Source organism: Sinobaca sp. SA16-1 (genome assembly GCF_059510515.1).
This window is the reverse complement of record NZ_JCAKFL010000001.1, coordinates 628,829-686,333: the sequence shown is the minus strand read 5'-3', so window position 1 is coordinate 686,333 and position 57,505 is coordinate 628,829. Positions and strand designations below refer to the sequence as shown.

At 42.5% G+C, this 57,505-nt stretch carries 60 protein-coding genes and 1 pseudogene (1 of these 61 only partly in view); 42 read left to right on the top strand and 19 right to left on the bottom strand.

Annotated elements, in window-relative coordinates; genetic code table 11:
• From AC5W2J_RS03350 to AC5W2J_RS03340, 3 genes are all read right to left on the bottom strand, one after another.
• Positions 1-212, bottom strand: the start of a protein-coding gene (locus AC5W2J_RS03350; RefSeq protein WP_496058069.1) for a fructose-specific PTS transporter subunit EIIC. Its footprint begins 1,720 nt before the window's first position; the window shows 212 of its 1,932 coding nt (coding positions 1-212); it begins with the start codon at positions 210-212; the stop codon falls past the left edge of the window.
• Between the two features lie 107 nt (positions 213-319).
• On the bottom strand, positions 320-2,221 hold the full coding sequence (locus tag AC5W2J_RS03345; RefSeq protein WP_496058068.1) for a BglG family transcription antiterminator: 1,902 nt from the start codon (positions 2,219-2,221) through the stop codon (positions 320-322).
• 83 nt (positions 2,222-2,304) lie between these two features.
• On the bottom strand, positions 2,305-3,516 hold the full coding sequence (locus tag AC5W2J_RS03340) for a threonine synthase (RefSeq protein ID WP_496058067.1): 1,212 nt from the start codon (positions 3,514-3,516) through the stop codon (positions 2,305-2,307).
• Positions 3,517-3,697: 181 nt separating this feature from the next.
• Between AC5W2J_RS03340 and AC5W2J_RS03335 the strand changes: the two genes are divergently transcribed.
• From AC5W2J_RS03335 to AC5W2J_RS03300, 8 genes are all read left to right on the top strand, one after another.
• The gene (locus tag AC5W2J_RS03335) at positions 3,698-5,437 is read left to right on the top strand and encodes a sigma-54 interaction domain-containing protein (RefSeq protein ID WP_496058066.1); all 1,740 of its coding nucleotides are present in this window, start codon (positions 3,698-3,700) and stop codon (positions 5,435-5,437) included.
• A gap of 179 nt (positions 5,438-5,616) precedes the next feature.
• Positions 5,617-6,795: an iron-containing alcohol dehydrogenase gene (locus AC5W2J_RS03330; protein ID WP_496058065.1), complete on the top strand. Its 1,179-nt coding sequence runs from the start codon at positions 5,617-5,619 to the stop codon at positions 6,793-6,795.
• A 14-nt stretch (positions 6,796-6,809) separates the two neighbouring features.
• Positions 6,810-8,267 carry a CoA-acylating methylmalonate-semialdehyde dehydrogenase gene (locus AC5W2J_RS03325; protein WP_496058064.1) on the top strand — a complete coding sequence of 486 codons (1,458 nt, stop codon included), beginning with the start codon at positions 6,810-6,812 and terminating at the stop codon, positions 8,265-8,267.
• 70 nt (positions 8,268-8,337) lie between these two features.
• The gene (locus AC5W2J_RS03320) at positions 8,338-8,781 is read left to right on the top strand and encodes a DUF2188 domain-containing protein (protein WP_496058063.1); all 444 of its coding nucleotides are present in this window, start codon (positions 8,338-8,340) and stop codon (positions 8,779-8,781) included.
• A gap of 249 nt (positions 8,782-9,030) precedes the next feature.
• Entirely contained in the window at positions 9,031-12,327 is a 3,297-nt protein-coding gene (locus tag AC5W2J_RS03315; protein ID WP_496058062.1) for a trifunctional glycoside hydrolase family 18/polysaccharide deacetylase/glycosyltransferase family 2 protein, read from the top strand.
• Positions 12,327-13,568: a family 8 glycosyl hydrolase gene (locus AC5W2J_RS03310; RefSeq protein WP_496058061.1), complete on the top strand. Its 1,242-nt coding sequence runs from the start codon at positions 12,327-12,329 to the stop codon at positions 13,566-13,568. The genes AC5W2J_RS03315 and AC5W2J_RS03310 overlap by 1 nt, the downstream gene beginning before the upstream one ends.
• Positions 13,569-13,585: 17 nt before the next feature.
• Entirely contained in the window at positions 13,586-13,816 is a 231-nt protein-coding gene (locus AC5W2J_RS03305) for a helix-turn-helix domain-containing protein (protein ID WP_496058060.1), read from the top strand.
• A gap of 180 nt (positions 13,817-13,996) precedes the next feature.
• On the top strand, positions 13,997-15,043 hold the full coding sequence (locus AC5W2J_RS03300) for an NAD(P)-dependent alcohol dehydrogenase (protein WP_496058059.1): 1,047 nt from the start codon (positions 13,997-13,999) through the stop codon (positions 15,041-15,043).
• Positions 15,044-15,115: 72 nt separating this feature from the next.
• Here AC5W2J_RS03300 and AC5W2J_RS03295 read toward each other — a convergent pair whose 3' ends face one another.
• Entirely contained in the window at positions 15,116-15,421 is a 306-nt protein-coding gene (locus tag AC5W2J_RS03295) for a hypothetical protein (RefSeq protein WP_496058058.1), read from the bottom strand.
• 126 nt (positions 15,422-15,547) lie between these two features.
• Here AC5W2J_RS03295 and AC5W2J_RS03290 point away from each other — a divergent pair, with 126 nt between their 5' ends.
• The gene (locus tag AC5W2J_RS03290) at positions 15,548-16,249 is read left to right on the top strand and encodes a copper homeostasis protein CutC (protein WP_496058057.1); all 702 of its coding nucleotides are present in this window, start codon (positions 15,548-15,550) and stop codon (positions 16,247-16,249) included.
• Between the two features lie 117 nt (positions 16,250-16,366).
• On the opposite strand, the gene AC5W2J_RS03285 is transcribed toward AC5W2J_RS03290, so the two are convergent.
• On the bottom strand, positions 16,367-16,723 hold the full coding sequence (locus AC5W2J_RS03285) for a winged helix-turn-helix transcriptional regulator (RefSeq protein ID WP_496058056.1): 357 nt from the start codon (positions 16,721-16,723) through the stop codon (positions 16,367-16,369).
• Between the two features lie 123 nt (positions 16,724-16,846).
• Between AC5W2J_RS03285 and AC5W2J_RS03280 the strand changes: the two genes are divergently transcribed.
• The 5 genes from AC5W2J_RS03280 (at position 16,847) to AC5W2J_RS03260 (ending at position 20,475) form a co-directional block, all read left to right on the top strand.
• Positions 16,847-17,905 carry an LLM class flavin-dependent oxidoreductase gene (locus AC5W2J_RS03280; RefSeq protein ID WP_496058055.1) on the top strand — a complete coding sequence of 353 codons (1,059 nt, stop codon included), beginning with the start codon at positions 16,847-16,849 and terminating at the stop codon, positions 17,903-17,905.
• A gap of 12 nt (positions 17,906-17,917) precedes the next feature.
• Positions 17,918-18,475: an NADPH-dependent FMN reductase gene (locus AC5W2J_RS03275; protein WP_496058054.1), complete on the top strand. Its 558-nt coding sequence runs from the start codon at positions 17,918-17,920 to the stop codon at positions 18,473-18,475.
• A 96-nt stretch (positions 18,476-18,571) separates the two neighbouring features.
• The gene (locus AC5W2J_RS03270) at positions 18,572-18,973 is read left to right on the top strand and encodes a DoxX family protein (RefSeq protein WP_496058053.1); all 402 of its coding nucleotides are present in this window, start codon (positions 18,572-18,574) and stop codon (positions 18,971-18,973) included.
• 402 nt (positions 18,974-19,375) lie between these two features.
• Positions 19,376-19,921 carry a YceI family protein gene (locus tag AC5W2J_RS03265; RefSeq protein WP_496058052.1) on the top strand — a complete coding sequence of 182 codons (546 nt, stop codon included), beginning with the start codon at positions 19,376-19,378 and terminating at the stop codon, positions 19,919-19,921.
• A 170-nt stretch (positions 19,922-20,091) separates the two neighbouring features.
• Positions 20,092-20,475: a VOC family protein gene (locus AC5W2J_RS03260; protein WP_496058051.1), complete on the top strand. Its 384-nt coding sequence runs from the start codon at positions 20,092-20,094 to the stop codon at positions 20,473-20,475.
• 288 nt (positions 20,476-20,763) lie between these two features.
• Here the strand turns inward: AC5W2J_RS03260 and AC5W2J_RS03255 are convergent, their stop codons facing one another.
• The 4 genes from AC5W2J_RS03255 to AC5W2J_RS03240 form a co-directional block, all read right to left on the bottom strand.
• Entirely contained in the window at positions 20,764-21,222 is a 459-nt protein-coding gene (locus AC5W2J_RS03255; RefSeq protein ID WP_496058050.1) for a hypothetical protein, read from the bottom strand.
• 68 nt (positions 21,223-21,290) lie between these two features.
• The gene (locus AC5W2J_RS03250) at positions 21,291-21,761 is read right to left on the bottom strand and encodes a hypothetical protein (RefSeq protein WP_496058049.1); all 471 of its coding nucleotides are present in this window, start codon (positions 21,759-21,761) and stop codon (positions 21,291-21,293) included.
• Positions 21,762-21,871: 110 nt separating this feature from the next.
• Positions 21,872-22,162 (bottom strand): hypothetical protein, encoded by a 291-nt coding sequence (locus AC5W2J_RS03245; protein ID WP_496058048.1) that lies wholly within the window; start codon positions 22,160-22,162, stop codon positions 21,872-21,874.
• 331 nt (positions 22,163-22,493) lie between these two features.
• Positions 22,494-22,766, bottom strand: a complete 273-nt coding sequence (locus tag AC5W2J_RS03240; RefSeq protein WP_496058047.1) for a hypothetical protein — start codon at positions 22,764-22,766, stop codon at positions 22,494-22,496.
• A 647-nt stretch (positions 22,767-23,413) separates the two neighbouring features.
• On the opposite strand from AC5W2J_RS03240, the gene AC5W2J_RS03235 reads away from it, so the two are divergent.
• Entirely contained in the window at positions 23,414-23,569 is a 156-nt protein-coding gene (locus tag AC5W2J_RS03235; protein WP_496058046.1) for a hypothetical protein, read from the top strand.
• A 189-nt stretch (positions 23,570-23,758) separates the two neighbouring features.
• On the opposite strand, the gene AC5W2J_RS03230 is transcribed toward AC5W2J_RS03235, so the two are convergent.
• Positions 23,759-25,771: a methyl-accepting chemotaxis protein gene (locus tag AC5W2J_RS03230; RefSeq protein WP_496058045.1), complete on the bottom strand. Its 2,013-nt coding sequence runs from the start codon at positions 25,769-25,771 to the stop codon at positions 23,759-23,761.
• Positions 25,772-25,960: 189 nt separating this feature from the next.
• Here AC5W2J_RS03230 and AC5W2J_RS03225 point away from each other — a divergent pair, with 189 nt between their 5' ends.
• A complete protein-coding gene (locus AC5W2J_RS03225; protein ID WP_496058044.1) occupies positions 25,961-27,178 on the top strand; it encodes an MFS transporter in 1,218 nt (405 codons plus the stop codon).
• A gap of 33 nt (positions 27,179-27,211) precedes the next feature.
• Positions 27,212-27,817, top strand: a complete 606-nt coding sequence (locus AC5W2J_RS03220; protein ID WP_496058043.1) for a TetR/AcrR family transcriptional regulator — start codon at positions 27,212-27,214, stop codon at positions 27,815-27,817.
• 24 nt (positions 27,818-27,841) lie between these two features.
• Here the strand turns inward: AC5W2J_RS03220 and AC5W2J_RS03215 are convergent, their stop codons facing one another.
• A complete protein-coding gene (locus tag AC5W2J_RS03215; protein ID WP_496058042.1) occupies positions 27,842-28,972 on the bottom strand; it encodes an NAD(P)/FAD-dependent oxidoreductase in 1,131 nt (376 codons plus the stop codon).
• Positions 28,973-29,201: 229 nt separating this feature from the next.
• On the opposite strand from AC5W2J_RS03215, the gene AC5W2J_RS03210 reads away from it, so the two are divergent.
• Both AC5W2J_RS03210 and AC5W2J_RS03205 read left to right on the top strand, forming a co-directional pair.
• Positions 29,202-29,684, top strand: coding sequence for a DUF2975 domain-containing protein (locus AC5W2J_RS03210; RefSeq protein WP_496058041.1), 483 nt, complete (start codon positions 29,202-29,204; stop codon positions 29,682-29,684).
• A gap of 9 nt (positions 29,685-29,693) precedes the next feature.
• On the top strand, positions 29,694-29,912 hold the full coding sequence (locus AC5W2J_RS03205; RefSeq protein WP_496058040.1) for a helix-turn-helix domain-containing protein: 219 nt from the start codon (positions 29,694-29,696) through the stop codon (positions 29,910-29,912).
• A 110-nt stretch (positions 29,913-30,022) separates the two neighbouring features.
• Here AC5W2J_RS03205 and AC5W2J_RS03200 read toward each other — a convergent pair whose 3' ends face one another.
• Complete coding sequence (locus AC5W2J_RS03200; protein ID WP_496058039.1) at positions 30,023-30,874, bottom strand: AraC family transcriptional regulator; 852 nt, start codon at positions 30,872-30,874, stop codon at positions 30,023-30,025.
• Positions 30,875-31,122: 248 nt separating this feature from the next.
• Here AC5W2J_RS03200 and AC5W2J_RS03195 point away from each other — a divergent pair, with 248 nt between their 5' ends.
• The 7 genes from AC5W2J_RS03195 (at position 31,123) to AC5W2J_RS03165 (ending at position 35,001) form a co-directional block, all read left to right on the top strand.
• Positions 31,123-31,467 (top strand): PadR family transcriptional regulator, encoded by a 345-nt coding sequence (locus AC5W2J_RS03195; protein WP_496058038.1) that lies wholly within the window; start codon positions 31,123-31,125, stop codon positions 31,465-31,467.
• Complete coding sequence (locus AC5W2J_RS03190; protein ID WP_496058037.1) at positions 31,448-31,774, top strand: DUF1048 domain-containing protein; 327 nt, start codon at positions 31,448-31,450, stop codon at positions 31,772-31,774. Before AC5W2J_RS03195 ends, AC5W2J_RS03190 begins: the two co-directional genes overlap by 20 nt.
• Positions 31,775-32,051: 277 nt before the next feature.
• A complete protein-coding gene (locus AC5W2J_RS03185; protein WP_496058036.1) occupies positions 32,052-32,555 on the top strand; it encodes a LytTR family DNA-binding domain-containing protein in 504 nt (167 codons plus the stop codon).
• Positions 32,545-32,967 (top strand): DUF3021 domain-containing protein, encoded by a 423-nt coding sequence (locus tag AC5W2J_RS03180; protein ID WP_496058035.1) that lies wholly within the window; start codon positions 32,545-32,547, stop codon positions 32,965-32,967. The genes AC5W2J_RS03185 and AC5W2J_RS03180 overlap by 11 nt, the downstream gene beginning before the upstream one ends.
• A 493-nt stretch (positions 32,968-33,460) precedes the next feature.
• Complete coding sequence (locus tag AC5W2J_RS03175) at positions 33,461-34,102, top strand: hypothetical protein (protein WP_496058034.1); 642 nt, start codon at positions 33,461-33,463, stop codon at positions 34,100-34,102.
• 96 nt (positions 34,103-34,198) lie between these two features.
• The gene (locus AC5W2J_RS03170; RefSeq protein ID WP_496058033.1) at positions 34,199-34,630 is read left to right on the top strand and encodes a GNAT family N-acetyltransferase; all 432 of its coding nucleotides are present in this window, start codon (positions 34,199-34,201) and stop codon (positions 34,628-34,630) included.
• 41 nt (positions 34,631-34,671) lie between these two features.
• Positions 34,672-35,001, top strand: a complete 330-nt coding sequence (locus tag AC5W2J_RS03165) for an SdpI family protein (protein ID WP_496058032.1) — start codon at positions 34,672-34,674, stop codon at positions 34,999-35,001.
• Positions 35,002-35,076: 75 nt separating this feature from the next.
• Here AC5W2J_RS03165 and map read toward each other — a convergent pair whose 3' ends face one another.
• Positions 35,077-35,817: a type I methionyl aminopeptidase gene (gene map / locus AC5W2J_RS03160; RefSeq protein WP_496058031.1), complete on the bottom strand. Its 741-nt coding sequence runs from the start codon at positions 35,815-35,817 to the stop codon at positions 35,077-35,079.
• Positions 35,818-36,443: 626 nt separating this feature from the next.
• Here map and AC5W2J_RS03155 point away from each other — a divergent pair.
• The gene (locus AC5W2J_RS03155; RefSeq protein ID WP_496058030.1) at positions 36,444-37,622 is read left to right on the top strand and encodes an AI-2E family transporter; all 1,179 of its coding nucleotides are present in this window, start codon (positions 36,444-36,446) and stop codon (positions 37,620-37,622) included.
• Positions 37,623-37,935: 313 nt separating this feature from the next.
• Here the strand turns inward: AC5W2J_RS03155 and AC5W2J_RS03150 are convergent, their stop codons facing one another.
• The 4 genes from AC5W2J_RS03150 to AC5W2J_RS03135 all read right to left on the bottom strand — a co-directional run bounded on the left by AC5W2J_RS03150 (position 37,936) and on the right by AC5W2J_RS03135 (position 40,169).
• A complete protein-coding gene (locus AC5W2J_RS03150; protein ID WP_496058029.1) occupies positions 37,936-38,193 on the bottom strand; it encodes a hypothetical protein in 258 nt (85 codons plus the stop codon).
• A gap of 151 nt (positions 38,194-38,344) precedes the next feature.
• Entirely contained in the window at positions 38,345-38,974 is a 630-nt protein-coding gene (locus AC5W2J_RS03145; RefSeq protein ID WP_496058028.1) for a DedA family protein, read from the bottom strand.
• Between the two features lie 33 nt (positions 38,975-39,007).
• Positions 39,008-39,166, bottom strand: coding sequence for a hypothetical protein (locus AC5W2J_RS03140; protein ID WP_496058027.1), 159 nt, complete (start codon positions 39,164-39,166; stop codon positions 39,008-39,010).
• Positions 39,167-39,359: 193 nt separating this feature from the next.
• Complete coding sequence (locus AC5W2J_RS03135; RefSeq protein ID WP_496058026.1) at positions 39,360-40,169, bottom strand: TerC family protein; 810 nt, start codon at positions 40,167-40,169, stop codon at positions 39,360-39,362.
• Positions 40,170-40,586: 417 nt separating this feature from the next.
• Here AC5W2J_RS03135 and AC5W2J_RS03130 point away from each other — a divergent pair.
• The 15 genes and pseudogenes from AC5W2J_RS03130 to AC5W2J_RS03060 all read left to right on the top strand — a co-directional run.
• A pseudogene (locus tag AC5W2J_RS03130) lies at positions 40,587-40,775 on the top strand (undecaprenyl-diphosphate phosphatase); the annotation flags it as partial.
• Positions 40,776-41,063: 288 nt separating this feature from the next.
• Positions 41,064-42,470, top strand: coding sequence for a hemolysin family protein (locus tag AC5W2J_RS03125; RefSeq protein ID WP_496058025.1), 1,407 nt, complete (start codon positions 41,064-41,066; stop codon positions 42,468-42,470).
• Complete coding sequence (locus AC5W2J_RS03120; RefSeq protein ID WP_496058024.1) at positions 42,463-43,479, top strand: CNNM domain-containing protein; 1,017 nt, start codon at positions 42,463-42,465, stop codon at positions 43,477-43,479. The genes AC5W2J_RS03125 and AC5W2J_RS03120 overlap by 8 nt, the downstream gene beginning before the upstream one ends.
• A 220-nt stretch (positions 43,480-43,699) precedes the next feature.
• Positions 43,700-44,203, top strand: coding sequence for a VanZ family protein (locus tag AC5W2J_RS03115; RefSeq protein WP_496058023.1), 504 nt, complete (start codon positions 43,700-43,702; stop codon positions 44,201-44,203).
• Positions 44,204-44,808: 605 nt separating this feature from the next.
• Positions 44,809-46,959, top strand: coding sequence for a response regulator transcription factor (locus tag AC5W2J_RS03110; protein ID WP_496058022.1), 2,151 nt, complete (start codon positions 44,809-44,811; stop codon positions 46,957-46,959).
• Positions 46,960-47,157: 198 nt separating this feature from the next.
• Positions 47,158-47,490: a DUF192 domain-containing protein gene (locus tag AC5W2J_RS03105; protein ID WP_496058219.1), complete on the top strand. Its 333-nt coding sequence runs from the start codon at positions 47,158-47,160 to the stop codon at positions 47,488-47,490.
• Between the two features lie 61 nt (positions 47,491-47,551).
• Complete coding sequence (locus tag AC5W2J_RS03100; protein WP_496058021.1) at positions 47,552-47,728, top strand: Flp family type IVb pilin; 177 nt, start codon at positions 47,552-47,554, stop codon at positions 47,726-47,728.
• Between the two features lie 80 nt (positions 47,729-47,808).
• Positions 47,809-48,315, top strand: coding sequence for an A24 family peptidase (locus tag AC5W2J_RS03095; RefSeq protein ID WP_496058020.1), 507 nt, complete (start codon positions 47,809-47,811; stop codon positions 48,313-48,315).
• Positions 48,312-48,683, top strand: a complete 372-nt coding sequence (locus AC5W2J_RS03090; RefSeq protein WP_496058019.1) for a TadE/TadG family type IV pilus assembly protein — start codon at positions 48,312-48,314, stop codon at positions 48,681-48,683. Before AC5W2J_RS03095 ends, AC5W2J_RS03090 begins: the two co-directional genes overlap by 4 nt.
• Before the next feature lie 5 nt (positions 48,684-48,688).
• The gene (locus AC5W2J_RS03085; RefSeq protein WP_496058018.1) at positions 48,689-49,588 is read left to right on the top strand and encodes a Tad domain-containing protein; all 900 of its coding nucleotides are present in this window, start codon (positions 48,689-48,691) and stop codon (positions 49,586-49,588) included.
• 13 nt (positions 49,589-49,601) lie between these two features.
• A complete protein-coding gene (gene cpaB / locus AC5W2J_RS03080) occupies positions 49,602-50,804 on the top strand; it encodes a Flp pilus assembly protein CpaB (protein WP_496058017.1) in 1,203 nt (400 codons plus the stop codon).
• A gap of 21 nt (positions 50,805-50,825) precedes the next feature.
• On the top strand, positions 50,826-51,620 hold the full coding sequence (locus AC5W2J_RS03075; RefSeq protein WP_496058016.1) for a CpaE/TadZ family protein: 795 nt from the start codon (positions 50,826-50,828) through the stop codon (positions 51,618-51,620).
• On the top strand, positions 51,617-53,011 hold the full coding sequence (locus tag AC5W2J_RS03070) for a TadA family conjugal transfer-associated ATPase (protein WP_496058015.1): 1,395 nt from the start codon (positions 51,617-51,619) through the stop codon (positions 53,009-53,011). Before AC5W2J_RS03075 ends, AC5W2J_RS03070 begins: the two co-directional genes overlap by 4 nt.
• A gap of 1 nt (position 53,012) precedes the next feature.
• A complete protein-coding gene (locus AC5W2J_RS03065) occupies positions 53,013-53,945 on the top strand; it encodes a type II secretion system F family protein (protein WP_496058014.1) in 933 nt (310 codons plus the stop codon).
• 218 nt (positions 53,946-54,163) lie between these two features.
• A complete protein-coding gene (locus AC5W2J_RS03060) occupies positions 54,164-54,856 on the top strand; it encodes a type II secretion system F family protein (protein WP_496058013.1) in 693 nt (230 codons plus the stop codon).
• Between the two features lie 272 nt (positions 54,857-55,128).
• On the opposite strand, the gene AC5W2J_RS03055 is transcribed toward AC5W2J_RS03060, so the two are convergent.
• Entirely contained in the window at positions 55,129-56,097 is a 969-nt protein-coding gene (locus AC5W2J_RS03055; RefSeq protein WP_496058012.1) for an NAD(P)-dependent alcohol dehydrogenase, read from the bottom strand.
• A complete protein-coding gene (locus tag AC5W2J_RS03050; RefSeq protein WP_496058218.1) occupies positions 56,094-56,279 on the bottom strand; it encodes a DUF4386 family protein in 186 nt (61 codons plus the stop codon). The genes AC5W2J_RS03055 and AC5W2J_RS03050 overlap by 4 nt, the downstream gene beginning before the upstream one ends.
• Positions 56,280-57,505 lie beyond the last annotated feature (1,226 nt).

The window sequence follows — 57,505 nt, the reverse complement described above, 5'->3', positions numbered from 1 at the left end:
GATTTGTCGACATTTTTATCGGCTGCAAATATAACGCCTTCTGCATCCCTTATGTCTTCGTCTGTCAGGATATTTTCCGCTCCGACTGACCCCTGGGTTTCTACTTTGATCTCCACTCCGAGCTGAGCGGCGGCCTTTTGTAAGTTCTCAGCTGCCATGTACGTATGGGCGATCCCTACAGGGCATGCAGTAATAGCGACAATTTTTTTCATGCTGCCTCATCCTTTCCTCTTTTCTTTCTATATTCAGTATAGACAAAAAAGAAAGAAATAATGAAAGCGTTATCTTTCCGGAAGATACGGTAAAACGGCATTAATTATTAAAACAGAGTAAATACCGCTTCTTTCTCAGACAGGCTTTTTATGTGAGCTACCCGGTCAGGAGAGTCAGAGAGCTTTGATATTTCTTCGAACAGCCTTTTTACTTTCCCGCCTTCCTGTAGATCAGCCGCCAAAAGCAGAACGATGGCGGTGGAAGAACCGTTCCAGTCGATCGGTTCCGGAAAAATCCCAACGGCGATGGAAGGAACTTTGATACAGGAAGGGTCTCCATGGGGGATGGCAATGCCGCCACCGATAAACGTTGACGACCTGCGCTCCCGTTCAATAGTACTTTCTACAAAAGAAGGCGTCACTTTCTCGGTTTCGTCGAGAAATTCCGCTAAGTATGTAATGACTTTGATCGGATCCCGCTCCCTGGGAAAATGGATATGGTCTGGAGTGGAAATCAGCTCCTGCAGGATGTTCTGGCTTTTTTCTTTTAACCTATGCATCATTCTTCGTATCTGCTGCTGCTCCTCTTCTTTTAAAAAAGGAGAGACTACAACGACCGGTATATCTGTTCGTTGAAGCGGGACAGTGGAAATGATCATGTCGATCCTCGTTTTATCGAATTGTTCGGCTTCTTTTACGGCGACGCAGTCTTCTGTTTGAAGGGAGTGGAACTTTCTTTCCAGTTTTGTCTGCAGGAGACGGGACATGCCGATCCCCATAGGACAGGCAAGCAGGACCCGCATATAGTCGGCTGAAGCTTTTTTGGAGCGCTCCAGAGAAACCTGAAAGTGAATAGTCAAATAGGCTACTTCTTCAAGCGGCCATTCTTTCGCTGGTTCTAAATCGGCAAGCGCTTCTATAATCATTTCGAACAAATAAGGGTACATTATTCTTATTTCGGAAGCCATCGGGTTATGGTGGCTGAACTGATGGTCGATTCTGGCTGTGCTGCTGTGAAGGTGGGCTGCTGTATCACGGAAAAGACTGCTGTCTTTGTTGTAGGGGTGGCCGGTGACAGCAGTTACCGCTTCAATTAAACGATGAGTAAAACGTATCGTTTCCGGATCTACCTGAAGCTGTTCAAAAACATTGGAGTGTTCTTCAGAAGAGGTTTCCAACCTGGCGCTGCGAAGATGAATAGATAGATAATACACTTCGGCCGCGGGCCAGGCCATTTGAAAGTAGGCCTCCAGCTCTTTAGCAAGCCGGGCCGCTTTTTTTCCTTCTATTCTGTTCAAATCGAGCGAATCTGACGGATAGGCAACGCCGCGTTTCCACATGAGTCGTTTCACAGCAAGCAGTACATGAATGATTAACGTTTCCCGGGATAGTGAAGTATAGGAAAAAGAAAAATGGTGTTCGAGTCCTTTAATCATTTTGTTTACTGCTTCCCAGTCAAAAGGGGAGAACCATTCTTTTACAGGCTGGTTTTTTCCTAAAGAGCGGCGGACCAGCTCCGCAATGGCCGCCCTGCGTCCTGTTTCCGGACCCGTTATGGACACGCCGACGTTCGGCTTGAGCTGGACAGAAAGATGGTAGTTCTGCAGATATTTGCTGCATTCTTTTAATAATTCCTTTATCGCAGATTGGCTTTCATACATTTCTTCACCAAGCTGCTTAAGGGTCCATTCCTTTTTCGTATCGAGCAGCAGGCGCAGAAGAAGGAAAATCTGATCTTCCCGGGAAGCGGGCTGTTCCTTTTTTTCCATAGAAAAAAGCAGGTGTTTGATTCGGGGCTGGTTTTCCTCGGAAGGAATAAAGCGTATGCCCCGGCTCGGCCTGCGGATCAGGCTTCCCCACTGATGAGCTTCAATATACTGGTGAATGGCCTTTAGCTCTGTGCGGACTGTTTTTTCGGAGCATCCGATAAGATCAGCAACGCTTTGAATCGATACGTAACTCTGCTGATTGTACAAATATGCAGTGATTTTCCGCTGCCGGCCTGTCATGGTTTTCTTCACCTTCTTATTTAATGGTATGGAAAAAAACCGTCTTTACCGTTCAAGACAGTTTTTTTATGAAAAGGAGGGCTTTATATCGTATCGCCGGGTTTGAGTACAGGAGCATTTGCTTCAACTGTCTCAGGATATTTAATGCCCATGCCGGTATTTAAGCACAAAACAGAGTCATTAGGCTTGATCCAGCGATCTTCCCTCAGTTCCCGAACTGCTGCGAACAGGGCGGCCCCTTCCGGGCAGATAAAGGTACCCTCGGTCCGGGTCACATGGCGCTGTTCTTTTAAAATACGGGGATCATCGATAGCAACAGCACAGCCGTCCGTCTCATAAATAGCCTCCAATACGAGAAAGTCTCCAAGTGCTTTTGGTACATTAATACCAAAAGCCGCGGTCTTGGATTCGGGCCAGAACTCAGAAGACGTTTTGCCCTGCTTATACGCCTCGACAATAGGGGCGCATTCTTCTGCCTGCACGGCTACGAGTCTCGGCATTTTTGAAGACAATATCCAGCCAAGCTCCATCAGCTCTTTAAAGGCTTTATAAATCCCAATTAAGCCGACGCCGCCTCCGGTTGGGTATAAAATCACATCAGGCAGCTTCCACTGCAGTTGTTCTGCAATTTCAAAGCCCATCGTTTTTTTGCCTTCGATCCGGTACGGTTCTTTAAGCGTAGAGACGTCAAACCAGCCGTATTTTTCTACGGATCGGGCGACAATTTGGCCGGCGTCACTGATCAGTCCGTTTACTAAATGAAGATCTGCCCCGGCGGCAGCACATTCTTTTCTCGTAACGATGGGTGCATCAACCGGCATGACGATGTGGGAAGCAATAGAAGCTCTTGCGGCGTAAAGCGCCCAGGCAGCCCCTGCATTACCATTTGTAGGCATCGCAATCTCTTTGATGCCGAGTTCCTTTGCTTTGGATACTCCGACTGCGGCTCCGCGGGACTTAAAGGAGCCGGTTGGGGTTAATCCTTCATCTTTCATAGCCAAGTGCTTAACATCCAATTCTTTTGCCAATTTCGTCATTGGAAGAATAGGGGTCATTCCTTCTCCCAGAGAAACAATATTTTCTTCTTTTTTTACTGGGAGCAGCTCATGGTAGCGCCATAAAGTGGGAGCCCGATCTCTCAGGCTTGCTTTCTGGTACTGCACATTGAGCGAATCGAGGTCATAGGCTGTAAGAAGCGGAGAGCCGCAGACACAAAGGTTTTGAGGTTCATCAATAGAATAAGTGTTGCTGCATTTAGGACAGTATAAGTGGGAAACATAGCTATAGGCTGGCAAAAGAATCCTCCTTTAATGGCAAATGTAGGTAAGTATAGTTTAACATGAAAACGCTCTTTAACGTTTCACGTGAAACGTATTCGTTTTATAAAAACAATAAACGGGGTACATACACTATAATGATGTAGAAAAAAACAACAAGAGACGGATAGAAGTTAACTAAAAAGAGGTGGTCAAAAAAATGGGAAAAGTAAAAGAGTCGAAAAAAGAACACAATTTTTCTTTTGTGATGATGGAAGAAGCAAAAGTGACGGATATATTGAAGCAGAAAGCAGAAAACAGCAGCGACCCGGTTTTATGTGTGGATGAAAAAGGAAAGCCTGTGGGCTGGGTTAACGAACAAAAACTATACAGCTATCTGGAAAAAGAAAAAGGCCTGGATAAAAAAATAAAAAAAGGCTGGCTGGAAGAAGCGTATACCGTTCAGGAAGACGAAACGTCAGCTCTGCAGGCAGAACACCTGCCGGCTGTCGTGGTTAACAAAAAAGGACAGGCCCGCCGTATTATTACGACGGCCGCCTGGTTTGAAGCGGAATATGGCAATTTGATTCAGCAGCGGAACGTAGCCCAGGTTATTCTGGAAAGTGCCTATGAAGGCATCGCTGTTGTGGATAAGGAAGGCCGCCTGAAACAAATGAACCAGGCGTACCGAAGCTTTCTTGGCATCGACCCGGATGAAGACGTTTCCGGCCGGCCGGCAGAAGATATTATTGAAAATACGCGGCTGCATGAAGTAGTGCGTACAGGCATACCGGAAAAGGGCGAAATTCAAATGATTCAAGGCCAAAAAATGGTCGTACACCGCCTTCCGATCTGGGAGGACGGCGAAATAGCCGGTGCGGTCGGCATGCTTATTTTTGAAGGAGTCAGTGAACTGTACCGGATTCTCGGAAACGCGGCCGACATGAATGTGGAAGCACCGTTTGAGAGCGAAGACGGACAGACGAGAGGGCAGTCGCATCTTCATCGGTTTGAAGATATTATAGGAGAAAGCCGTGCGATCAAAGAAAGCAAAAGCATTGCCCGCAAATCCGCCCGAACCAATGCGACTGTATTAATTACCGGAGAAAGCGGCACGGGAAAAGAACTGTTCGCCCAGGCGATTCATTTGACGAGCGGCAGAAAAGGCGGTTTTATCAGCGTGAACTGCGCAGCTATTCCGGAGCATCTGCTGGAATCAGAACTTTTTGGCTACGAAGAAGGAGCATTTACAGGTGCTAAAAAAGAAGGCCACGTCGGTAAATTTGAAGCCGCCCACAACGGAACGCTGTTCTTGGATGAAATTGGCAACATGTCCCTGCCGATGCAGGCAAAAATTCTGCGGGTACTGGAAGAACGGGCTGTCACAAAAGTAGGAGGCCTGGCACAGATTCCTTTGAATGTAAAAGTAATCGCCGCTACTAACGCGAATCTGGAGAAGCGGGTAAAAGAAGGTACGTTCCGGGAAGACTTATACTACCGCCTGCATGTAATTCCTGTTGATGTAGCGCCTCTCCGCCAGCGTCCGAAAGATATTCCGCTGTTGTTCAGCCATTACATGCAGCGTTTCAGTAAGGAAAACAATATGGAAGTAAAACAAATGGACCCGGAAGCGCTGGAAGCCTTTATGGCTTATAACTGGCCTGGAAATATCCGCGAACTGATGAACGTTACCGAACAGCTTGTGACGCTCGTGGATGGAAAAAATATTTCCCTCAAAGACCTTCCAGCTATTGTCAGCTCTAAACTGAGCGGAGAAGCCGGCGATACAGAAGATAATCATTCCTTAAAATCCGAGCAGCACAAGCAGGAAAAGCAGGTTATTATTCAGGCGCTCGAAAAGCACGAAGGCAACAAATCAAAAGCTGCCCAGGACCTGGGTATTCACCGCACGACCTTGTACAAGAAGATTAAAGATTTCCAAATAGAAGAAAAAGTGTAGGATAAACGAGAAAAGTGTAGACTGATATCTACACTTTTTTCGTTATGATTTATGCAATAATGTAAGCGTTTTAAAAAAAGAAAAGCTCCAGGCCCTGGCTGGAAGGGGAAAAAGGATTTTTCGTTCGTTTTGGCACGATCTTTGCAATGGTATAGGGCAGAACGAAGGGAGGACTAAAAATGAAAGTAAGTACGATGAATTTTCCTGAAAGAATTGTGTACGGTCCCGGAAGCCTGAGTAACATAGGGGAAGAAGCGAAAAAAGAAGGAAGCCGGGTATTGATTGTAAGCGATAACATGATGAAGAAACTCGGTTATCTGGAAACGTGTGAAAAGGCTCTTCAAGAGAGCGGCCTTCATACTGCAGCTTTTCTGGATATTGAAACAGAACCCACTGACAAGTACGTAGAAAAAGCCCTCGAAATGGTCAAGGAGGAGAACGCAGATGTAATTGTTGCCCTCGGCGGCGGCAGCTGCATCGATACCGCAAAAGCAGTAGCGGTGCTGGCTGTTAATGAAGGCGCTATCAAAGACTATATGAACAATAAAAAAACGGCAGCACATAAAGGTCTTCCGTTGATCGCTGTTCCCACGACTGCGGGCACAGGATCGGAAGCAACAGATGTGACGGTCATTACTAATACGACAGACGGCGTGAAAATGATGATTAAGCAGCCGGCCTTTATGCCAAAAGCTGCGATTATTGATTCCGAGTTGTCGATGAGCTCGCCGAAATCAATTAAAGCAGCAACCGGCATGGATGCGCTGACCCACTCTATAGAGGCGTACATTTCCAAAAAAGCGCACGTGTTCTCTGATCAGCTGGCGCTTTCTTCAGCCAAACTGATTATGCATAACATTCTTCAAAGCTATGAGGATAAAGACGATACGCATGCCGCAGAGCAGATGGCGCTCGGAGCGATGCAGGGAGGCATGGCTTTCTCAAACGCCTCTGTATGCCTTGTACATGGCATGTCCAGGCCGATAGGCGCTATGTTCCATGTGCCGCACGGTATTTCCAATGCGATGCTGCTTCCTGTCATTTTGGAGTACAGCAGTGAATCCTGCCAATCCAGGCTGAGTGAACTGGCAGCATTTATTTATCCGGAATGGGCAGGTCTTCCGCAAGAGGAAGCCGCCGACCGATTCGTCAAAAAAGTGCTGGAATTATGCCAAAAGCTGGAGATTCCGAACATGAAAGGCTGGGGCATTGAAGAAGGAGCGTATAACGAGGTGCTTAAAAAGATGGCCGCTGATGCTCTGGAAAGCGGAAGTCCCGGCAACAATCCGATTGTTCCTTCAGAAAAAGACATTATTGCTTTATATGAAAAAGCCTACGTGTACGAATATACTAATTAAGAGGAGCGAATAATATGACAGTACAAACAGCAAGAACATTGAAAAATTTTATCGGAGGCGAATGGACAGAATCTACTTCCGGCCAAACGGAAATCGTCCCAAACCCAGCTACGGAAGAGGAACTGGCTCATGTGCCACTTTCTTCTAAAGCAGAAGTCGACCAGGCAGTAGCGTCAGCGCAAAAAGCATTTCAAACGTGGAAGAAAACACCGGTACCAAGAAGAGCACGTATTCTGTTTAAATACCAGCAGCTGCTGATGGATAATTATGACGAACTGGCTGAAATCATCACGCTTGAAAATGGAAAATGCTACAACGATGCTTATGGAGAAGTGCAGCGTGGAATTGAATGCGTCGAATTTGCTGCCGGCGCCCCAACACTTATGATGGGAGATTCGCTGCCGGACATTGCGACGAATATTGAATCAAGCATGTACCGGTATCCGGTCGGAGTAGTTGGCGGCATTACACCGTTTAACTTTCCAATGATGGTCCCATGCTGGATGTTCCCGCTGGCCATTGCCTGCGGAAATACGTTTGTACTAAAACCATCCGAGCGTACCCCAATGCTTGCAGAAAAACTGGTTGAACTCTTTGCCGAAGCCGGACTGCCGGACGGCGTGCTTAATATTGTACACGGAGCCCATGACGTCGTAAACGGCCTGTTGGAGCATGAAGACGTATCCGCAATTAGTTTCGTAGGGTCCCAGCCTGTAGCCGAGTACATTTATAAAACGGCAGCTCAGCACGGGAAAAGAGTACAGGCACTGGCAGGAGCAAAAAACCACGCGATCGTATTAGCAGACTGCGACATGGATAAAACGATTCAGGGTATCATCGGCGGAGCCTTCGGCAGTGCCGGACAACGCTGCATGGCAACATCGGTTGTTGTCGTTACCGAAGACATTGCCGACACATTCCTGGAGAATCTGAAAGACGCGGCAGATCAGCTTGTGCTGGGTGACGGCATGGACCAGCAGGTAAACCTCGGTCCGGTTATCCGCCAATCCCACCTCGATAAAGTACACTCCTTTATTGAAAGTGGACAGGGAGAAGGCGCTTCGTTGTACCGGGATGGAAGAGAAGATGCGAAAGGAATGGACAAAGGTTATTTTCTGGGAGCCACTGTGTTCGATCAAGTAACCACTTCTATGGATATTTGGAAAAAAGAAATATTCGCACCGGTATTATCCATCGTGCGCGTAAAGGATCTCACCGAAGCAATTGAAGTTACCAACCAGTCCGATTTCGGCAACGGTGCCGTGCTGTATACTTCAAGCGGACATGCGACCCGCCAGTTCCGGGAGGATATTGAAGTAGGTATGCTCGGTGTTAACGTTAACGTACCGGCTCCGATGGCATTCTTTCCATTTTCCGGCTGGAAAAATTCGTTCTACGGCGACCTGCATGCGAATGGAAAAGACGGCGTGGAGTTTTATACAAGACGTAAAATGCTTACATCCAGATGGTAGGAAGTCGTTTTAAGAAACGATAAAAGGGTTATAAAGAGGTAGAGTAACTTCATAACGGGAGGTTTTACCGATGCCCTGGAACATGAACGACTACCCCTCATCCTTAAAAAATCTGGAAAAGCCGGTGCGCAAAAAGGCTATTGATATTGCCAACGCCATGCTCGATGAAGGCTATGATGAAGGAAAAGCGATTCCTATTGCCACCAAGCAGGCGGAAAAATGGTACAATGGCGCAGATAAACAGGAAATAGAGGAGTACATGGAGAACGAACGGGTCACACCCGGGGCTGGCAGTGAACACGGCAGCCGACCGGAACTTATGGAGAAGGCCGAGCTGGTGGAAGCCCACGAAAACGGCTGGGCCGTTCGTTCGAAAGACGCAAAAAAGCCTGCAGCGGTGTACGATAATAAGAACGATGCAGTGAAACGAGCGAAAGAAATCGCTGAAAAACAGAGAACAGAAGCTGTGATTTATAAAAAAGATGGCAGCATTGAAACACGTTATTCCTATTAGAATATTGAACTGCCAGGCCTTTTCTGCGATTGCAGGAAAGGCCTTTTTTATAGATGATCAAATTAGTCTATATTGAATATTTTGTTCGTTATAAAGATCAAATAGTTATATATTAGGAGTATTTAAGAGAGAAAGAGAGAAAAGAGGGGGATAAATCCGAAATTTAGCCTACAGTGGAATTTACGTTTCTGCTTGTTCGTTATATGATACAAAAAGTAAATCATATAACGAATATTAGGGGTGAGCGGATTGAAACGACGTAAAAACGAACCGAAAAAATTTATCTTTCTAGAAGAATCAGGAAAAAGGTGGAAGGTATCCAAGTACACTTTCCTGTTATCTATTATAGCACTGGCTGTTATAGCGGGAGTGATGCTCCGCGCCCTGGTGGAGGCACCAAACATGGCCGGAGTGGATGTCAGCACCCATAATATTGAACCTATTTTAACTCCGTTTGCTCAAGGAGAAGATGCTGCATCAACCGATACAGAGAAGACCGGCCAATTGGAATTAACGGCCGGACAGAAATCACAGAAAACAGATGTATTTGCTTTTTATCAGCAGGATTTTCATGGAGAAGCACAGCACAAGCTTTCCCTGGAGCGAAACATTGATGCGGTTGATACACTCGTACCTGACTGGTTTACATTAACGAAAGATTTTACTATCGAAAAAAATGCCGATACCGAAGTAGATGCTTCCGCAAGGGAAGCAGGAGTGAAAATCCTTCCCGATATTTCCTTAACCTATGAAGGCACAGAGGAAACAATGGATGAGCTTATGGATGATCCCAAAAAACAAACCCAAGTGATCAACGAATTGTATGACATGGTACAGGACGGCGGATACGATGGGATTCATATGAATCTTACATACATCGAATACGAAGACGCCCGGAAATTTGAAGATTTTTCTAAAAAGCTGTATACTACTTTTCATGATTCGGGTCTCACCGTAGCGCTGAATACTCGTGTGGAAGATGATACATTTGACACGGAAGTATTAGCAGACTATGCGGATCATCTGGTTGTCCAGGCGTATGACGAGAATAATGAGAACAGCAAGTCCGGTTCTCCCATCGCTTCCTTTGAATGGACGAAAGACTTATTTGAGCAGTATGACGGGCCGGAAGAAAAACTGGTGCTGTCGCTTGCCAACTTCGGCTATAATTGGAACGTGTCACAGGATACCTCTGCAAAAACAATGAGTTTTCCGGAAATCATGCAGCAGGCCAGCAACCAAAATCTGGAGGTTCAGTGGGACGAAAAAAATTTTACTCCCTATGTTCGTTATAAAGAAGGAGACAACGAACACCTCATCAGCTTTTTGGACGCAACGACCTTTTATAATCAAATGATGATTGCCAAATCCAATAATGTTCATTCCATCGGCGTATGGAATATCGGATCGGAAGACTCATCGATCTGGAGCTTGTTCGAAAACGGAGCAGATCCTGAAGCGATCGCAGAAATTCCTAATATTGTTCCAATTACCGATGGCGGCGCAGGCGATGTGTTTCAAGTAACCACCGACGAACAGGACGGGGAGCGGAGGCTGGAAGTAACGAACGATGTGATCACAGGACAGGAGTATCTGGAATACTCGACGCCTTATCATATCGAACGATATGGGCAGTCAGAGAAGAAAATCGCGATTTCTTTCGATGATGGACCGGACCCAAAGTACACTGGACAGATTCTGGATATTTTAAGTGAGCATGAAGCACCGGCTACTTTCTTCGTCCTCGGCCAGAACGCTTCGAGCTACCCGGAGTTTGTGGAAAGAATTTATAGAGAAGGCCATGAAATTGGAAATCATACGTACAGTCATAAAGATATTCAAAAAAGTTCAACCAGGGAATTTGATTTTGAATTAAATTCCACTCAGCGCATTATTCAGGGAATTACAGGCCGCTCTACTGTATTGTTCCGTCCGCCTTTCTTGTCTACAAACGATGAAGGAAGCAATGTACCGGCAAAAGAGACAATGGAGAAAATTTCACATGCGCAGGATCTGGACTACATGCTGATGGGATCTCTTATCGACCCCAGAGACTGGGAAGGAGAGAAGACGAGCGATCAAATTGTAAAAGAAGTAACAGAGCGGGCGGAAGATGGCAATATTATTCTTCTCCACGATGCGGGGGGGGACCGGACGCCAACGATTGAAGCTCTGCCAAAGATTATTGAATGGCTGGAAGAAGAAGGCTATGAGATTGTACCGTCTGCTGAATTAATCGGCATGTCCAGAGATGAAGTTATGCCGGAAGTATCCGAAACAGAAGCCGCGATCAGCCCATTTTTCAGCCGTGGTTCGATTACCGTCTCCAGTATCACCCAGGGCGTGACCTACTTTATTTATGGGCTGATAGCGGTTGGTGTACTGCGCCTGATCGTCCTGATTTATTTCAGCTGGAAACAGAAACGCAGAAAAAGAGAATTCGATGACTCATACCAGCCTTTAGTGAGTGTGCTGATCGCAGCGTATAATGAAGAAACCGTTATTGCGAAAACAATTCGTTCTATCTTGAAAAGCCGCTATCCTAACTTAGACATCGTTGTCGTAGATGATGGATCCAAAGACGGCACAAGCAGAGTAATGGAAGAGGAGTTTGGCAGTTATTCCAACGTGCGCTTAATTAAAAAGCCAAACGGAGGCAAGTCCTCTGCGCTGAACCTTGGCTTTAAAGAGGTGCATGGAGAAATTACTGTTACTCTGGATGCAGATACGACGATTGATGAACACACGATCACAAATCTTATCCGGCACTTCTCGGATGACCGAGTAGGGGCGGTGTCAGGCAACGTAAAGATTGGCAACCGGAAAAACCTGCTGACGTGGTGGCAGCATATTGAATATGTTACCGGATTTAATCTGGAAAAACGGGCATTCGATGAATTGGAATGTATCACTGTTGTTCCCGGCGCCGTCGGGGCCTGGAGAAACACAGCCCTGCAGGAAGTAAAATATTTTGAAGAAGATACGCTTGCCGAAGATACAGATATTACATTGAAGCTGCTGCGCAAAGGATACTTGATTAAAAGTGAAGTAGACGCTGTCGCTTACACAGAAGCACCGGAAGATGTGAGAAGCTTTGTAAAGCAGCGCTACCGCTGGACGTACGGCATTCTTCAATGTTTCTGGAAGCATAAACGTGCCATGATAGACGGGAAAAACAAGAAGCTGACCTTTATTGCAGCACCAAATATGCTGTTTCAGTATGTATTGATTGCTTCTGCACCGCTTATCGACTTGATTCTTCTATTGGGACTGGCATCCGGTTCGATGCGCGTACTGTATTTTTATGCCGGGTTCTTACTGGTGGATACACTTGTTTCGGTGTACGCCTTTAAACTGGAAAATGAAAGCAAAAAACCATTGGTTACCGTGTTTATTCAACGCCTGGTATATAGACAATTTTTCACATATGTTGTCTGGAAATCCTTTGTATTCGCCATCCGTGGAGGAGTAATGGGATGGAACAAACTGAAACGCACAGGTAATGTGAACTCAGTATCCACCATACAGCCAAAGCGTGGAGCTTAATGAGAATGGGTGAAGATGTGATGATACAAAAAGTAAAAAAAGTATGCATGCTCACAGTTGTATCTGCGCTCAGCCTGTTTATCCTTGCCTGCGAGAGAGCCCAGGAGGAGCCGCTGATTAAACCGGATCATATGCCGGAAGAGCAGATCGACCAGGATATTCTCGACGCGTACAGCGATTGGACAGACACGTATGTGAGAACCGCTTCAGGCGGAGAAGAAACGATGTATTATGTGGCGTATGACGAAATGGGCAATACCGTATCGGAAGCCCACGGCTACGGAATGTTGATTACCGCAGAGATGGCGGCCTACTCCGATGAGACGAAAGCGTATTTTGACGGCATGTATCATTATTTTAAACATTATCCTTCCGCCAATAACAGCGCCTTTATGGCCTGGAAGCAGCGGGATCAGGGAGACGGCACCATGATTAACGACAATGGAGAAATTACCGGATCCGCAACCGATGGGGATATGGATATCGCCTACGCTCTTCTGCTCGCTGATGAAGCATGGGGGAGCAGCGGCGCGATTAATTACCGGGAAGAAGCGATTACGATCATTAATGAACTGATGGAAGACGTAATACATGAAGATCTGCATCTTCCGCTTCTCGGCGATTGGGTACGCGGCAATGATCCTGTTTACAGTGATTCCACGAGAACGTCCGATTGGATGGGCGGGCATGCTGCAGCTTTTGCGGAAGCTGCTGAAGACAATAGGTGGAAAGACGTGGAAAAAGCAATTGTGGACACGACAGAAGACGTGCAGAACGAGTACAGCCCGGATACGGGCCTCCTGCCCGATTTCCTCGTGTATGAAGAAGGACAGTGGAGACCGGCGCCGCCCGAATTTCTGGAACGAGACAGCGATGGGGATTATTCCTACAATGCAGCAAGAGTTCCATGGAGAATGGCGGAAGCGTATCAGAAAACCGAAAATAGAAAAGTAAGGGAACAGCTGCAGCGGATAAACGAATGGGCGGCAGCCTATGCTGATGGAAACCCCTCAGCTCTTCAGGCGGGATATACATTAGAAGGAGAGGCACTGGCGGATCATGCGGATATGGTATACACCGCACCGCTTGCCGCCGGCGCTTCTGTCGATGAGTCGAAACAGGGATGGTTGAATCAGCTGTGGGATAAAATGACGATAGAATATGGAGACTCGGACCGGAACTATTACAATGACAGTGTACGGCTGCTATCTATGCTGACTGTGGATCATAAAATTAAATAAAGAAGAAGGAATGCCTTATGATTGGAATTGGAAACCGAATCCAACATTATCGAAAGAAAAACGAGCTGACGATTACCGCCCTGGCCGAATATTCCGGCTTATCGAGATCTTATTTAAGCAATCTGGAAAAAAATAAAGTAGTAAATCCATCCATCAATGTGCTGAAGAAAATAGCCGACGTCTTTAATATTGATGTACTCTATCTGCTTCATGAAGAAGCCTGGAAAGATAAAAGCACATGCGACTAAAAAAGCAGCGCCCTGGGGTGCTGCTTTTTTATTGAATAAGGTTTTTTAAGAAGCCTGACAAAGAAAACGCTGTGGTTGATGCCGGAAGGAAAAGGGTATTGAATAACGTTACCGTTCTGCTGTATTCACAGCGCTTTATTGATAGCTGCTCATAGACTATATATGGAGGTTTTTTATTAAATGATAAAAGCAAATGCAAGAGGCGTATCCGGCCCAAAAGATTCGTTTCAGCCAATAACGGTGGAGCGCCGGGATCTTGATTCCCATGACGTTCTGATTGAAATTAAATATGCAGGAATCTGCCACTCGGATATTCACTGTGCGCACAGCGATTGGAAAGAAGAAACATATCCGGTTATACCGGGACACGAAATTGCCGGAATTGTGGTGGAAACAGGAGCAGATGCAACGAAATACAACGCCGGCGACCGCGTAGGAATCGGCTGTATGGTGGATTCCTGCGGAGAATGTGAGAACTGTACAAAGGGTGAAGAACAGTTCTGCCTGAAGGGATGCACAATGACGTATGCGGACGTGGATAAGTACGGAGAGCGTACATATGGAGGCTATTCAACTCATATTGTCGTACCGGAAGATTTTGTACTGCACATTCCGGAAGGCATAGAACTGGATATTGCCGCTCCGCTTCTCTGCGCCGGTATTACCACCTATTCTCCGTTGAGCCGCTGGGGATCAGGTCCCGGCAGAAAAGTAGCAGTGATCGGCCTTGGCGGACTCGGTCATATGGGAGTAAAAATTGCCAGTGCGATGGGAGCAGAGGTCACTGTACTCTCCCAGACCATGAATAAAAAAGAAGACGGACTGCGTATGGGGGCAGATCACTACTACGCTACCAGCGATGCAAAAACATTTAACACGCTGGCCGGTTCGTTTGATCTGATTATTAATACAGTCAGCGCCAAAATTGATATAGATGCATTTCTCTCACTATTAACAGTGGATGGAGCGCTTGTAAACGTAGGAGCTCCTTCTGAACCATTGTCACTCAACGTCTTTTCCCTGCTTGGCGGACGCCGCTCGTTCGCCGGCTCTATGATCGGCGGAATTCCGGAAACACAGGAAATGCTCGATTTCTGTGCCAAGCACGGTATTGGTTCGGACATTGAAGTGATTTCGGCTGATCAAATTGATGAGGCGTATGAAAGAGTACTGGCTTCAGATGTGCGGTACCGATTTGTTATTGATGTGAGCACGATGGGAGCGTAAATCGAACCTTATACGTAAAAACCACTGTTTCCCTTTTTGGAAACGGTGGTTTTTGTTATATGTTGCTGCATGTTAATCCATTAAATGGTGATCGGCCGGCAGCCAGCCGTGTTTTTTCATGTGCTGCAGGTACTCTTCTATTGGTATGTCCTGAAGTTCAATCATAAGTGGTGTTAAAGAGACCCAGCATTCGTTCGTTGAATAATCCAGCGTAACTTTCACGACTTCATAGCCATTGTGAAACTTCGGGTGGAACCCGTTATCACTGATAACATCTCCCTGTACAGGACGAGTAGACGATGAATAGGTTTTGGTCATTACTTCCCCTGGGTGGGTTTCATGAGCGGAATGGATAAAAGCAATAAAGTGAATATTCACTGGCTGTTCCTCCTTTCTCTATAATGCGGGACATAAATAGAAATGAGCAGGTACAATAGGGATACAACGTGAGGTACGTAATTTTGTTCTTTCTGCTAGTATAGCAGAGGAAAGGCAGGGAAAAACATGTCGGCAAAGCTGGAAGTGATTGTACAGAATGCAGAAGAGGCAGAACAGGCCGAGACATATGGAGCGGGACGGGTGGAACTGGTCAGTGCGATAAAAGAAGGCGGGCTGACCCCGAGCTTTGGCGCGATTCAACAGGTGGTTAAACGTACAACGCTTCCCGTAGCAGCCATGCTGCGTCCCCACAGCTATTCGTTTCAGTACTCACCAAATGACCTGGCAGTAATCACGGAAGATCTTCATCTAATGAAAGAGTCCGGGGTGTCAGGAATTGTATTTGGCTGCTTAACGGCAGACGCCAGGTTGGATCATGCTGTGCTGAACCAAGTGATCCGTGAAGCCGGTCCGATGGAAATCACCTTTCACCGGGCATTTGATGAGCTGAAAGATGTAGAGGAAGGGTACCGCGAAATCGCTCGTTATTTTCCCGCTGTTACACGAATTTTGACTTCTGGAGGACAGGCGACAGCCGTTTCCAACGATGCTGTAGAAACACTCGTGCGGCTGATCTCCCTCCAGCAGGAGCTGCAGGGTCCTGCTATTATGCCGGGTGCAGGCATTACTACAGCAAATATCGAAAAGCTTCACCAACAGCTCGGAGCAGAAGCATACCACGTGGGCTCCGGCGCACGGGTTGACAGCGACTATGCGAGACCACTTCATGAAGCAAACATAGAGAAGTTTCTCGCCTTATTAATGTAATAGATCAAACTACCATAATATATGAAAGACCCCTGGTATTGTGGGCACCAGGGGTTAAATAATTTTCTGTTTTATCATTCCATTAAAAAACATAGAGGTAAGTAAAAATCATGCATATCAGCTGATTTTATCACTCTGCAATATTTCTTTTTGGCTTTTGCGGAGAGAGTGGTTCATACCCCAATCATGCATGGCATCGAGAATAGGCTCCAGGCTTCTGCCATATTCAGTGATGGAGTATTCTACCTTTGGGGGAATCTGTGAATAGACTTTTCGTTCGATAATGTCTTCTTTTTCCAGTTCGCGCAGCTGTTTGGTCAGCATTTTCTGGGTAATATCAGGCAGGTTTTTTTTCAGTTCGCCGTGGCGCTTAGTGCCTTCCTGCAGGAGATGAAGAAGAATAATAGGTTTCCATTTTCCCACAATAATCTCAAGCGCATTATCCACCCGGCAGTTTTCCGGTTTTTTTTCCATCAGTTATTCCTCCTTGGTATGTTTTTTTATACTATGGCACTTTAAAGTACGTACTTACTAATGTGCTGTGTGTTAATTATAATAGCATTAGACAACATAAATAGAAAGGCGGCAGTTACATTCATGGAACAATATCGCATTCATCCGGAAAATGGATTGGAATTTGGCATTTATACATTGGGAGATCACCTTCCCGACCCACACACGGGGCAGAGAATATCAGCGCAGGAACGGATTCATGAATTAATTGAATACGCAACGCTTGCTGAACAGGCGGGGCTCGATTTCTTCAGCGTCGGGGAAAGCCATCAGGAATACTTCGCAACCCAGGCGCATGCGGTCGTTCTTTCTGCCATCGCCCAGGCGACAAATAAAATAAAAATCGGCAGCTCTTCGACGATAATCAGCACGTCCGACCCAGTCAGGGTATACGAGAATTTCGCGACAGTGGATCTGATTTCCAAAGGACGTACCGAGATTGTAGCAGGCCGCGCTTCCCGAATCGGCCTGTTTGATCTGCTTGGTTATAATGTCCAGGACTATGAAGCATTGTATGAAGAAAAATTTGATCTGCTCCGCCAGATTAATGAACAGGAAAACGTTAACTGGGAAGGAGAATTCCGGGCCTCTCTAAAAAATGCCAAAGTGCTGCCCCGTCCAGTGGGCGGGACGCTTCCGATCTGGCGGGCCGTTGGCGGAACGCCGGCCAGTGCGATGAAAGCAGGCTATGCCGGGGTGCCGATGTTTATGGCCCATTTAGGGGGCTCATCGGACCGTTTTAAACAAACCATTGATGCCTACAGGGATGCAGCCCGGGCAGGCGGGCACGATCCGGCACAGCTTCCGGTAGCGACAGCCGGTTTTTTCTATGCAGCTGAAACGACACAGCAGGCGCTGAAAGACTTGTATCCGCATATTAACGAAGGCATGAAACGCACGAACGGCGGAGGTTTTCCAAAGCAGCTGTTTGCCCAGGGGGCAGAGCCGCATAATATTATGAACACCGGAAGCCCACAGGAGATCATCGAAAAAATCCTGCATCAACATGAAGTATTCGGGCATCAGCGCTATGTGGCCCAAATTGATTTTGGCGGCATGCCGATGGAGAAAATAAGAAAAAATATTGAACTGATTGGTGATACAATTCTGCCGGCAGTTAAAAAATATACGGCAAAGAAATAAGGAGACTAACATATGAAACTAATTGGATTGTCGGGCTCGCCGGTAGGTTCGAAAACGAGAACAGCTATGAATAAAGCAGTCAAAAAAGTAAATGAAAAGTATCCTGAAATAGAAACATCTATCCTTGATCTGGCGGATTATGATATGCAGTTCAGTGATGGCCGCAACTATCTTGATTATGGCGGAGATACCGGACACGTGACGAAAGAACTGATGGAAGCAGACGCTATTATTATAGGGATGCCTGTCTTTCAGGCCTCCCTGCCGGGAGCACTCAAAAATGTCTTTGATCTTCTGCCGGTGGATGCATTTCGGGATAAAACAGTAGGGATGCTCATAACTGCAGGGTCTCCCAAGCATTATTTAGTCGCAGACCTGCAGCTCAAGCCGATCCTTTCCTATATGAAAGCCCAGATCGTACAGACGTATGTCTTTATTGAAGAAAGGGACTTTCACCAAAAAGAAATTATTAATACGGATGTTTTGGACCGTCTGGACCGTTTAGCGGAAGATACGGTTGTTCTGGCACAGACTTTTGAACAAATAAAAGAAAATCAATATGATTTTTAGTGCACGGGGATGAAAAAAGCCGAATGCGTTCGGCTTTTTTATATTGGTTTTTGTATAAATAAAAAATAGTAATATAATAAAAAGGAGGAATTTGTAATGGAAGCGGTTGGTCTATTAATTATAAGAGTAGTAGTTGGTTTATATTTTACGGCTCATGGAGCACAGAAAGCATTTGGATGGTTCGGAGGCGGCGGCCCTGAAGGGACCGGGGCATTTTTTGAACAGATTGGAATCAAACCAGGTAAGCCGATGGCTTTATTAGCCGGACTTGGTGAATTGGTCGGAGGGATATTATTTATATTAGGTCTCTTTACTCCTCTGGCAGCTATTCTCATCATTGTGCCGATGATTGTGGCTATCGTTACCGTCACCCGGAAAAACGGCCTGTTTTCTGATAAGGGCGGCATCGAATACAATGTAGTACTAATCGCCGTTGCGCTTGGAGTCGCCCTAATGGGTCCTGGATCTGTGTCGTTGGATGCTTTAGCGTTTTTATAATATGCACAAGGAAAGCCTTCAAGTGAGGATGTCTCTTCGACGGCTCTTTTATTATTGATTTTTCTGTAAATCCACAATCTTTTACGTTATTAACGTCAGAAATCATATCGCACTCACACTTAAAGACCAAACTCCCATCCTGCGCGAGCATCATTTTTGTTAAAAGAGAGGAAGTGCCAAATAGCAGACAGCTGTTCTTTTCCTTATAAAAATAAATGTATTTATTTCGTAAACGGTAATATAATAAAAACATAGTCTGACGTTTATAAGGAGGTGTTTAATTTAGAGACGCATATAAAGCGGAAATAGATTAAGCTGAAAAAGCAGATTTAGAAGCTCAGCATTTGTGCCATGCGTGTCATTTTAAACATCTAAACTAAACTTTTCTGGGAGGGTATTTATATGGCAAAAACGGTTTGGTCCATCGATCCTGTCCACAGCGAAATTGGTTTTTCAGTAAAACACATGATGATATCCAAGGTGAAAGGTACATTTGAAAAGTTTGATTCCACGATAAAGCTGGACCCGGAAAATTTGGAGGATGCTGAAGTGGAAATGGAAATTGAGGCTGCCAGCGTGAATACCCGCGAAGAGAAACGGGATAATCATCTGCGTTCATCAGACTTCTTTGATGTCGAAAATCATCCGAAGCTTACATTTACGGCTAAAAACTTTAAAAAGAAAAGTGATAATCAATACGAGGTTACCGGTGATCTTACTATTCGGGGAACAACAAAAGAAATTACGGTCGATACGACATTCGAAGGACAGAGCAAAGACCCGATGAGTGGAAATATAGTGGCTGGTGTAAATGGCCACACGACAATTAACCGTAAAGAATTCGGTTTAACATGGAACGCCGCAGTGGAAACGGGCGGAGTACTTGTTGGTGAAGACGTAAAAGTGAATATTGAACTGGAACTCCACAAACAAGAAGAAAGTAAATAGATCATGTCATACAAACGCCGTCTTTCTGCTCGCTAAGAGCAGAAAGACGGCGTTTTCGCATTTTTATGTAGATGACTTATGCAGACAAGGAATATTCTGGAGAAAAAAAGAAGTATACAGGATATCTTTTCAATTCAGTTGTCGTAAAAATCAAAGGAGGCAGAAACAATATGAAAATCATTGTGACCAGTATTTTTGTTCAGGATCAGGAGAAAGCGTTAGCTTTTTATTCAGACGTTTTGGGATTTATAAAAAAGCAGGATGTGCCGGCAGGAGAATTCAGATGGGTTACGCTTGTGTCACCGGGCGAAAAGGATGGTACGGAGCTGCTGCTTGAACCAAACAACCATCCGGCTGCCAGGGAATATCAAAGTAAGTTGTTTTCTGATGGTATCCCGGTAACGATGTTTGGGGTGGAGGATATTTATAAAGAATACGAGCAGTTAGTGAAAAAAGGCGTAACGTTTACGATGGAGCCGACCACTATGGGGGAGATCACCATAGCGGTTTTCGACGATACGTGCGGTAACCTTATTCAAATAGTAGAGCAGTAGATTTTTCGGGATTCTTAATGGAGCAGAAAAAAGTCGCTTTTCCATAAGGAAAAGCGATGCCCAAACAGAGTTTCCTTATTAAGGGGGCGAAGGGTAGAGGTAGTTATAGTATACCCTTTATTTGTAAAAATAAACATTAAATGTAATATTATTTTCAGCTGATTTAAATTAAATGGTTTAAAGAGAGAATATTCAGTTTTAAATAGGCTGATAAGCGAAATACTATGCCTTAAAATCAGATCAACCTGATGTAAGCTGTGCTTATCAGTGGGACGGTATCAGGTTAGATTAAGTAAGGTCAATAGCTTTTTTCAACAGGTTCCTGTACTTTCTCATCGAAAATGATTCATCTTTGGAAAGCAGTTCCACTTTATGATGAAGGTATACATATTTCTGAAAAAGCATCGTGGTTTTAAACGCTACGGGGAGGCTGTGCTCACAGACATGTTGTTTGGCATGAGAGGCGATAAGAGAGAAGTATAAAGCCATTTTGGGATCCGCTTCCAAGGTCGGGGCATCCAGCGCAATGGCCATGGCGAGGTTTAATTCGGCCAGTAGGGTACTTTCGCTTTCCAACGACTGTTGGAGCCACTCATGTGGATAAAGATAGAACCCGTAAAAGGGGGCAACACCAGCGACTTTGGCATTATAAGACGCATGGAGCAGCATATCCTCCACTCCCCTGGGAGGGCGCTTTAGGGCAGCGATCATTTCTTCGTACACGGCATAACGCATCGAGTATTTCATGATGACTTCCTTTCTGAGTAGAATTCCTTATGCATGAAACGTAAGGATGTCATAATACAATTATATCGCTATACTAAATTTTGTTTATTTTGTTGAATCATATTAGTGATAACCTGAAAGTATACGTTTTCACTAACAGGCCGGTTGGATGTTAGAAAAGCAGCTCTTTTCTGCAGGGCCTGGTGTTTATACCAAAGGGCCGCAGCCCGAAGGGAGACGGATAAATTACTTGGATCAACAGGTTCATGATCAGCAGAAGCCTGTAAAAAGAAGTTTTTCATTTCCTGGTCGGCTTCCATAGAAAAAAGCTCAAGGGCAGAAACCATCGCCTTATTTAAATGATGAACATAATAATAATCTGAACATTTTGAATACATTTTCCATACAGATGGATGAAAACAATACATATAAAAAGGGAGTAAAATCGTTATTTCTTCATTCCATTGAGCTGCTTTGAATATATTATCCACGGTATGAAAGGTCGGATCCAGTTCAGCTGATAGTGATTCATACACAGCGAAGTGAAATTCATTTGCCACGAAAATTCCTCTTTTCTCTACATGAATGCAACGAAATAGTGGGGTGGGAGGGCGGGAACTAGTTGAATGTAGGGGGATTTAGTTTGTTTGAAACGCGAAAGCGCCTGGTTCTATTGAATGCCTGTTAAGGGCATGACATAGTAAGATACATGATCAGCAGATGCACTGTCGTACTCTGCCATAGAAGAAATGTGAGTGGGTACAATAGCGACCACTTTTACTTTATAAGGACCCAGCTGAAACTCTTCGCCGAGCTCAAATCCGTTCCAATGTTCGATATCGGTGTCCGTATGGACTGAACGTTTAAGGGCTAGTAACGTATCTGCGAATAATTCTTCTGTGTCGCTCGTTTGACTGGGAATATAGATTAGGTTAATAAATGTGTTATTCGTTAAGTTCATTCATACCATCACACTCCGATTTATCGTTCTCTATAAAACATGTAATTCATTTATATATATTATATAACGAATTATAGGTTACATTAGAGTTTTGTCAACCAGATATTCCACAAAATTCAAGAAAAGGAATGGTTTTTCTGGAATAAAATCACCTAAAAAAGGCTTAGTATAGGAGAATATCCTGGTTTTTGATTGTTTTTAAATCAATTTTCAGTTTAAGTGTATATTTTAAATTTTCTTACAATATCACGTAATCTTATTTTTCTATATACAGTGAAAAAACCGGCCATTAATAGTATCTTTAGTGAAATTTGGCTGCCTTAAAAACAGCTTATTTATAAAAGTTATTCAGCTTGCTGGTGGAAGCAATATTTAAATACGTGCCGCCCCATTCGTAAGATTTTACCTGCGTCACTAAAATAAGGTCCTGGTCCCGTAGATAATCAATACTGTCTTTTAAATTTTCCTGTTGAATAGAATTTAAATAAACCCAAATATTAATGTCCGGCTGTTTTAACATGGTAGAAATATTCGAGCTGGTTAATTGATCTAGTGACTTTAAACACAATTCGGCTTGATTTCTTTCCCTTTCGTCCAGCTTCATCAGCTCACCTCTTTTGTTATATTAATATATCTATATAGTGACGAATTATTAGTTTTATTATTCGTTATATGAAACCATTTCGACATAGAAAGTATTAACCCTTTTATTTACAGTAAAAGTATATAAATGGGTGATTAGTAGCATTTAGATTGGGTTAAGGTAAGAAGGATTCTCTGTCGGATAGTTTATAAAATAAAGGAGATCGGCTGCCCTATATTTTTGAAAGGATTACAAAAAAACGGTTTTAACTTCGCAGTAGCTCGAATGATGCCGTTAAAGAAGGTGGTAAAGGAGGAGATCGTATCAAATGTTTTAATTTGTTCTTCTCAACTTATCTTTTACTGTTATGGAAAATAGCTATTCGTAATAAAAAGCAGGTCAGAACAAAGGAATCTGCTATGTTCCATCGGGAAAACACTTGTTTCGCCGTTTTGTTATCAGCGGGAACTGCCCGACTTGTATCAGCTATTATTCCCATATTATCAGTCGATCTTCGTCTATTTCCCCTCATTCAAAAAGACTATTGACTCAGGTGTCGATCTGATGTTACCGTGTCAAAAGACTCATTATTTACACTGATTCTATCTTATTTGATCTTTTCTCTCTATGTTATGCTGGGTGCATTAACACCTAAAGGGGGGTGAAAAATGATTCATCTTACGTACACCGATAACATTTTTTTCGATACGCACACGGAGTGGCTTACCTCCGACCAGTATCGTGTCTATATTCGATTCGCCCTGATGGATCTGATTAAGATTCATTTTGTCGACCGCCGCGAAAAGCCCCAATCGTGCTCCTAACGAGGGGCTTTTTTTATTTATACCGATGGTGTGGAGGGTGATGAAAAGAAAAGTTTTGCATTTGGACTTCCTATGCTATTAAAACTATTACCGCAATAATGGAGTAAAGAAAATATCAGAGGAAAAGTAAAAGAAAACAACGAATCAGGCTGGTGAGAGTAACTTTCTCACCAGCCTGATTCGTTGTTTTTAGGATGTAAATCGTTCAATTTGCAGTTTCAGCTTTTCACTTGAAGCATTCAGCTCTTCTGCTGAATAGGCCACGGTTTGAAGCGCTGTTAACTGTTCCTCGACGGAGGCGCTCACTTCTTCTGAAGTGGCTGCGCTCTCTTCTACAACGGCAGCGATTTCTGCGATGGAAGAGACAACGTCTTCTTTATTCTTTTCTATGCTCTTAATACTTTCACTCACTTGGGAAACGAGCGTACTCATTTCTGTATTCCGGGCGGCTATTTCATCAAATGAAGAGACCGTCGTTTCTGTAATCTCAAACTGCTCGGTAGACAATTTTCTTGCATCTGCCATTTCAGCAGAGGCTTTTGTTGTTTTTTCCTGGATGTCTTCCATTGAAACGCGGATATGCTTGGTGGCGCCGGATGTTTGTTCTGCAAGTTTGCGAACTTCATCGGCCACTACCGCAAACCCGCGGCCGTGTTCCCCGGCACGTGCGGCTTCAATCGAAGCATTGAGCGCAAGCAGGTTTGTTTGTTCGGAAATGGATGCAATCGTTCCTACAATAGAGGAAATCTCACTCATCTGATCCGATAGATTTTGTACCATATCTTCGACGCGGCCAATCATTCTATCTGTTTGTTCTGCCTTTTCCTGAAGAAAAGAAGTCTGTTCGCTGCCGGCTTTATTTGTTTCCTCGACTTTCAGAGCCTGTTGGTTTAATGAAGAGGTAAAGGCTGCCATCGCGGTAAGCTGTTCAGAAAGGTCTGTCGTCTTCCGTGAGGAATTTTCGGCAGAAGCCGCGGCATTTGTTGCTCCGTTCGCCACTTCTTGAATGGCACGCGTGATTTCTTCGCTGGAGGCCATTGTTTCTTCCGAAACAGAGCTTAGCTGTGACACGGCATCTGCGGACGTATGAACAGACTGGCGCACAGATTCGACGAGCTCCCGCAGGTTTGTCACCATTACGTTAAAGCTGGTTGTCAGTTCGCCCGTTTCATCTTGTGTCTTTACTACAATCTGACGAGATAAATCTCCTGCTGCCACGTGCTTAACCTCATCATTAAGCGCGCGGATAGGTTTGGTAATCCGACCGGCTATAAAGAAAACCGCAGCTGCGGTAAGCAGCATCAGAATGCCGGCAGCAATCGCTACGTCTCGAAGAAGCGCATTTACACCGGCATATACTTCTGATTCCGGCAGCACGAGGCCCAGCGTCCAGCCATTCTGCTCGAGCGGCACATAAGAGACGACAGCGTCTCCCTCCGGGAAGGAGGCTGACGCAGTTCCGCTGTCTTCAAAAGATGCGCTGATCCCTTCCAGCACAGGATCTTCTTCCAGGGAAGAGGCCTCAGGATGGGCAAGAAAGGCTCCGGTTTCATCCATTAGAAACGCCCAGCCGTTATCGCCGACTTCGATGTCTTCTGCCATCTGCTGAATTTCGCCGGCGTCCATATCACCTGAAACAACACCTGCAAATGTGCCATCCGGTTCGTAAAACGGGGTGCTTGTGGTAACTAGAAACGTATCAAGGGCTTCATCAAAATAAGGAGCTGTCCAGGAAGCTTCTCCTGTTTCTGCGCCAGCTGTATACCACTCATGAGAGGGGTAGTCGTATTCTGCCGTTTCATATTCATCGGTAAATACGACGCCGTCTCCATCTTCATAGCTGTAAGGACCGAAGTATTCGGTATCCGCGTCATAAGCAAACGGTTCAAACCAGACGCCGATGCCAAACGTTGCTTCATTTAATTGAACAAGGCGTTCCTGCAGCGCCTCGTAATCGGCCTGGGCAAATTCCGTGCCTTCCTCCCCAACCATTTCGGCAAGGGTTTCCCCGATGCGCTGGTGCTCTGTAAGCTGCTGTTCTATACTGCCGGCTGTTTCACCGGCCTGGTGGGCAAGACGATCTCTGATCTGGGTTTCTATTTCTCCTTTGGCAAAACTATAGCTGATGCCGGTGATCAACAGAACGACTACCATCATAATAGGGATAAAACTAAGCAGTTTGGTGCGTATCGACCATTTCATAAGCTTCTTCCTCTCGGCTTTTATTACTATATTTATATCGGAAGAACGCTCCATACATTCAAGAATAATTCGCTGATTCGTTACAGGGGCTATGTTTTTCTTGCAAGCAACCCTTTAATGATTTAGTATAGTTTACTGCCTACCTAACGTTAGGTTTTAATTATTACTTTATTAAAGAGGAGCATTAAAATGACTGGTAAAAACGTTCCCGTCACACGGAACATCACATTTATTCTATTATTTATTGCCAGTATTATGGCGGTAACGGGGTTTAGTATGTTTTTAACGACCACGACCTGGTATGTCATTACAGAACTTGATTCTGCTTCTACACTCGGGCTGGTTCTGATTGTCATCAGTGTGCCCCGCCTTGTGATGATGACGTACGGAGGCGTAGTCGCGGATAATTATAAAAAAACAACGATCATGTTCAGCACAAATTTGATACAGGCGTTTCTTTTGCTTGGGATTACATGGTTCATATGGAACGATACGATGACGATTGTCCTGCTTCTGCTGCTGGCAGGGGTATTTGGCATGCTGGATGCATTTTTTGGACCGGCCAGTACATCGATGCTCCCTAAAATAGTAGAGAGGCATCAGCTGCAGCAGGCCAATGCTTATTTCCAGGGGGTGGACCAGATTTCTTTTATAGCCGGTCCGATTATAGCGGGAATCATTATGGAAACGTCCTCGGTTACTGCCAGCTACTTTACCGCCGCCATACTGGTGGCTCTTTCGGCGCTGATCATTTTCCCGCCGTTTATAAAGGAAGGCCCGGTGGAAAACACGGTGAAGCAGACGCCGTTTCAGAATTTTAAAGAAGGTTTTGTCTATGTATACGGCTCTACCTTTTTACTGCTTGGCCTTATTATTCTGGTTACGCTGAATTTCTTTGTGTTCGGCACCCTTCATATAGCGATCCCTTTGCTGGTGGATGCCTATGGCGGCAGTCCGTTAAATCTAAGTTATATGGAAGTAAGCCTTGGCCTCGGAATGGTCACCGGTACTGTTATCCTTGGCAATTATATGATTGCAAAAAAAGGCCGGGCGATTTTGTACGGTCTGATAGCGGCTTTAGTGTTTTACCTGATTTTCGGTTTTGTACAGAGTTTAACAGTGTTGACTATTATTTTATTCTTCATCGGATTTGCGATGGCTTTTGTATTTATTCCGTTTTTTACGGCGGCTCAGGAAATGACGGAGAACCGGATGACAGGGCGGGTGATGAGCCTTGTATTCCTTGCTATGAATGGATTCGATCCAATCGCTTATGCTATCGTTAGTGTACTGACTACAGCAGGAATTCCAGTCCAGTTTATTTTATTGGGATTTGGAGCAGCGGGCATGGTGATTGCCATCACGATATTATTTAAAGCAAAAGCGTTTCAGCAGATTGTGCCGTAAACGAGAAAAATCACAGATAAAAGGAGAACATCCATGCGTACAAAAGAAAAAATCATCCAGGCAGGCACACAGTGTTTTGCTTCCAATGGGTATAAAACGACAACGATGTCTGAGATTGCCAATCGGGTAGGTATTAAAAAGCCATCTTTATACGCTCATTACGAGAATAAAGAAGCATTATTTCTTGATATATTCGAAAATGAAATAGAAGGCTATTTACAGTTCGTGCAAAACCGTATTGCCGAGGAGAGAGGGCAGTCGGTAAAAGAACAGCTGCAGGATCTTTTTTTTATCCATTCGATTAACAAGGATAATGAAATCAGCACCCGTTTTTATTATCGTTTTGTTCATTACCCGCCGGCCGGGCTGCAGGAATCTATTCTAGAGCAGTACAGGCAGGCGGATGCTTCGTTATCTTCAGCACTTGAAGACGTGTGGAACGATGGGAAAAAGCGTGGGGAAATTGATACGGAGCTGTCCAACGATCATATATACAATGCATTTTTTGCCTTAATTGATGGGTTGGCCAACGAAATGCGTCTATACGATAATAAGAAGATGAAAGAGCGCTCGAAGCTCGTCTGGGAAGTATTCTGGAGAGGCGTCCGGGCTGATTTCTCTCATGAAAGAAAAAGCTGATTACAGAAATCAGCTTTTTTTTATTTAATAACCAAACAAGTCCGGCTCTATTTTTCGTTCCATAGGTTCAACTTGTTGGAGAATATCCGTTATGACGTAGGAGGCGATGGCAGGAGAGGCGGTCACTCCAGGAGAGTCCAGACCAGCCAGGTGAATCAGCCGCGGATGCTTTTTGGACGGCCGGATATAAAAGTCCGGATCGGTGATGCTCGAGCGGATGCCTGAATAGTAGCGCTCCTCAAGGTCATAGGGAATCTCTTCTGCAAGCAGGTTGACCTCGTTTCGAATTTGATGGATTCCTTCTTTTGTCGGAAGAGAGGTATGGAAGCTTTTTTGTTGTGTATCGGTTGGCCCGAGGCGGATCGTTCCGTCCGGCTGCGGAATGATCAGAACACCTTTGGTCCGGCTTGTCGGCGGTGGATAGATAATATGTGTGATAAAGCCGGCGGCCTGTTTTCCGAGCACGACGTATTCGCCGCGTCTGGATATCGGTTCAAAAGGTACTTCGTCTTCTATCATGCCGGCTATCAAACCGGCGGCGGCACCAGCGGCATTGATGACAAACCTGCTTTGAAAAACAGCTCCTGCTTTCGTTTCGACTTCGAACCCAGTGCCGGATTTTTTTAGGGCTGTCACTTCGGTATTCGTATAAATCGCCGCGCCGTTGCGACGGGCGTTTGATGCCAGTCTTTCGGTCAGCATAGAAGTATCGGCACTCATGGCTTCCGGCATATACAGTCCGCCTTTAAGCGCTTTGTGAAGGTTCGGTTCCCGCTCCAGCATTTCGTCCCTGCTCCAGAGCGTGATCGTATGAATGCCTTCGGCTTCGCTCTGACGTTTCAGCCGGCGCAGTTCCTCGAGCTCTTCCTCCGTCCTTGCTGTAGCAATCGCGCCGTTATGAAACACGGGAACGTTAAAGCGTTCTGCCAGGGTCTGGTGAAGGAGGCTTCCTTTTACGCCAAGTGCCGACTTTAATTTTCCCTTATAAGGGGGCATCATAGCAGGGGGATGGACAAGGGCGCTGTTGTGAGTCGACTGAACCCCGGAGAGCGTCCGCCCCTTTTCCAAAACAACCGTCTGTCCCCGGCAGTGGGAAAGCTCACGTGCGAGAGCCGTGCCAATGATACCGCCTCCAATAATTAAAAAATCAATCATCTGCCTCACTCCTTTTCTGGACAAACCATCTTAAAGCGGGAGTAACGAAATATATCTTTATTGTAGAGGCGGAAAGAAGCGGGGAGCAATTTATCTGCCTGCAGGAAGGGAAGTGTTACGAAAGAGGAAGCAGAATCAATATTATTTATTATTAAATAATAAATATATATCGTATTTCGATATATTATCTGATAAAATGAAGACAAATAATAGAAGTGAGGTGTGCTTAATGAAAAAGGGCTCGACGCTGTTTTTAAAAGCAGCTGTTATTTTGATGGGGCTTCCAGTACTTGCTTTATGCATATTTTTGGTTCCGGAGATAGCTGGATTTGCAGCCTACCTGTATCCAGAAATGACGTTTATCAGCTATTTTGTTTATCTTGATTTATATGCAACGGCAATTCCTTTTTATTTTGCGCTTTATCAGGCTTTCAAACTGTTAAGCCATATTGATAAAAATCAGGCTTTTTCAGAACTCTCTATTCGTGCTTTGAAGAAAATAAAATACTGCGCCCTGATCATTAGTTTATTATATGTGGCAGGCATGCCGCTCTTCTACCTGCTGGGGGAGCGGGATGATGCCCCGGGTATTATCGTTATCGGAATGATCATGGTTTTTGCTTCAATGGTAATTACTGTTTTTGCTGCGGTTCTGCAGAAGCTTTTTCAAAATGCATTTGAAATAAAATCAGAAAATGACTTAGTCGTATGAGGTGGAAACATGGCTATCATAATTAATATCGATATAATGTTGGCAAGAAGAAAAATGAGTGTAACCGAGCTCTCAAACAGAGTAGGAATCACCATGGCAAACCTTTCGATTTTAAAAAACGGGAAAGCCAGAGCGATTCGATTAACTACGTTAGAGGCCATTTGTGAAGCATTGGAATGCCAGCCGGGCGATATTCTGGAGTATAAAAAAGACGAAGCGGCAGAGTGAAAGTAAAAATGTTCCTCTGCGTAATAGACGACAAAAATCGAGCAAAACGCGGAAAGCGTTCGTACTCGATTTTTTTATATGCTGAAGGAATAGTGATCGAACGATATCATCTACTTCACAGCCAGCCATATCTGGTTGGAGGATTCGGCACTGTAAGGATCAGGGTCAGTGTAAGCTTCGATGGCCGGCACATCAGCTATTTCATACCCATTCGACGGGATCCACTCGCTGTAGATTTGTTTCCACACTTCCGGCATGGCAGTTGGAGCAGGGCCGTGCACCTCAAAAACCACCCATTTGGTTTTGGGGAGGTCCAACCGATTTAAATCGGCTGGTGGTTCACCGATATGTTCCACTGCAATCCAGTAATCAATCGTATTCTTTTCTTCGTCATAGTTATCCGTAAGCCCCAGCAGGCCTTTCGTCTCGCTGTTCATTAAATCAACGAGTTTTCCGATTGTCCCATCCGAAGTAACCTGTCCCCAGAATTCCGCAATTCCCGTGGCTTCTTCGCCACACGGACATTCCTTTTTGATTCCCACGACATGAAACGCTTCTTTTTCCACAATCTGATAGTTCATCGGTTCGGCTCCTTTCAAATTCACCTGAATCGTCAGGCGGTTATAGGAATTCAGCTTTCCGATTCCTTTTCGTGCTTCGGTTGGGCTGACACCGTGCTGTTTCCGGAAAGCTTTTGAAAAAGCTTCAGGAGTGTCATAGCCATATTTATAGGCAATATCAATAATTTTGTTATCTGAGTTGGACAGCTCCTGTGCGGCAAGGGTAAGGCGGCGGTGCCTGAGGTATTCGCCGACGGACGTCTCTGTCAAAATCATAAACAAACGCTGAAAGTGAAAAGGAGATACATGTGCCTGTTTGGATATGGCTTCAATCGTTATATGCTCCAGTAGATGTGTTTCCATATAATCGATTGCCTTCTGCAATGATTCCACCAACGTCATATGCCCCACCCCTTAATTACATAATAAGGTATAACGTAACGAGCAGTCCTGTCATTTTATGCGCTGTCCGGACAGTATTTCAGCAAGCAGGTTCTTCATTTACTATTCTTCGGAACACGGTAAAATCCTGTTTGGAATCCTTAAAAAAGGGCAGACAAACCGCTTGACTGTTCCACTACTAAGTATTATTATATAGTTGTACTAAGTAGTACAGAGTAGATAAGGATAATCGTTTTAAAGGAGGATCTATGAAAGATCTAACGGAAATGTTTAAGGGCGTCCTGGAAGGTGTTGTGCTGCAGAAAATTCAAGGAGGCGAAACATACGGGTATGAAATTACCCGGTACCTGAATGAACTGGGCTTTGAAGATATTGTTGAAGGAACGGTCTATACGATTCTTGTCCGGCTGGAGAAAAAAGGATTGGTGGAAATCGAAAAGAAGAAATCCGAGCTTGGTCCGGCCAGGAAGTTCTACACGCTGAATGAGCAGGGCATGGAAAAGTTGAATGACTTTTGGAAGAGATGGGCCTTTCTTGAAGAAAAAATGACAGAAATAAAGGAGGGGAAACAAGATGTTAGCACAAAAATTTAAAAAGATGAGACAGGATAAAAGAGATTATCGTGCGTATCAAAAAAGAGTGAACGAACTGCCGGAAGAATACAGGCATGCAATGAAGGCAGTCGAGAAGTACATGTGGCATTATGCCAAAGGGGCGGGGATGTTTCTCATTTTAAAAAATATTCTGGACCTGTTTGAAAGCAGTGTAAGCGATGGATTAAGCGTAAACGAAGTTGTCGGAAACGACATAGCCGGATTTGCCGACGCGATCCTGGTGGAATATCCGGAAGAAACATGGATGGATAAATCGAGAAATGAACTAAGAAACTCTATAAAATAGTAATTTCTTATATAAATCATCTAATAAACGTTATATAGTTTTTAAGAAAAAAACACCTCCAAACGATCGTTTGTATTTTATACGATGACTGGAGGTGTTTATTGTATTATTAGAGAGATATTTAAATAACAGAAAGAAGCAGCAATACATATCAAGTACAGGGAGTTCATCTTATGTTTGTCAGCTTGCCTTTTATGTAACAAATGATGTATGTCATGCAAAGAAGCACTTTTTCTTTTGTAAAAGGCAGCATAATGGAAAAAAGAAAGGAGAAGCCATGAAAATCAAAATCGATATTGATCCTCAGTATGAGGGCGACCCGGTGATTATGATACAGGTAAAAGAATGGACAAAGGAGGTAGGAGCGGTGATGCAGCTGCTTGAAGATCATGCCCAGGATCCTGAGAAATCCAATGGACGTGAGAACATACTTACAAAACGGATCGTTGCGGTCGAAGAAGACCATTCTATTTTGCTTGAGCCAAAAGAAATTGATTTTGTTTTTGCCGAAAAGAGGAAAGTGTTTGCCATGGTTCATGAAAAATCATTGGAAATGAAGCAGAAGCTGTATGAGTTGGAGGAACTTCTTGCACCGTATGGATTTATCCGGTTTTCTAAGTCAGTGATTGGAAACATAAACCAAATGGACCGATTTGAACTATCCTTCAATGGAAACTTATGTGTGTATTTTAAGTCCGGCACAAAAGAATACGTAACGAGAAAATATGTGCACATACTAAAAGAACAGCTTGTTAATGGAGGTGATAGACATGATTCATGACATTACTATTAGAATATTCGGCGGCCTTGGAATAGCAGCGCTTGTGACGTTTATTGCCTTAACAATAGTTGTGCAGCAGTCTATAGACGTTCCAGTAGCAGATGTGAGAATGCACTTACTTGGAAGTATGATCACCGGTGCTTTCTTTAGTGTTGCGGCTCTCTTATTTTACATCGATTCCTGGAGTGCACTTAAACAGACCGTTGTACACTTCAGCGTATCTCTTGTTGTCCTTTTTCCGGTATTCACATTTTTGACTGGCTGGGTTCCATTAGAGCCACAGGCCTTATTAATCGGACTGGGAATTTTCACCGGGTCGTATGTACTGAACTGGATCATTTTCTATATGTACTTTAAACGGCTGGAGCAGCAGATGAATGACTCTATAAAAAAAGGAACAAGGTTTGGGTAAGTGATGGACGTTTGAGTATTTTCATGCCACTTAGCCTCTGCATAAGGCACCCTGCTTATAGAAAAGGCTGCCTTTATTGAATAAAAGGGTAAAAAGATCGATCATGACTGCAGGCGCGTCTATGATTGATCTTTTTATATTCTGCCAACATAGTGCATGTGGAATAAGCAGTTATCTCCTGACGAGAATTTATTTTAGTTGATATATCTATATGAAAATAATAGGTATGACATATTGTTTTATCCATTTTAAGGAAATATAATTAATATTTACTGGGTACTGAATTTTTAAGAAAAAAAGTGGTGGTATAAAACTATAAAGAACTGCTACATGAATCTGGAGGAACGTTATGGAAGAGAACTACATATGGGTAGCGGCAATCTTTTTTTATATCTTTATTATCTATTTTGGATACCGAGGGCCTCGGAAATATCAGCGGTATACTCAGCTTTCGCTGAAAAACAGACGATATGATGTGGATACGTTAGACTTTATGAATGAAAAGCCTTTAACTGTAGGCGCTTATTTTGAATCCTCTATGGATTCATTTATAGATTACCCTTATATTCGGATAAAGCCGAAGGAGACAGCAAAGAAAAACCGCCTATCTTTCAGCTATCCATGGAGTTTTGTAATGGGAAATCCTCCTCTCCGTTATAAAATATCAGAAGATATAAAGCGAAGCCGCAGAATGGAAGAATATGGGCGCGTTACGAAAATGCTGGGAGGAATGTATGTCTCCATTTTTCCGGGACGGCTGTCCGCATTTCTAAGAATGCTGCTGAATGGGATGGATTATTTATACTTCCTTTTATTTCTTGCAATGCCTATTATTATGACGGAGCATTCCATAAGGATCGGCACCTGGTCAATAGGGGATCTCCATAGTTATTCATGGTTTGTCTCTTCGTTTCTCTATTATATGATTATCCGTTTTGTAATAGAAGTGATTCAATATAGAATACAAAATACGTATTCGAAAATGATAGTGGAAAAAAGCGGACTATTTACAACAGATACCACAGTACGGGAGATTTTTCAGTATTTAAATCAGCAGTTTTTTCGTTACACCGCTTATTATGGGTTACTGATTCTCTTTACCATACTGATAATGTTCGGTTCTTCCATGATGTGAAGAACATTCGACAGCGGCAGATTTACATTGGAATGCTTATATTCGTTCCCAGCGGTTAAAGGATGCAGAACTATTTTCAATGGAAAGGTAAATGATATGAACATAAGAACAAGTAAAGAAACAGAAATAGATGAGTTGGTAGCGATATGGCATGAAGGATCATTAGACGCCCATCATTTTATTGACCATGCCTATTGGACGTCTCAACGGGAGCCAATGAAAAATACATATCTTCCGATGGCTGAAAACTATGTTATATGCAGGGACGCAGAGATCATAGGCTTTGTTTCCATGGTGGACAGCTGTCTGGCTGCGTTCTTTATTGATATAAAGCATCAGGGGAAGGGCTATGGAAGAGAGCTGCTGGATTTTGTTAAAGAACGATACAGACACATACAATTAAAAGTCTATAAGAAAAATCACCAGGCGGTTCAATTTTACTTGAGAAATGATTTTATAATCAAAGAAGAGCAGATAGATGAAGAAACGGGGGAAGCAGAGCTTGTAATGGAATGGACAGCAGTATAAATAGGTAAACAGCAAAAGGCCGAAATACGGGGAGGTGTCCTATGGAGAATATATTCTACGCCCTGATAAATATAGGATCAGCCTGTCTGTTTATGGCATTAGCTATTCCTTTATATAAAGAAAAAGTAAATATGAACAGCTTATATGGAGTGAAATTTCCGCAATCCTATGAATCAAATGACAAATGGTTTCGGATTAATAAATACGGCGGCAAACGAATGATAATCTGGTCCGTTCCTTTATTGGCAGCGGGAGTGATGCTGTTATTTGTTCCGTCGCTGGAGTCTCCGTATGAACTGCTGTTTAGTTTGAGTCCTGTCATTATACTAATACCAGTCATTGAAAGTTATCTATACGCTAGAAACCTGTAGTAAACAACAGAAAAAACATCCGCCCTTGGTAAAAGGTGGATGCTTTTTTGAATAAAACTTGTAGTGTGAGCGTGTTTACTGTGTAGTAATAATCGGACCATCTTTCGTAAGAATAATCGTGTGTTCGTATTGAGCTACAAAGCTTTCTTCGGTGAGAAAGGTCCAGCCATCGTCGGACTGGAACACTTCCTCTTCAAATGTAGAAATAAATGGTTCAAAAGCAAGGACCATGCCGTCTTTTAAAATTTCATCGTCCCGGCGGGAGTAATAATTGAGAATATTCTCCGGTGCTTCGTGAATGGAGCGTCCCACCCCGTGCCCGGTAAGGTTTTTGATAACTGTCAGGTCATTCCTCCTGGCGACATTATGTGCTGCTTTTCCGAGTCCGCTTTTCCTGGAACCTGGCTTTGCTTTTTGAAGACCGGCCTCGAATGCCTCTTTAGCCACGTCACATATTTCCTGTAAAATCGGCTCACTCTTTCCAACAACAAAAGAAATACCGGTGTCAGCGAAATAACCATTTTTTGATCCGGACACATCAATATTGACCAGGTCGCCTTCATGAATGGTGCGTTTTCCCGGAATTCCGTGTGCGACTTCTTCATTCACGCTGATGCACGTATAGCCGGGAAAGTCGTATTCTCCTTTTGGAGCAGAGACAGCGCCTGCTTTTTTAAACAGCTCTCCTGCCATATCATCAAGTTCTTTCGTCGTGATGCCCGGTTTAACGGCCTGAACTAATGTATCCCGGATTCCTCCGCAAATGGCACCAATTTCTTTTAATCCTGTAAAGTCCTCTTCTGTCTTTGCAATCATCGTAAATCCTCACTTCTAATCGTATTTTATCGTTATTATGTCATTTACATTAGGAAATAATACTATGTATCTATGCATTAAATGTGTGTAGTTGTATAGTATATCATGCCGTATTGCTTCATCCTATGCCTTCCTGAAAAACAAAGCCGCTAAATAATAGGAAAATATTTTTATTGGGATGTAGATATTTGGATGGGATACAACCAGATAAAAGACAAATAAATGCTAATAAAAAGCTTCAGCCTTTCCTGCAAAAGGCTGAAGCTTTTTACGTAGAAATAGAGTATTTCATCTCTTTGTTCCATACTTGTGCTTTTGTTAGCGCATGCGGATCATGACTAATTTCGTTTGGCTTATTGGCTTTTCCAATAATATAGTCCGTAAATTCGATCCCCACGTATTCAAAAATATAATGAGGTACTGTTGGTATTAAAGGATGATGTTTCTTCTATAGATAGCATCTGTTTAAAAGGGTATTAAAATAAGGTTTATACAAAAACGAGAAAGGATATACGTGCACTATACTTCCTTTTACTATAGAAAAAACAGCCTTTTTACAACGTGGCTGTTTTAACTGTATACCAGCCTATTTTTAAACAAGCAAACTAATATAGAGGGAGAACATAATGTCCAATCAACCTTCACGATATTTTCAATTCTTAGGCGGAAAAAACCTAGTGTACACCCTAGGTTTACTTTTGTTTATTGGTGTCATTATTTGGGTCTACTCTCATATTTCATTTATCTTTCATCCCTTTATGGTGATTATCGAAACCATAGCCCTGCCATTGATTTTGGCTGTAGTGGCATATTACTTATTACGTCCTATTGTGACCTTTTTAGAGAAGAGAGGAGTAAAACGTCTCATCAGTATATTGATTATTCTCTGTTTATTAATTGGGTCCATTGTTGTACTGATAGCAGCGATAGTCCCTTTTTTAGAACGCCAAATAATCGAGCTGTCTCAAGCGTTCCCAGATTACATAGCGGAGATGGGTACGGGGATGGATAGGTGGTTGCAGCATTCCATTTTTCAAGACATGTACGCGAGTATGTCTTCCAGTATCGATTCCTTTGTAACCGATCTTCCCTCTACTATATCTAGTTATGCGGGGGAAACCTTCTCTGGATTAGCTGCTGTGGTGGCTCAGGTGACAACTATCGTGGTAGCAATTATCACATTGCCGTTTATTTTATTTTATTTACTTAAAGAGGGGGAGCGATTTCCTCAAGCTCTGTTGCGGTTGTTTCCGCCCAAAATAAGGGGAGACGCGGCTAAAATTATCCACGATATTGATCACCAAATTGGTTCGTATATTCTCGGTCAACTGCTTGTTAGTTTATGTATTGGGGTGAGCATGTATATTGGCTTTCTCATTATAGGGTTGGATTATGCTCTTCTTTTAGCGGCAATAGCTAGTGTGACAGCTATTGTTCCTTATTTAGGGCCGGCCATTGCGATTACTCCAGCTTTCATCATTGCGGTGGTGACTTCTCCCTTTATGGTAGTTAAATTAATTATTGTTTGGACGGTTGTCCAGTTATTGGAAGGGAAATTCATTTCTCCGCAAATTATGGGGAAACGGCTGCGCATTCACCCCGTTACGGTTATTTTTATTTTGTTGAGCGCGGCGCATTTGTTTGGTGTGCTTGGCGTTATTTTAGCGATTCCATCGTATGCTATTTTGAAAGTTATCGTGATTCATCTCTTTCAATTACTGCAACTTCGTTTTAATCAGTATGCTTCTCCAGATAATCAATATGATATTAACTACAACCACGACGATTTAACATCGGGTAAATAAATTTTATTCACAGCAAATGGCTATCATCCTCTTATCAGAAAAGACATTAGAGAAAAAAATCCCCCCACACTTTTTGGAGAGGGTGGGGGAATAAACTAGTTAGATTCTAATTTTTTTTATGTGATGCATTATCGATAGAACTATTTTCGAATACGGCCTCATAGCTGCGGCTCTCATATCAGGATTCTCTCTAACACACTTTAATATTCTTTCCATCTTACGGGACATAGCACAGTTCACTATCAGGTTGCAGGTGTTTTATAGTGTCTCAACGTATGCTTCCCGTCATTTACAGAAAAGAGGGTTTTTCATTTTACATTCGATCATTTTTGCGCTTTCTCATAACATAATCTGCAAAAAGCTCTCCTGTAATTAAACTAACCACATATAATAAAAGAAGGACTATAAGTAACAATAGAACCACATAGCCCACTATCCCGATAAATAATATCGTAGAGTTAAACAGAATTAAATACAAACTGCCAAGTAGTAAAAGTATAGCTATACCTGACGCTACACGTGTTATGGTGTTAGAATTCAGCTTTTTATCCTTTGTGTTAAATAAATTCATGTTTGGTATCCCTCCTGTCCTTTTAAATTATTTCGAAAATATAAATTTTATTTGTTTTTTTATGCAACCTACTAGTACAGACAATGTCGTTTAATCGAATAAAACCATCGAATTAAATGGAGCAAGGGCCATTGGGCTATTTGTAACTCACCTATTTTATGTGTTCTTTTTTTCCGTTTTTTTGAAACCGTTTGAGGAAAAGGAGGAGGACCCACAAAGCGGCTACGCCTAAACCAACGTAAGCAATAGACGAATAAAGATCCAAAAACCCTAAAATATCTATCCATGATTCCCCCACAGCGGCTCCTAGATTCACTAAAACAATGTTCCAAATCAGGGTCCCAGCTGTCGTAAAAAGAAGAAAAATAGTAATGTTCATTTTAGCCATCCCTGCCGGAATGGAAATCAAGCTTCGCACCAACGGAATCATGCGACAAAAAAAGATCGTCCAAACGCCATACTTTGCAAACCAGGCATCGGCCCGTTGAACATCTTTTTTCGATAGCCGAAGATAGCGACCGTATTTTTCCACAAAGATTTCCATCCGGTCGACGTTGATTAAACGGCCAATGCCATAAAGAATCATTGCTCCAAAAACGGATCCCAAGGTGGAAGCTACCACGACGCCTGGGATATGAAGAGCGGAGGTGGTCGTCATAAAACCACTAAACGTTAAAATGATTTCAGATGGAATCGGAGGGAAAATGTTTTCCAAAGCAATAAGAAAAAAGACGCCCCCGTATCCAAATCGTTCGATAAAATCGATAATCCACTCTTCCACCACAGTCTCTCCTTTATTCTCTATTGCTACACGTTAGGATGGGAAAAAGGGTACCCCAAGTACAAAATGGAGGATGGCAAAAGTCACGACCATCAAACCTAATCCGACTCCTATAACGGTTAAAGCTTCTTTTCCCGCCTGATAATCTCCTTTAGCCATTTCTCTCTCCCCATTCCTTTCCCGGTTTTTCATGAAAGACCCCCCCTTTAGAGAATCTAAGGCAATTTATAATTACGCGCAGGGCTGCCGATGGGCCGGTGTTATTTCAAATACGGCTGGAGATATGGCAGGCAGCTGGAACGCTTTTTGTATTCACTGGAGAGCAGATCAATACTTTAGAAAAAAACGGGTAATCCGCCTCCTGTCTGATTCATGTAGATGTGCTTTATTTGTAGCTGGTAGAGCTTTCTATAGGTGCCGCGGTTTCCTGCGGTACTCTTTTATCTTTGGATAGTATCCACCCGGCTGCCGCAATACCGATCAGCACAATATAAAACGAAGTTTTCCAAAGAGTGGATTCCGCAAAATGTTCCGGCAGTACCGATAAAGCGGGATGGGAAAGGGTATGAACCATCAACTTCACCCCAACCCAGCCGACAATAGCAAACGCGGCAATTTCCAGCCCTGGTCTTTTTTCGAGCAGGGTAACAAACCGGCCGGCTGCAAATCGCATAATCACGACGCCAATCAGTCCGCCTGTCAGAATAACGAGAAACTGCCCGCCGTCCATTCCGCCTATTATGGGCAGGTTGGTCCGGGGCAGTGTCACCGCCAAAGCGACGGCGGCGAGAATGGAATCGACCGCAAAGGCAATATCTGCTACTTCCACTTTTGCTACGGTACGCCAGAACCCTGCAGGCTTTTCGGCATGTTCCGGCGTCTTTTTTTCCAACGCGCCTTCTTTATGGAACCAGACTTTTCGGATAATATGATGGAGCGCAATCAATAAGAGATAGAGAGCCCCGATGGCCTGTACCTGCCATACGTCAATGAGAAACGATATAATGAACAAAGAGGCAACACGAAAGAAAAACGCCCCCGCCAGTCCATAAAATAACGCTTTTTTCCTCTTTTCCGGCGGCAGCTTTTTGACCATCACGGCGAGGACGAGCGCATTATCAGCAGCCAGCACTCCCTCAATAAGTATCAAAACGATAAGGACCCATCCATATTCCAGCAGCAAACTAAATTCCATGTTTATCTTCTCCTTTTCAAGATAAACCTGGTACCCTGACGCGATATGAATTTTGCGCAGATACACAAAAAACCTTCACCGCTGAGGCGGTGAAGGCACAAAAAAGCCTTCACCCGTCTCATAGGTAAAGGTCTCGCTAACAGCGCAAGGCTGCCAATAAAACCGGGGATTGCTCCCGTCCTGACGATTTTATTGAAAAAGCTACTCCCCTTTTTCCAAAGGATATCAAGTTATTTCTTATAATGTATCCTTCTATTGCCTCTTTGTCAATCTTATTTTATTCAGGCTCGATAGAAGAGAATAATAATAAGTAGTTCCTTGTTTATTGCTGGGTTTTTTAATACATTGTATAAGCAGTAATTATTTATACTCCATTAGAAAAGTAGGATGGCATAGGGTGAATGGTTCGTTGCTTTTGTGTTTGGAATGGTAGAGGGATGGACAGAATTTGCGCCCATTTCTTCTACAGGCCATATGATTATTATCGATAATATGTTATTTCAGTCAGCAGAACTCTTTACACAGGAAGTAGCAAATACGTTTAAAGTCGTTATCCAGCTGGGCTCTATTATGGCTGTAGTGATCGTATTTAAAGATCGCCTTATTCGAAAAGGAACTTCTTTAAACATTTGCTCCATTTAGTGGTACTATACCAATATGGCGCCATATGAAAAGAAAACCGGCGCATGACTTGTTTTCTTGTTTTTAAATTTAGTTTTATGTATTATTAAAAAAACAATATACACATAATGGAGGAAAAAGAAGAATGTCCATGTCATCACAACCAACTAATCGCGACACCGATGACCCACTCTCGATTAGATCCGTCCCCACTGTAGAGAATTTTGATGATTGTACACGGGCCCATTTAAGAAATGAAGTGGGAGATCCCTTATGTTGATAGCCATACTAACTCTACTGCTGGGCATCATCGTGATTCTTGCTATCATCGCCGCCAATGGGTATTTCGTTGCGCAGGAGTTTGCCTATATGTCTGTTGACCGTTCCCGTCTGGGTGCACTGGCCGATGAAGGCGATAGTGCAGCTAAACAGGCGTTGGCGGTCACCAAGCGGACATCTTTTATGCTTTCCGGCGCTCAACTGGGTATTACGGTTACGGGTCTGCTTGTCGGGTACGTGGCTGAACCGCTTGTCGGACAAAGTTTGGGCATCCTGCTCGGTGGGGTTGGCGTGCCTGCTGCGGTTGGCATTTCGGTCGGTACCATACTGGCTTTGGTTCTAGCGACGATTGTACAGATGATTTTTGGAGAGTTGTATCCCAAAAACCTCGCCATTGCTAACCCTGAACCGTTGGCCCGGGGGCTTGCCCGTTCAACGAATATTTATCTTATTGTTTTCGGGTGGTTGATTGCAATTTTTGATAAGTCAGCCAATGGATTTTTACGGCTGTTAAGAATCGAACCGGTTCATGACCTTGATAGCAGCGCAACCGCACGCGACCTGGAGCACATTGTGGCCGATTCCCGCGAAAGCGGGGATTTGCCAAAAGAGCTGTCTATCATACTTGATCGCATTCTTGACTTTCCGCAGCGCGATGTTGAACATGCGATGATCCCGCGCTCGCGCGCGGATATGATCGAACCGGATATTACGATTGGGGAGGTACGGTCCTTGATGGCCAAGGCACACACCCGCTACCCGGTTATTAATACCGAGGATGAACCAGTCGGGGTGGTGCATCTCGTCGATGTGTTAGCCTCGCCTTTGGCTGCCGATGCCCCGGTTTCTGCGATTATGAAGCCACCGCTGGTCCTTCCTACCGTGGTGGCTCTGCCGGAGGCACGAGCGCAGATGATCGATTCGCAGAATGCCCTCGCTTGTGTCATTGATGAGTATGGCGGGTTTACCGGCATTCTAACCTTAGAAGACTTGGCTGAAGAGGTGGTCGGTGAAATCTCCGATGAACACGACGATGAACTACCGATGGTCGTTGAGTCTGATAAGGAAGGGGCCTGGCAGATGGGCGGAGATGTTCATGTCGATGAGGCCGAACGCGAAATCGGTTATCAACTGCCGCGCGGCGATTATGAAACAATGGCTGGAATGCTTATTGCTTATGGTGGTACCCTCCCAGCCCTTGATGAAACAATCAGGGTCGAGTTACCAGAAGATCCCGCTGATCTTGTACATGATGAACCGGTCCGCCGCTACTTACAAGCGAAAATAGTCGAGATAGACAGACGGGTTCCCACTTTAATCTACCTGACACTGGATGAATCGGAAGTCCATACAGAATCAGGATCAACGTCGGCTCCGCTCAGGAGGGGGAACAATGACTAACCCCTGGATTATTCTAATCGTGACCACAGGAATCATTGCACTCAGCGCGTTCTTCGTCATTATTGAATTTGCCCTTCTTGGAGCCCGTCGGCACCGGCTTGAAGAGGCTGCGGTAACCAGCCGCGGGGCCCGTGCTGCCCTGCGGTCGGTGAATGAACTTACCGTCCTGCTTGCCGGGGCCCAGCTGGGAATCACGGTGTGTACGTTCGCTCTTGGTGCGGTGACCAAACCGGCTGTCGATGCCTGGTTTTCCCCTGTCTTTACGGAGACAGGAATTCCATACTGGCTGGCGGACGGAACTTCTTTCGTCTTATCCCTGCTGATTGTAACGTTCCTGCATCTCGTTATTGGCGAAATGGCACCGAAATCATGGGCTATCGCTCATCCTGAAAAATCGGCTATTCTGATCGGTGTACCTGCACGCCTCTTTATCTGGCCATTCCGCCCTCTGCTTTCGTGGGTCAATGGGATTGCCAATCGGCTCGTGAAAGCTTCGGGCGTCGAACCAGTCGAGACGGCCGCGATTGGGGGGCAGAATGCGGCGACGATCCGCCACCTTGTAGAACATTCGGCTAACGTCGGTGCACTCGATGCCTCCATGCGCACGCCGATTTCAGGCGCGCTTGATCTGGAAACCATGCAGGTCGCTGATTTGATTCCAAAACAAAGTTCTCCCACAACGGTAGCATCAGATGCTACCGTCTATGATGTCCAAAGGGCTACAGAACAGTCCGGTCACAAACGCATTCTTCTCATAACCGAGGGGGAGGCAATTCCAGAAGTCGTTCATGTGCGCGATACGCTGCTCGAGCCGGCAGACCGGCCGGCCAGGGAGCTTGCTCGCCCGGCGTTCGTCCTGCCCTCAAAAACACTCCTGCATGAAGCTCTTACAAGCATGCGTCGGTCCAGGGAGCAGCTGGCGGTGGTCATGGATGGCTCCGAGTTCCTGGGGGTTGTCACCATTAACGACGCCTTGAACAACGTGCTTCCTCGCATGAACAAAAAGTAACCATAACACTTATACTTTCACAGAGGAATACTGGGAAGAATATAGTGTATGATTCCACAAGGAAACAGGCGCAGTGCGCATTGTTTCCTTGTTTTTATTTACAAAAGAAAAGCGATTATAGGTGATCATTTAAAGTAATGGAGAGTCAATAGAGAGATGATCGGCAATAAGTTTAAAATAAGAATAGAAGGATGAGAAATGAAAGAAAGTAGGTATGGTTGTGACCAATGATACACAGACTCCCAAAGAGCCAAACGGCTGTAGATGGCGTAAGGGAATTATTGTTTTATTTAGTATGTATATGACGGCGCTGTTCTACGTGACGCTTTTTGCCTGGAACTATGGCTCTTCCTATGGGAATCAGGGGCCTGGCAACCGAAATTATAACCTGCAGCCCTTGGAGAGTATTGTAAATATTACGTTATACAGTGACAATCTCATCGATCCACTCGTCATCTTGGCTGGAAACATTGTTCTGTTTTTTCCTTTTGGCCTGCTGTTGGGATTATGCATTCGTTCCAGGGACAAAATAATATGGGTGGTGCCATTTTTGGCCTGCCTGGTGTCCGTTGGTATTGAATCAGTTCAATTTGCCTTTACATACCGGGTTGCCGATGTGGACGATGTTATGTTAAATACTGCTGGAGGTACGTTAGGCAGCTGGACTGCTTTTTGTATTCGCTGGGTCGCAGGTCAATATTTTAGAAAAAAGCGATCTAGCTAAACAACACTAGAATAAAAGATGTTTTTTAAATGATAGACAGGCGCAAGCATTCGAGGTTTTTATAGTTTGTTCTTTTTTCAGAAGGCCAGCTCCACTATACTTATATTAATAAAACAACAAATTAAATCTCGGTTTATTCGTTCGTCCGTAAAGTCATTAGACTTTACGGACGTTATTTGCGTTCTATCCATAAAGTGCAATCTTTTAAATAATAGAAGAGAATGACTAATAATCAAAAGCAGCCAGCAGCTATGGCGGCTTGATCTCCTGGTTAAGAATTTACTGCTATACAGCGACTAATATTAAAAATGATAAAATAAAAGGACTTAAGAATCATAAAAAAATCATAATATGTTATGAAAATAGAAATTGATAAATATTAATAACAAATAAGAGACTTTATATCTATTAATTTAATGAAAAAATTAGTATTCTAAATAAAACAAGTTCTTATATACTAATATATAGGGATGAAACATTGACACTTTGGTAGTAATTTATTATGGTGAACAAAATATGAATACAATATATAAAGTTTTTATTATAAGTTTCTTCATATTCTAAAAAACATTGTGTATACCATGAAAGAGAGAGGAGGAGATAGAATGTTAACTAATCAACAAGTAGAACATATAGAGAGCTTATTACATACATATGAAGAGTTATACAATCTTTCTTTCTCAGTCATTGATAATAAGCAAAAAGAAGTAGTTATGATAAAACAGAATAACATAGTAAATCAAAAAATCTGTAAGGAAGCCAAAGAGTGTTTTACAACTGAAATTAAAGGCATGAGTATTTCTCAAAAGGAAATGAAAGAACCTATGCTGTTTCAGATAAGGCCTGGTCTGTATTCAATCGCAGCTCCTATTTTTTTGGAAGAGTACACTTATTTTTTATGGGCAGGATTATTAAAAGAAGAAAAATCCATTTCCTCGGTAGAAGCGGATTTAATCTATACATATTCTAATCCTTTAGAATGGCAGACTTTTTTTAGGGAAGTTCCAGTAATAAGTATAGAAACAGAGAATATCTGGTTAGAAAAAATAAATAAGGTTGCGCACTTTCTTTCATTGGAAATAAATAAATTCTCTAATAGAAATGCAGAACAGAAATACGTATCATTTCTCTATGAGTTATCGATGAATAATTTAGAACTAGATCATTCATTTATTCAAAAGTTTCAATGTGTTTTTGAAGAGATGGAAATAGTTGGAGTGGCAGAAAGAAAGAATGAAGAAGAGTTTGAAGTTGTTACAACCAGCGGAAAAAATGCGGATGTATTTCAAAATATGGTTTTCACGATAGGAGAGGGACTGTTCGGCCGCGTGTTGGTCACAGGAAAAGCAAAGTATTGGGAAAATATAAAGCAAGATGCCAATAGCTTACATCCAAATTGTAAAAACATTCGTTTTAATTCTTTGTTTTTTCTCCCAATATACAATCAGGAAAAAATACAAAAGTTATTGTTTGGAGGTAGTACATTATCCGCTTACTTTACTCGGAATTTTCAAAATATTTGTTGCATCATTGGAAATTTAATAGAAAAACAACAAGTTACAACTGATTTACAGACAGACAAAAAAGAACAAGAAGAAACCTTAAACTACTTAATAGAAGCTTTTCATTTAATGGTGTCTACTTTAAATAAAAAAAATATGCTATATATGCTTTTGGACATGGGGATTCATGTCGGGAATAGCAAATCTGCCTGTATTGTGCTCAAAAAAAACGATGAGGAAAGTTTTCACATTATGTCGCGAGGAAGATCACATCCCGATTTTTCTGTTTATGCTAAAGAAATAGTGAAACGTTATTTTTCAATAGATAAAAGAAAAAAAGTAGAAGAAGGACCAATAACCCATACAACTCCATGGAACAACCAGGTTATTGAATGCCCCCTTTTTACAAATGGAGAAGTACTCGCAGTGCTTTGCGTTGACTTAAATAAAAAGAAAGTGCCTGACGAAATACTGACTAAAAAAATAGCATTTATGCAAACTGTTACCATAGTCGGCGGTCTCGCTTTAGAAAGGCTGGATAAAAGAAAGGACAAGGAAGAGAAGAACCTTGTCACTATTCTTCATCAGACATTAGAACAATTTAATCCTGAAGCTTTTTATTTATCAGTAGAAAAAGCAGCATTTTTAGTTGATTTTATGGGTTATCAGGAGTTTTCCTTATCAAAAATAAAAGATATTACTGAAGCCGGCTTATTGGACACATATACTGCTGAATTTTTAAATAAACAGCAGATAAACCCGGAGGTAATTCGTTTAATATCGGAATCTAAAGATCTAATCAAAGGGGGTTTTGAAGGCGTTTCCAAAAATTATACAACACTAAGCCATATCTTAGCAGTGGTAACTCTATATATAGAAAATGAAAAAAAGATAGAAGGAATCCAATTGAATCATTTAATAAAGAAGGATGTGCTGAAAAAGGTTAATGATTATTTAAAAAATAAAGAAGTAGTAGAACAAGAGTTTCTTTACCGGCCCGGCAAACCGGCAGAAGAATTGGCACCTGTGGGGGACTTGATAATGCAGGAAGTATTCCATTTATCTACTAGAGAACGAGAGGTTATGAATCTGCTTTTGAAAGGATCGAATAATAAGAAAATAGCACAAGAGCTTTATATTAGTGAGCATACCGTAAAAAATCATGTTACTAAAATTTTTCAAAAGATGGACGTAAAGAATCGGGCGAATGCTATATCTAAAATGTACCAGATTAAATACAGCCAGACAGATTAAAAGACTTAGATAAATGTACCCACAAGGATAGATATAGGAACAAGGTGTTGTTTTTAAAGTTATTCTGGTTAAATCAGCTATATTCACTCAAAGTGAATTAAAAACTGAGAACAGGAGGGGATAGTGAATTTAAAATTTATAAGCCATAATAAACATAGTAAGTTGAAGTTTGGTTCGAGGTGAATGATAGTGAAGCTAATGGACCGTAAATCAAATCAAATTGTTTTAAATGAAGTCAGAAAGGCTTACACATTCAATAAACGGTTACTGGGCCTAATGTTTACAAATGCATTACCAATAAACACAGGAATTCACATAAGTCCCTGCCGATCCATCCATACCTTTTACATGCGTTATTCTATTGATGTTCTATATTTGGATCATCATTGTGGAATAGTAGGTATGGAGAAAAATCTGGGGAAAGGTAAACTAGGAAAGAAGTTTCCTGGAACCCGATCAGTGGTGGAAATGCCGGCAGGGAGTATTACAGCAGCAGGTGTTGAAATTGGAGACACACTTGTTTTTGTGTGAATAGTAGTCTGACTATAGATTTAAAGCTTAACTTTTTCATAAATTAAGAGGGGGTTTTAATATGGAAGAAATGATTAAAAGATTTTTTATAGAAGAAGAAGGTCAAGGTATGACAGAGTACGGTTTAATTCTTGGTCTTATTGCTGTTGGAGTTATTGCTGTGCTTATTCTCCTGGGAGAGCAAATTGCTGATTTCTTTACGGAAATAACAGATACGCTAACTGGGGAAACGACATAATAAAAGATATAACACGGGCCCTCCTTTATTAGGAAGGGTCTTTTTTAAAACCTCAAAAGTTTAAGGAAAGGATGAAAACAATGATAGATATAGTATTAGTAAGTATACTACTGCTGTGCGTGATAACGGATGTTAAGAACAGAAAAATTTACAATAAAGTAATTTACCCCGGCATACTGGCAGCGTTTGTTTATCACTTTATTTCCTCAGGAATTGAAGGTTTTTTTCATTCTTTCCTTGGTCTTTTAATCGGGTTTAGTCTTTTATTACTACCTTTTATATTAGGAGGTATAGGAGCGGGAGATGTAAAGTTATTAGGGCTGATTGGAGCGTTTAAAGGCGGAACATTCGTCTTTCAATCCTTTATTTATATGGCGGTTCTTGGGGGGATACTGGCGGTATTTGTTTTATTGTTCCGCCGCGGCCTGCTGCGTTCCATTATTTACTCTATTTCCATACGGAAAAAAGATAAAAACACCTCTATAGGATTTCCGAGAGGTTCTTTGAAGGCGACTTATCCTTATGGGGTAGCTATTGCAGGGGGAGCTTTTATCGCTATGTTCAGCGGAGGATGGTTTTTCCTATGATACGAAAAGAAGACGGCCAGGCTTTAGTGGAGTTTGCGCTGGTGCTGCCTTTAATCATTCTTCTGCTTGTAGGCATCGTGGACTTTGGACGTGTGTTTTATACGTACCTGCAGATGGAGCTTGTGACCCAGGAAACGGTGAGAATAGCTGGTTTCGGGGAAACAGATGAAACGATTGTCAATTTTGCCAGAGAAAATTTCCATGCAGGGGATTCTGAACAGTTGCATGTGTCTATAAGCCCTGCAGCAAGAAATTCAGGAGACTATGTAGAAGTTAACTTATCCTATGATCAAGAGATATTTGGAATGCTGGGAGATTTTTCAGGGGATCTGGAACTTAGTACCAACTCAACGATACGGGTGGAGTGAGGGGTATGAAAAAATGGCGGGAAACACTAAATAAAGAAAATGGAAGCTCGATAATATTAATGGCACTAGGTTTATCGATCGCAATTGTTATAATGGGGTTAGTGGTGGATGCGGGACATCTTTATCAAACGCAAAGCCATCTGCAGAAAACGGCCAATGCTTCTGTCTTATCAAGTTCTCAGGAGTTACCAAATTCTGAACAAAAAGTAAAGGAGGTAGTAGAAGAAGTGCTGGAAGCTCATGATGAAGTTCCTAGTTTATCAGAAGCTGTAGTAACAGGTAACGAACAAGTGGAAGTGGCTTTGGAAAAGCCGGTCGATCTTTTCTTTTCTGCCTTGTTTGGTGTGGAATCCATTAATTTAAAGGCTGACGCTAAAGCGGGACTTGGTGTTATAAGTGAAGCTGAAGGCGCAGTACCTCTAGGTATTGAAAAAGATATACCATTAAATTATGGAGAAACGTATAGTTTAAAGGTAGGTCCTGGAGGTTCAGAGACCGGCTTTTTTGGTATTCTTGCATTTGAAGCACCGGGAGCAAAAGAATATGAACAAACTTTGCGGGACGGGTACGATTCCTCTTTACAGGTCGGCCAGATAATTAATACCCAGACAGGGAATATTAGTGGTCCTACCGAAAGAGCCGTTGATCATCGGATAGATGCATGTCCGGATAATGACATCACACAAAGAGATTGTGAACGCTTAATGCTGGTCATAGTTTATAGTAACGATCCGAACGGGGATTCAAGAAAGAAAACCATTGAAGGATTTGCCTACTTTTTTCTTCAAGAACGGCTGAGCGGAGACGACTCCATTAAAGGTACATTTGTTAAAAGAGTAGGAGCAGGAACGGCTGGTGGGACCAGTACAGATTCTGGCGCATATACAAGTCGATTAATTCAGTAAGGGAAGGAAGCGAATGAGACCTAAAAAATTAATACTATTTGCTGTTTTGGCAGGTTTGATTACTACCATTTTATTTTTCATTATTATAAATCGCGAGGGTTCGGAAGAGCCGGAAGATTCTGTGCCAATGGTGGAGGTCATCGCTGCTTCTGAAGCTATCGGAAAAGATAATGAAGTTTCACAAGAGATGGTACAGATTCAAGAAGTGCCGGAAGATCAAGTACATAATAATGCAGTACAAAATGTAGATGAAGCAATAGGGAAGTACACTGAAGCAGATATAGCAGAAGGAGAAATTATCTTAACTCATAGATTATTGGATGAGGATAATGAAGAATTGATGGCATCTCAACGGGTGGAGCCGGGAATGAGAGCCGTATCTATACATGCAGCGTATGTGCCTTCCGTTTCTAATTTAGTGGAGCCGGAAGATTACGTAGATATCGTATTCACTAAAAACAACGGAGACGAATTAATCAGCAGTATTCTGTTGGAAGAGGCAAAAGTGCTTGCTGTAGGAGACCGAATGACCGAAACGGTAGTAACAGAAGAAGGGGAAGAAGCTGGCGAAGAATACATCGCGGTAACGCTGGAGTTAAATGCTGAGGATAGTATAAGGGCAGCTAATTCTAATAACTATGTGCAAAATTATGGTGGAGGACTTGATTTAATTCTGCACAGTAAAATAGAAACGCCTTATAACAACAGTGGGTTTGAAAATGAAGAAGATGCCGCAGACACGGTTATCGAGCCTTTCCCTGAAGGTGATTCTCAGCAGGCTCCAGATTCCCCTTCTGTGGATGAAGAATCCTTTATAGAGGAAGAACAGGCTCCAGTCCCGGAAGCACCAGCTGATTTTCCAGACACAGAGAATTCTGAAGGTTTTTATAATTCTGTAGAGGAACCGGAAGAGTTTGAAGTACCACAGGAAGAGATGCCTGCTGGAAATTCAGAAGAATCGGCAGAACAAGAAGTAGAAGAAAATACCGTAAGCGAACAAACACCTTATTATTTTGTTCCCTTCACAAGCTTTGCCAACATCCGGGCAGAACCAAGTTTGACTGCGCCTGTTTTAGAAATAGTTGAAGGTGGCAGCTGGCTTTCTTTCACGGATGTAGTAGCTATGGATGAAGACAACCGTTCCTGGGTGTTAGTAGAGCTTAACGATGGTCAAGATGGATGGATCAGCAGCCGTATTGTTCAGATTGAACAATAGGTGATAGAAAGGAGATCACTAGTGGAGAGAACAGAAATAGCTGTATGCAGTGCCGCGGGTGGAACAGGGCGAACAATGATTGCTGCAAACCTGGCGGCTGTATTGGCGTCTCGAAAACAAAAGGTTATGTTAGTTGATGGAGATCTCCAATTTGGAGATCTGACTTTGGCGCTTGATATTGACCCTGCTTTAACAATAAATGAGGCTGTTGAAAAAAGAGAAAGTCAACGATACAGTGATTTTTGTACTAAGCATGCGAGCGGCGTATCACTGCTTCCTGCCCCTCTTCGACCAGAGCAGGCGGATCTTATTACGGTGGAACATTTAGAATCTTTATTAACTACATTTGAAAATGAAAATGACTATGTGATTACAGAAACCTCTCCAGGTTTAACAGAAAAAAATCTTTTCTTCTTAGAAAGAGCCACTCACATTCTATTAGTTACTACGAATGGAATGGCTTCCTTAAAGAACACGGCTGCCATGCTGACAATTTTAGAAAAACTGGAACTTAAACATAAAGTAACGATAATAGCAAACCGTTCTACCGCACCCGGAATAGTGAAAATGAAGAAATTTGCTGAGCTTCTCGATACCGAAAAAATTATGTATTTACCAGATGAGAAAAAAAGCGTGCAGGAATCTTTAGATAAGGGAGAGCTTCTCGTAGAAAGCTTTCCTAAACTGGAAATTTCCAAACAACTAATTAAACTCGCAGATAATTTATTTACGGATAAAAGAGCTTCTACACTTCTGCAAAGCTCGTCTTCCCGAAACCTTTCGAGAATGGATAGATTAAGGAGGAGAATTAAATGAATCTATTTGAAAAGCTGCAGAATAAAAATCAAAAAGAGAAAGAAGAAAAACCTGCTGTCGAGCTTTCAGCAGCTGCAGCTCCTAAAAAAGAGCCATCGCTATTAGTAACAAAAGTGGCAGAGAAAAACGTTTCTTCTCCAGAACAAATAGAACTAAAAAATTTAGTCTTTAAATATATTCTGAAAGAACGAAAAGATGAAGATGTAGAGAATATTGTCCTTGAATTAGAAACAATTATTGAAGACATTATTTCAGAAAATGAACGTCTATCCAGTGTGAAGGACCGCGATTTAATCATAGAAGAAATTGCTAATGATTTAACGGGATACGGACCCATTAACCCATTACTTTTGGATGAAGAAGTTTCAGAAATAATGGTAAATGGCCCAAATCAAGTATATGCAGAACGCAAAGGTAAATTAAAATTAACAGATATTACATTTCGGGATAATGACCATGTCATGCGTGTACTTGAAAAAATTGTAGCACCACTGGGGCGGCGGATTGATGAAAGTAGTCCATTGGTAGATGCAAGGCTGAAAGATGGTTCCAGAGTGAACGCCATCATTCCTCCATTAGCTCTGGGCGGACCAACTATTACGATTCGTAAATTTTCAAAAGATCCCTTTACGATTAAAGATTTGGTTCGTTTTGGAACTTTAACACAAGAGATGGCTGAGTTTATAGAAGCCTGTGTTCAAGCAAAACTAAACATTTTTGTGAGCGGAGGAACAGGCTCGGGGAAAACGACTACATTAAATGTGTTATCTTCTTTTATATCTAATGATGATCGTATTGTGACTATTGAAGACGCCGCAGAACTACAGCTGGGCCAGGAACACGTAGTTTCTTTAGAAACCAGGCCTCCCAACATAGAAGGGAAGGGCTCTATTACCATTAGAGATCTTGTCCGTAACTCTCTTCGAATGAGACCTGATCGGATAGTGATAGGAGAAGTGCGAAGCGGTGAAGCTTTAGATATGCTGCAGGCCATGAATACGGGGCACGACGGCTCTCTTGCTACCGGGCACTCAAACAGCCCAAGAGATATGTTATCCCGACTAGAAACAATGGTGTTAATGGCAGGAATGGAATTGCCGGTGCGTGCTATTAGGGAACAAATTTCCGGAGCACTGGATGTGATTATTCAACAATCCCGTCTGAGGGATGGAAGCCGCCGTATTACTAATATTACGGAAGTGCAAAAAATGGAAGGAGATATTATTGTATTACAGGATATATTTACATTTCAGCAGAGTGATGTAGATGAAAATGACAAAATTATTGGAAAACTTACTCCTACAGGGGTGAGGCCGCAGTTTTATGAACGAATGATAAACGAAGGCATTCACTTACCCGCTTCTATTTTTTTAGAACAGGAGAAAAACTAATATGAATGTTTTGTTTTTTATTTTCTTATTTATTACGATTTTACTATTTCTTTTAGTGATAGGATCCACGCAAAAAGAGAATAAAGAAGACCAAAAACAAGAAAAACGAGCTTTTTCTTTAAAAACAATATTAAAAAGCTACAATCAAAAACTAAAAATCCTATTGATTAGAAATAATAAAAAAACAAAAACAGTAAGCAAATTAGAGCATAAGCTTTACCTGGCTAATGTACCGGTAAAAGTAGAGGAATTCAGGATTCTCCATTTTTTTCTTACCCTTATTTTGGCCGGACTTTTTTATGTTTTGTCTCAAAATATAGGATTTGTTTTTCTAGGAGGTTTTCTTGGATTTGTTCTTCCAATTGTATGGCTGAATACAAAGAAAAGAAAAAGATTAAAGCGTTTTGAAGATATGCTGCCTGACACGATTACTACTATTATTGGGTCCTTAAAAGCCGGCCACAGCTTTTTACAGGCATTAAATACCGTTTCAGATGAATCCTATTCTCCAATGAAAGAAGAAATAGATCTTGTTTTAAAAGAGATGCAATATGGAAGCACACTTGAAGAAGCATTAGTGGCGTGGAAAAATAGAATACCAAGTAAAGATTTAGATCTCTTAGTAGAGGCTCTATTAATCCAAAAGCAAGTAGGAGGTAATCTCGCCTATTTATTAGGGAAAATTGTAGAAACTACGAGAGAACGGACAAAAATAGAAAATCAAATTAAAACATTAACTGCTCAAGGAAGATTATCCGGAGTTATTATAAGTTTACTGCCGGTTGGCCTGGGGGTTCTTATTTATATTATGAATCCAGAGTATATGGAAACGCTCTTTGTCACGACTATTGGACGCATTTTGTTGGGAGTAGCTGGAATAGGTGGGATCATAGGTTTTATATTAGTTCGTAAAATTACAACTATCGAGGTGTAGAGATGACAGCTTTTTATATTAGCTTTTTTTTATTTGCAAGCTTAGTATTTTACACGATAATTGTAATTCCATTCGATCGGAATTTTATGTATCAACGAAGAATTAATGCCTATTTTTATCGTCGCAGAGAAGCGCCGATTGAAGAACCGGAACCTTCATTTGTAGTAAGAGTCATACAGCCCCTTTGGAAAAAAGTGAGGAAAGGGTACAATCGGTCGTTGAATGTAGAAAAAGTTACAAAGTTAGAAACCAAACTGCTGCAGGCAGGACAGCCTTTTGGATGGGGGCCTGCAGAATTTATTGTTTTTCAGTATGTTCTTCTTTTGGCACTGCCTATTTTTACAATGGGAATACTTCTTGTTGCAGGATTTCCTCTCAGTCAATCCATTTTGTTTGCTCTGCTGATTATGGTTCCTGCTTTTTTTCTTCCGAGGCTCTACTTAAAGTCGCAGGCACAGAAGCGAAACAAGCAGGCGTTAAAAGAATTGCCTGAAATTCTTGATATGTTAACCATCAGTTTAGAAGCTGGAATGGGATTTGACGGAGGTTTACATAAAGTAGTCAGCCGTAAAAGGGGGGTATTGGCAGAAGAGTTTCGTCTATGTTTAGAAGAGTTAAGGCTCGGCAGAACAAGAAAAGAAGCCTTGAGTAATCTGCTTGAGCGTTTATCACTGGAAGAATTAAAAACATTTGTGTACAATATCATCCAAGCTGAAAAGTTGGGAATTGGCATGGTAAACGTACTTACTATTCAATCAGAAAATGTACGGGCAAGTAGAAAGCAACGAGCCGAAGAAGCAGCCATGAAAGCGCCGATTAAGATGATGTTTCCATTAATTCTTTTTATTTTCCCTACTATATTTATTGTTTTGTTAGGTCCGGCTATTATCCAGTTTCTAGATGCTTTTTAAACATAAAACGGTATTAATTAGAAAAAAAGTACTATACAGACTTTTAAGTCCAGACAACATCCTTAACATATTTAAAAAAAACGGAGGAGACTTTTAGACTCTCTAAACCCCTCAGTCTTTAGAAGCGATTCACGACATGTCGACGTTTTACTACGAAACCAGCAATGAATAAAAATAAAAGGAAGAGATCGTTAGTTAAAATGATCTCTTCCTTTTTATTGGATTCCGAGAATTTGTTAACAGCTTTCAGTATTTTTCACCAGCATTTAAAATTAATTATGCGATATCAAAGTTATAACTACACTTCCATGTTTATGCCCTGTTTCAACGTAACTATGAGCCGCAGCAACTTGATCTAAAGGATACCTTCTATCTATTACAGATTTAATTTTTCCAGCTTCTATTAACTCTTTCAGGAAAAGTAAATCTTCTTTGCGCATCGGTGCCAATCCGCCTTTCATTTTCTTGCTGCCTCTTAGAGATGTCGATATCATGCGGGCAAATTGAGGCATTCCGGCTACTGTGACCAGATAAATCCCATTTTCTTTGAGGGAACCTTTACATTTTGAAAACGAAGTCTTTCCTACCGTATCAAAAATGATATCGTACGTTTCCCCGTTTTTGGTGAAATCTTCTTTAGTGTAATCGATTGTTTGATCAGCTCCCAAGGACCTCACAAGTTCTAAATTCTTTGTACTACAGACAGCGGCAACTTCTGTACCATAGTAATTGGCCAGTTGCACTGCATAAGTACCCAATGCACCGGAAGCACCGTAAATAAGTACTTTCTGGCCTGCATGGATATGCCCCTTATCTCTTAGAAAGAATAACGAAGTCGTAGCCCCGAAAGGAACGGAAGCGGCTTCTTCAAATGTCATATTAAGCGGCTTTATAACGATTGCCCCTTTTTCTTTAAGGCATACATACTCGGCATTAGCCCCTAGACTAGTTCCTGTTCCACAAAGTACTAAATCTCCTTTTTTAAATTCCTTGACATCTTTTCCTGTCACTTCCACCTCGCCTGACAGTTCGGATCCCAATATTCCGATTTTAGGTTTTTTTAAACCAAAGAAAAACCTGACAGCAAACGGCTCAGCCCTCCGCACTTTGCAATCCCCGGAAGTTGCAGTAGTTGCATACACTTTAATCAGTACTTCGTCATCTTTAGGGATCGGCTTTTCTACTTCTCTAAGTTTCATAACCTCCGGGGGGCCGTATGTTTTATGGAGACTGGCTTTCATTGAGAACTCCTCCCTTCATAGCTTGTTTTTAACGGTAGTATTTCAGGGATTTTCTTTCCTTTGAACAACAGCCATATGGCTAACGTCAATTCTCCTATCACTGCTGGCACAGCTACAATCAATAGAAATATTGTCTCGTACTCGGTGTAATTGGAAAACAGAACTTTAGCAAAGTTATCAATCTCCGGGAATAATCAGGCTTTCAAACACAAAAAAATTCACGAATAGAGCGAGGATAGCCATTACCAGCAAGCTAATCCCTGTAATTCGCGCATAAAAAAGAGATGATTTTTCCGCCATAACGCTTTTCATTTTGATCTCTCCAATTCCTCGTTTTGAATTCCATAATTGAAAAAGCAATAGAGAAAACCAAATGATCCAAGCACGGGTGTCTTTCTGAGAACCCAAATATGCGGTGAAATTTCCAAATCCTTACAGTGTTGCGGTAAGTACTAAGATTTATCAGATTTTTTTGGGGGCTGGAATGTTATTTTTCGGTATTCTACTGCAAACATAGGAGGTTGGACTTTTAGGCTGCTTCTGCCAACTCTGTTTTCAAATGTCCGAATGAAAACAAAAGGAAGTACAACTGCTTTTTTCACAACTATCTATACTATCAGCATAATTTAATTCAGAATTTTCTAACTTTTATTAATGTAATAATATACCTAAGAGGTAGTTTTAGCAATTTTAAATAACCATTTATTTTTTAGACTTCTATTTCATTGAGCAGCAATATATGAAAGGTAATTGTTTAGCTTTGCTAATAATTTTCTTTACATGGCGTCAACACCAGAACCAAAGCCTTCGTAAAAGTACACCTTTACAGAGAGAAAGTGCTAATTTAAGCACATTTTCTCTCCATTTATATTTAAGCAGCTTCTGATAATCCCCCATCTTTTAACCAACTTACAAAATTTGAACCGTTTCGAATTGTCTTTTTCTGATGAAGTGGAATTCTTATTAAACTTGTGCAGTTTCTTCTATTTTATACACTGCTGGTTTGTCAAAAAGTAAATGTGCATATTCTATAGGGTTGGCGAAGAGAGCGGACGGGTAGGAGTTTATATAGAATCAAGTAAATACCATACGAATGGATATTTTATTATTTTATTGCTCTCTACAGATACAGGGCTATTCCCCCTCATCTAGAATCGGATGTCAGACTCAATTTCAATAAACTTAAATGCACTTGAATGAAGCAAAAAACGTCTTTTCGTCAATTACTTAATATAAAACTATGTAAATTCATGTGTCCCTGCTGCTAGAAGTGAAGTAGAGAAGAGAAAAAAGAAAAGAGCTAACGAAATGAAAATCCATTTAGAACTCCAAGCAAAATAGAATTCTTAACACTTGGAACAGAGCACACATTACCTGTGCTCTTGTTTTATAGGTGAGGGATTCAGAA

Coding starts and splice junctions, on each gene's coding strand:
- AC5W2J_RS03110 (WP_496058022.1), top strand. CDS start 44,809: ATGTTAACTAATCAACAAGTAGAACATATAGAGAGCTTATTACATACA.
- AC5W2J_RS03230 (WP_496058045.1), bottom strand. CDS start 25,771: ATGAAATGGTCGATACGCACCAAACTGCTTAGTTTTATCCCTATTATG.
- AC5W2J_RS03285 (WP_496058056.1), bottom strand. CDS start 16,723: ATGGAAAAAAAACCGGAAAACTGCCGGGTGGATAATGCGCTTGAGATT.
- AC5W2J_RS03065 (WP_496058014.1), top strand. CDS start 53,013: ATGAATGTTTTGTTTTTTATTTTCTTATTTATTACGATTTTACTATTT.
- AC5W2J_RS03270 (WP_496058053.1), top strand. CDS start 18,572: ATGGAAGCGGTTGGTCTATTAATTATAAGAGTAGTAGTTGGTTTATAT.
- AC5W2J_RS03100 (WP_496058021.1), top strand. CDS start 47,552: ATGGAAGAAATGATTAAAAGATTTTTTATAGAAGAAGAAGGTCAAGGT.
- AC5W2J_RS03095 (WP_496058020.1), top strand. CDS start 47,809: ATGATAGATATAGTATTAGTAAGTATACTACTGCTGTGCGTGATAACG.
- AC5W2J_RS03240 (WP_496058047.1), bottom strand. CDS start 22,766: ATGAAGCTGGACGAAAGGGAAAGAAATCAAGCCGAATTGTGTTTAAAG.
- AC5W2J_RS03140 (WP_496058027.1), bottom strand. CDS start 39,166: ATGAAAAACCGGGAAAGGAATGGGGAGAGAGAAATGGCTAAAGGAGAT.
- AC5W2J_RS03070 (WP_496058015.1), top strand. CDS start 51,617: ATGAATCTATTTGAAAAGCTGCAGAATAAAAATCAAAAAGAGAAAGAA.
- AC5W2J_RS03170 (WP_496058033.1), top strand. CDS start 34,199: ATGAACATAAGAACAAGTAAAGAAACAGAAATAGATGAGTTGGTAGCG.
- AC5W2J_RS03275 (WP_496058054.1), top strand. CDS start 17,918: ATGAAACTAATTGGATTGTCGGGCTCGCCGGTAGGTTCGAAAACGAGA.
- AC5W2J_RS03220 (WP_496058043.1), top strand. CDS start 27,212: ATGCGTACAAAAGAAAAAATCATCCAGGCAGGCACACAGTGTTTTGCT.
- AC5W2J_RS03335 (WP_496058066.1), top strand. CDS start 3,698: ATGGGAAAAGTAAAAGAGTCGAAAAAAGAACACAATTTTTCTTTTGTG.
- AC5W2J_RS03180 (WP_496058035.1), top strand. CDS start 32,545: ATGATTCATGACATTACTATTAGAATATTCGGCGGCCTTGGAATAGCA.
- AC5W2J_RS03325 (WP_496058064.1), top strand. CDS start 6,810: ATGACAGTACAAACAGCAAGAACATTGAAAAATTTTATCGGAGGCGAA.
- AC5W2J_RS03175 (WP_496058034.1), top strand. CDS start 33,461: ATGAATGAAAAGCCTTTAACTGTAGGCGCTTATTTTGAATCCTCTATG.
- AC5W2J_RS03225 (WP_496058044.1), top strand. CDS start 25,961: ATGACTGGTAAAAACGTTCCCGTCACACGGAACATCACATTTATTCTA.
- AC5W2J_RS03135 (WP_496058026.1), bottom strand. CDS start 40,169: ATGGAATTTAGTTTGCTGCTGGAATATGGATGGGTCCTTATCGTTTTG.
- AC5W2J_RS03215 (WP_496058042.1), bottom strand. CDS start 28,972: ATGATTGATTTTTTAATTATTGGAGGCGGTATCATTGGCACGGCTCTC.
- AC5W2J_RS03165 (WP_496058032.1), top strand. CDS start 34,672: ATGGAGAATATATTCTACGCCCTGATAAATATAGGATCAGCCTGTCTG.
- AC5W2J_RS03055 (WP_496058012.1), bottom strand. CDS start 56,097: ATGAAAGCCAGTCTCCATAAAACATACGGCCCCCCGGAGGTTATGAAA.
- AC5W2J_RS03200 (WP_496058039.1), bottom strand. CDS start 30,874: ATGACGTTGGTGGAATCATTGCAGAAGGCAATCGATTATATGGAAACA.
- AC5W2J_RS03280 (WP_496058055.1), top strand. CDS start 16,847: ATGGAACAATATCGCATTCATCCGGAAAATGGATTGGAATTTGGCATT.
- AC5W2J_RS03150 (WP_496058029.1), bottom strand. CDS start 38,193: ATGAATTTATTTAACACAAAGGATAAAAAGCTGAATTCTAACACCATA.
- AC5W2J_RS03255 (WP_496058050.1), bottom strand. CDS start 21,222: ATGAAATACTCGATGCGTTATGCCGTGTACGAAGAAATGATCGCTGCC.
- AC5W2J_RS03330 (WP_496058065.1), top strand. CDS start 5,617: ATGAAAGTAAGTACGATGAATTTTCCTGAAAGAATTGTGTACGGTCCC.
- map (WP_496058031.1), bottom strand. CDS start 35,817: ATGATTGCAAAGACAGAAGAGGACTTTACAGGATTAAAAGAAATTGGT.
- AC5W2J_RS03345 (WP_496058068.1), bottom strand. CDS start 2,221: ATGACAGGCCGGCAGCGGAAAATCACTGCATATTTGTACAATCAGCAG.
- AC5W2J_RS03305 (WP_496058060.1), top strand. CDS start 13,586: ATGATTGGAATTGGAAACCGAATCCAACATTATCGAAAGAAAAACGAG.
- AC5W2J_RS03190 (WP_496058037.1), top strand. CDS start 31,448: ATGTTAGCACAAAAATTTAAAAAGATGAGACAGGATAAAAGAGATTAT.
- AC5W2J_RS03090 (WP_496058019.1), top strand. CDS start 48,312: ATGATACGAAAAGAAGACGGCCAGGCTTTAGTGGAGTTTGCGCTGGTG.
- AC5W2J_RS03265 (WP_496058052.1), top strand. CDS start 19,376: ATGGCAAAAACGGTTTGGTCCATCGATCCTGTCCACAGCGAAATTGGT.
- AC5W2J_RS03120 (WP_496058024.1), top strand. CDS start 42,463: ATGACTAACCCCTGGATTATTCTAATCGTGACCACAGGAATCATTGCA.
- AC5W2J_RS03185 (WP_496058036.1), top strand. CDS start 32,052: ATGAAAATCAAAATCGATATTGATCCTCAGTATGAGGGCGACCCGGTG.
- AC5W2J_RS03155 (WP_496058030.1), top strand. CDS start 36,444: ATGTCCAATCAACCTTCACGATATTTTCAATTCTTAGGCGGAAAAAAC.
- AC5W2J_RS03210 (WP_496058041.1), top strand. CDS start 29,202: ATGAAAAAGGGCTCGACGCTGTTTTTAAAAGCAGCTGTTATTTTGATG.
- cpaB (WP_496058017.1), top strand. CDS start 49,602: ATGAGACCTAAAAAATTAATACTATTTGCTGTTTTGGCAGGTTTGATT.
- AC5W2J_RS03310 (WP_496058061.1), top strand. CDS start 12,327: ATGAGAATGGGTGAAGATGTGATGATACAAAAAGTAAAAAAAGTATGC.
- AC5W2J_RS03290 (WP_496058057.1), top strand. CDS start 15,548: ATGTCGGCAAAGCTGGAAGTGATTGTACAGAATGCAGAAGAGGCAGAA.
- AC5W2J_RS03235 (WP_496058046.1), top strand. CDS start 23,414: ATGATTCATCTTACGTACACCGATAACATTTTTTTCGATACGCACACG.
- AC5W2J_RS03245 (WP_496058048.1), bottom strand. CDS start 22,162: ATGAACTTAACGAATAACACATTTATTAACCTAATCTATATTCCCAGT.
- AC5W2J_RS03260 (WP_496058051.1), top strand. CDS start 20,092: ATGAAAATCATTGTGACCAGTATTTTTGTTCAGGATCAGGAGAAAGCG.
- AC5W2J_RS03105 (WP_496058219.1), top strand. CDS start 47,158: ATGGACCGTAAATCAAATCAAATTGTTTTAAATGAAGTCAGAAAGGCT.
- AC5W2J_RS03125 (WP_496058025.1), top strand. CDS start 41,064: ATGTTGATAGCCATACTAACTCTACTGCTGGGCATCATCGTGATTCTT.
- AC5W2J_RS03205 (WP_496058040.1), top strand. CDS start 29,694: ATGGCTATCATAATTAATATCGATATAATGTTGGCAAGAAGAAAAATG.
- AC5W2J_RS03300 (WP_496058059.1), top strand. CDS start 13,997: ATGATAAAAGCAAATGCAAGAGGCGTATCCGGCCCAAAAGATTCGTTT.
- AC5W2J_RS03195 (WP_496058038.1), top strand. CDS start 31,123: ATGAAAGATCTAACGGAAATGTTTAAGGGCGTCCTGGAAGGTGTTGTG.
- AC5W2J_RS03320 (WP_496058063.1), top strand. CDS start 8,338: ATGCCCTGGAACATGAACGACTACCCCTCATCCTTAAAAAATCTGGAA.
- AC5W2J_RS03085 (WP_496058018.1), top strand. CDS start 48,689: ATGAAAAAATGGCGGGAAACACTAAATAAAGAAAATGGAAGCTCGATA.